Origin of the sequence: Variovorax boronicumulans NBRC 103145 (assembly GCF_001591345.1) — a bacterium.
Lineage (GTDB): Bacteria > Pseudomonadota > Gammaproteobacteria > Burkholderiales > Burkholderiaceae_C > Variovorax > Variovorax boronicumulans.
Map to the genome: position 1 here is coordinate 1 of NZ_BCUS01000009.1, position 55,405 is coordinate 55,405.

The following is a 55,405-nucleotide window of genomic DNA, read 5'->3' on the forward strand; positions in this document are numbered from 1 at the left end:
GAAGGTCAGCGAGCCCCCGAAGCGTGGCGCCGGCATCAAGGTGCCCGACGTCGCCACCCTGGTGGACAAGCTCAAGAACGAAGCCAAAGTGATCTGAGGAAGAAACGAACATGACCGCACTCGTCATTGCCGAACACGACCACGCCAGCATCAAGCCGGCCACCCTCAACACCGTGACCGCCGCGCTGGCTTGCGGTGGCGACGTCCACATCCTCGTGGCCGGTGCCAACGCCGCCGAAGCCGCCAAGGCCGCCGCGCAGATCGCCGGCGTGTCCAAGGTGATCGCTGCCGACAGCGCATCGCTGGCTGAAAACCTCGCCGAGAACGTCGCCGCACAAGTGCTGGCCATCGCCGGCAACTACAGCCACATCCTGTTCCCCTCGACCGCCAACGGCAAGAACGTCGCACCGCGCGTGGCCGCCAAGCTGGACGTGGCGCAGATCTCCGACATCACCAAGGTCGACAGCCCCGACACCTTCGAGCGTCCGATCTACGCCGGCAACGCCATCGCCACCGTGCAGAGCACCGACGCCACCAAGGTGATCACGGTTCGTACGACCGGCTTCGACGCAGCCGCCGCCACCGGTGGCAGCGCCACCGTTGAAACCGCTGAAGGCGTGGCCGACAGCGGCAAGAGCGCCTTCGTGGGCCGTGAAGTCACGAAGAGCGACCGCCCCGAACTCACGGCAGCCAAGATCATCGTCTCCGGTGGCCGGGCTCTCGGCAGCGCCGAGAAGTTCACCGAAGTGATGACGCCGCTGGCCGACAAGCTCAACGCGGGCCTCGGTGCTAGCCGCGCCGCCGTCGACGCAGGCTACGCCCCGAACGACTGGCAAGTGGGCCAGACGGGCAAGATCGTTGCGCCGCAGCTGTACATCGCTGCGGGCATCTCGGGCGCCATCCAGCACTTGGCCGGCATGAAGGACTCGAAGGTCATCGTCGCGATCAACAAGGACGAAGAGGCGCCGATCTTCTCGGTGGCCGACTACGGCCTCGTGGCCGACCTGTTCACGGCTGTGCCGGAACTCGTGACCACGCTGTAAGCGGCTGCGACGATGAAGACCCGCATCACCGAACTGCTCGGCATCCGCTACCCCATCATCCAGGGCGGCATGCAATGGGTGGGCCGCGCCGAGCTGGCCGCGGCCGTGTCGAACGCTGGCGGCCTGGGCATTCTCACGGCGCTCACGCAGCCCACGCCCGACGACCTGCGCCACGAGATCGCGCGCACGCGCACGATGACCGACAAGCCCTTCGGCGTGAACCTCACGATCCTGCCGGCGGTGAAGCCGCCGCCGTACGCCGAGTACGTGCAGGCCATCATCGACAGCGGCGTGAAGATCGTGGAGACCGCGGGCAACAGCCCGAAGGACTTCATCGAGGCCCTGAAGCGCCACGACGTGAAGATCGTCCACAAGTGCACCTCGGTGCGCCACGCGCTCTCGGCCGAGCGCAACGGTGTCGACGCGGTGTCGGTGGACGGTTTTGAATGCGCGGGCCACCCGGGCGAAGACGACGTGCCCGGCCTCGTGCTGCTGCCGGTGGCGGCGCGCAAACTGCGCATTCCGATCATCGCGTCGGGCGGCATCGCCGACGGCCGCGGCATGGCCGCCGCGCTGGCGCTGGGCGCCGAAGGCATCAACATGGGCACGCGCTTCTGCGTGACCCAGGAGGCACCGATCCACGACAACATCAAGCAGGCACTGGTGGCCGCGACCGAGCGCGACACCAAGCTGATGTTCCGCACGCTGCACAACACGGCGCGCGTGTTCCGCAATGCGATCTCCGAAGAAGTGGTGGCCACCGAACGCCGTCCGGGCGGCTGCGAGTTCGAAGACATCCGCCCGCTGGTGGCCGGTGCACGCGGCCGCGCGGCGCTGGAGTCGGGCGAGGTGCACAACGGCGTGGTCTCGGCCGGCCAGTGCATCGGGCTGATCGACGACATCCCGACCTGCGCTGAATTGCTGGAACGCATGGTGCGCGAGTGCCGTGAGCATCTGGACCGCGCCCGCAGCTGGATGAACTGAAGCTCTGCCGCGCTCCCGCCGACGGGAGCGTTCAGAGCCGCTTCGGACTGGCGCGGCACGGGCCCACGAGGTCCGTGCTCAGCGCGTCGCAGAAGCTGCATTTGTTGGCGCTCGCCGAGACTTCGTGCCGCATGAACCGGCCACTTCGCCGGGTTCTTCTCTAGAGTGAATGCCCCTGTCACTCGACACCCCACCCAGGGAAGAAGAAAGGCGCCACACCCCACCCCCTACTGAGATGTTTGAAGGCTGCTTGCCTCGCGGCAGGTCGTCGGTGCGAAAGCAGCGATGCAGATGCGAGGTATCAAAAGGCGACGGCCGAGGTGTTACTAGCACCCCAGCCGTCTAACCAAGTTCGTGCACTACCCTCTAAAGGACCGCACAAAAATGGCTACCAAGACTATAGCCCGGCCAACTACGCCGGTAGCTTCCGAAGACAACGCCCAAGACCCGGCGGATCTTCTCGAAAACACCCTCTCGCAACTCGAAGCGCTCCTGTGGGTCTGCCATGGGGAAGACATCGACTGGTCCAGTGGTGACGGGCCTCGACAACTGGACAACCTGCTTTGGCTTGCGGCTGATCTCGCTCGCAAGGCTGGAGAGCTGTTTCAGCTGAGCGAGAAGGCGCGACGCGCAGCGCTTGAGACCGGCGGTTAGCGGCTGGTCTGCGGGCTGCGTGTTTCGCGGCCCGCCCTGGTGAACAGGTTCTTTGGGGTGCGACGGCTGAAGCCCTTGTGATGGAGGGAATTCGGTTCGGTCGAGGTGCTTGCGGTGCAGGCCTCGGTGGCAGCCATGCACTCCATGCTGATCGTCGGCAGACGATGCGAGCATCCGCTTTGCAGCCATTGCCGACATCCCTCGGCCTTGCGCGAATGGGTACTATCGGCCAGAACCGGTCGTCGGTCATCAACCGCTGATTGAAGGGAAGACAAATGTTTGACTACACGGCACTGAAGAAGTCGCATCATTCGGCTGAGTGGTTTGGCGAAAGCGAAGACGGCGTCGGCCTTCTTATCCGTGGAGCAGACGATTCCCCCGACGCAAACGGAGTCGCGCAGGCCGAAGCTGTCGTTGCCGCCTTGGGCGAAATTCAGGCCAAGGCGGTTGCCGTTGCCGACTCCTTCATGAAAGACCCAGGTGATTGGTCGCTGAGCGAAATTGATGTCGGCCTCGAAGCTCAGAGGGCCGGCTGCGACTACATCATTCGGCTGGCGTTTGATCCCAGGGGCGGCTCAGGCGCCTATGGATACACGCAGTTTTCCGTGCACTTTCGAGCTCACCAAGACCAGCCCTCCCCGAACCAGAACCATCCATTTCGGCTTGCCATTGAGTTTCAATAACATGCCTGCAGCCGGCCACAACCAGTCGTTCGCCGGAGAGCCTCAATTCGCCCCGAAGCGGTCGTCTGAACTGACCAGCAAGATGAACTTTGAACTCGAAACTTGGCTCCTCGAGGTTGGTGACCTCGTCATTCAGAAGCAGGCCGATGGAGGCGCAAGCGCGCTGTCCGAACCGGAGCGCGCCGTCTACTGGATGTGGCTGATTGACTATGCGGTGCGAAATTCAGGCTCGTTTGGCCCGCTGGAAGACAGGAACTCCACTGCTCTCGCAGACCTCGCGACATTTGCAACGGATGCGCGACTCTCAAGTCTGGCTTCATGGCTGGCTCTGTCGAGCGATGAAGAAGGCTTCTGCGCGACTTACCATGACCGCTTTGACGAGGGCTGCGCAGAACTGAAGGCCTTTTATGAGCGGAGCGATGCGCAGACCGGCTCGTGACGGCCAGCAGCAGTCAGTCGGCTTTGGTGCCCAATCTGCTCCAAACCGGACGGCCACTTCAAACCTGAATACACATGCCCGAATTCTTGCTCTGCCGTGTCGAGGATACGTTTCTGGTATCCGGGCGCGGACTAATCATTGCCCCCCGGCTTCCCCGCCTCCGCCTATCGATTCGATGCCAACCAGCAGATTCGCGTGGTCCGACCGGACGGCGAGAGCCTTGAGTGCGGGGCTTTCTTCCAAATCCCATTCCAGACCCCACCGGCGAAAGTGCTCAGCTTCTTTTGCACGCTGCCTGCAGTCACCAAGGAGAGTGTCCCGATTGGCAGTGAAATTTGGTTGCTCGGTAAGGCCGAGAGGGATGTGAAACTGGCCGGAGACGCCTGACGGCCAGTAGCAGACCTTCGTTATCGCGCCAGAATTCGGGCACCTAGTGAGATCAGATGCCGGGTCGTGGGCCTTAGAGCACCTATCACGATCAGAGCGGTCTTCAGGTCGTGGCGGACTTGTCGCTCAGTTCATACCTAAGCTAGCATTCGGTTACTTTAGAGGGACAACTCTGGGAGGGACGAATGAGAGCTCATTTCATCGGGCGATGGCTTGCCATTGCCGGCTTGGTGCTGTTGACTGGTTGCGCCACATCGATTGCCACGCGTGCGCCGGATGGCCGTCTTGACGTTCAGCTTCCCGCGGAGGGAACAGATGGGTATGTGCTGCTCAAGGTCGTGTCCACCAGACCAATCAGCCTGTTGAATCCGAAGTGGCAGCAGATCACTTTGATCTCGGCGCAAGGCGTTCGCCATGAAGTGCCCGATCTGACACCGATGGCCGTTGGGGTATTTGGAGGCAGTGCGGTCCCTACTGAATCACTGCACTTCGGCCGCTTGCCTCCGGGCGAGTATGAATTTTCGAGTGCTGGCAGTATCGGCCCCGGGCCGGGCTTGTTGCTTGCCCTGATTGCCAGCGACCATGCATCGCTGGAAAAGCAGGTGCCGCGCTTCAAAGTGGAAGCGGGACGCCTTGCCAATCTGGGGACCGTGGTGTTCTCGCCCAGTACGGGAGACAAAGAGCCGGCGCAGATCATCCTGCTTGGCGGCGCACGAGGTACGGCTGAAAGCATGCGAGCGCTGACGGACGACTCGCGCAATGCACCCGTACTGCGACCGGGCGGTGGATGGCTTCAGATGCCCACCGATGAAGCGCAAGCCATCTCTCGTGCGAGAGAGTTGGTGTCGATGCTGTCACCAATAGGATCGCGAAGCGGGGCTCGCATGGTGGCTGGATCGCATCTGGGCGAGATCGTCGAGCGCGTCGCCCCAGGGCGTTGGACATCGGAGCCACTCGACACACTGGCACGTGTGAGCTTTGCGTCGTGCTGGAAAGATGCAACGTGCGTGGCTGGCTCTGAGTTCGGCCGGTATGCCATCAAACGCCCCGGCGCTTCGTGGGAAGCTCACCGGTTGTCGAATGAATATGGGCAAGTCGCATCGATTCAAGATCTCTCTGAGGGCAGGGCGCTGTTCGTCGTCACTGATCGACTCAAGGGCGCCCGAGTTCTGGTTCAGGACCAGCTAGGCAACGATGAGGCAGTGCCCAAAGAGCTCAGCGCGGGAATCCAGGACACGGATGAGGCAAAGCTGCCCGTTCTTATGCTGGACCATCCAGACGCCCTACTCATGGCCAGAAACGTTCCGGGCTTTCGACGAGAGTCCCTCGTCACACGCGTCGACAAGCAGTCTCTTCGGGTAACGACAAATCGCGAGAAATTCTGGGTCAGCAACTGGCAAGTACTCCAGGATGGCGAGATCGCGGTCACCCGCATGAATGGCATGACGACCTACTTCACAAGCTCCAAGGATGGCGGGAAAACCTGGGTGAGCACCGAGCGCACTGTGCCGATTGGAACCTATTGGCGAGATCAATCCCGGGCATTGGGCATCCAGCCGACGCCGGGTTTCAGTACTGTTAGCAACCAGGTCACGCAGACCACTGATGGCGGCAAGACTTGGACTCCCTTGGGGCAGCCTTTCCGAAGCGCCGACTTCGCAGCGCGAATCGTGTACGCCGACGACCAGGAAATCCTCGCGGAAGACGGAAAGCGAGTCTTTTCATCGCTTGACGCGGGAAAGACCTGGACGCCGCGTTTTCCAAGGGTGGGAGCGAACTCCAGCTCTGTCGCAGGTGCATCGCGTCTGCAATCAGGTCTGTAACACTCGCTCGGGTGCTTCTCTCCATAGGGCTCAGGATTCGGCAGGTTTCGATGCCCCAGAGCCATTGTGGGGGCTACAGTCGGCCAACTCCAGACGTTGAGGTACACCACAGATGAGGTTCCAAAAGCTTCAGAATGCCCTCGATTCAGGGTTCCTGAAACCGGCGCTTTGCAGGTTCGTCGAGCCTCCCTCCGAGGCTGACGTCCTCGCGTATAGCGCGCGAAGACCTTGGCCTCTGAGCGCAGCCCATGTTGAGCTTCTCTGCCGATGGGGTGGGTCAAGCCTTGACGAAGTTCGAATTGCGTCCCTCGACGCGGTTCGAGCTGGCTCAGACGACCGCACCGTTCAATTTGCAAGCGACCCCTGTGGCTTTGTGTTCCTGTACGACAAGAGCGGGGCGGCACTACAGGAGGACACCGACGGTGGTGACAGCCGCGTCGTGGCGGCGTCGATGATGACGTTCTTTGACGACGTACTCTTGGGAGATCAATGCGTTGCGCTCTATGGCGAGGCTTGGCTCTCAGCTCTTCGAGAGCATGGCCTCGCAGCATAGTCGGCCGCCCTCGGCCAGAACCCGACGTTCAGCCCAAAGACCAAAAATGACCTTCGAAAACTCTGAATGGCCGTTCGACAGCCCACCCAACGTGGCATGCATCACCGTGCGGTCCATAGTGGATGGCGGCAAGCCTGTACTTATGGCTGCCCGCGATGCGGACGACGGAGCATGGCAGTTTCTAACCGGGGATGCTTTCGAGGAGGAAGAGGCGATGCTCGTCTCGCTGAGGAGCATGGTCGAACGAGACTCGACCCTGCTTGAACTCGCCGACGTGCAGCCGGGTTGGATGGCTTGGCGTGAGCATCGTGACTCCCCTTGGAACCGCCAGGCCGAAGCGACACAAACCGAACAATGAATCGATTGGCAGGACGCGGCCACAACCGGTCACTCGCGACCGGAGGCAGAATTCAAGCAACATCAGACCTCCGAAATTAGGATGACCGACCGAGCAAAGTTTTATAGATGCCTCAGTGAAAGCCACGAGGGCACAGGGCTGTACTACTTTGAGGTGGTTGCGGGTATGACGACCCGTTCCGTAGATTGCATCGGGGGACAGCTTTGGTGGTCTCTGCCAGGTGGCTCAAAATCGGAAAAACACGAGTTCACGGACCAGCCCGAGTTTTCGAGTTCAGATGCCGAAGCTCTTGCCGACGAAGTTGGGCTTGTAGAGATCAGTGCATCAGAATTCGACAAGCTGTGGCACGACGCGCATGTCGACTGACGGCCAAAACCCGCCGTTCACCACTCCGGCAAAATTCGCTCGAAAGCAGACGGTCACCGACGCCGACAATCTTTAGAACAATTACCCATGAACACAGCAGACCGACCGATTCGCAAGGCGTGGGCAATCTATTTGGTGGCCTACGCCATCTTCTTTGTGGTGCTGTTCTATCCCTATCTGCAGTTCGTCGGATCGTTCGGCCTCATTCAGATTGTCTCGACCTTGTTGGACTTGGTCGCTATGGTGTGCCTCTTCCGTCACGTCCGCAGGAAGCCGATCCCAACCTTGGGATTTCGTGTTGCCTTGATAGCCATCGCGCTTCTCTTCGCAGCACGCGCAGCGGTCGTTGTATTCCTGCTGTTGTCAAATTTGCTTCCATGGCAAGGAGGTGCGGAACAATGGGTGGCTTTGTCAGGCTTGGCCGGTGTCTTGTTTCAGACTCCTATGGCGGCGGCACTCGTGCTGTATGCGATGGGAAGCCAAGCTCGAGCATCGGAGGCACGGAGGCCTTGAAGCCGATGTGATCGCCGAGGGCTGTGCTCGGCCAAAAGCGGACCTACGTCGAAAAGGGGGAACCAGTGCTGCAAATCTCTGAGCATCAAGCGTACCTGGCGATGCTTGCGTTTCTTGATGCGCAACATCGCTCTGGAGTTGAGGAACTTGGAGCCCTCATCGGCTCGATGTCATTGCTAGCAGATGGCCGCCCAGCAGACCCTGCTATCACGCAGGAGTGGAGAGCGGCATTAAAAATTGCTCTCACTTCACGATGACAGTTCGCGGCCACAACCGGACACTGAGGGACACGTTCGTGCGTTCACTGAATGAATTGCTGGAAATCCGAGAGCCAGCAATGGCGCTTATTGAACAATGGGCTCGGGAGGCCGAACTCCCCGTTGAGATACTGCCTCCATCCACAAGCAGAGGCGATGTCCTCGTTGAGCTTCAGGTGACCACCCGGTCGGTGCTCGGAGCCGTGGCATACGGGACGGGTGGCATCTTGATAGACGGGGGATGGTTAAGGATGCTTGGCTCGGGACACCCCAGATTGACTCGCAACATTGCGGCTTGGAACGCAGGGCGGTCGAACGGGTTTTGTCTTGTGGCAGATGATGCGGTCGGCGGATTCTTCGCGCTCAATGGCGGCGCTTTCGGTGACGACCAAGGAGTTGTTTACTACCTCGCACCGGACACGCTCAAGTGGGAGAGCCTGGGAGTTGGTCATGCTGCGTTCACGCAATGGGCGTTTACCAAACGCCTCCACACCTTTTACGATCAGATGCGCTGGGTAGGATGGGAGCATGAGGTGAGCGCCCTACCTGGGGACCAGTGCTTCAACTTCTACCCATTCCTCCACACCGAGCAGGGATCGACGCAGAGTAGCTCACGGCGTCCAGTCCCGATCTCCGAGCAATACGCACTCAACACCGAATAAATTGTCACGACCGCTACTTGAACCGACGGGGAGCGGCCGCTTTTGAGCAAATCGAACTTCGACCTAGGACCCAGCTGAGACCTTTGACGCAAAGTTTCGGTCCCTAAACTGCACAGGAGATCGAAATGGACGCTTCCACAATCGGTGCACCGCGCTCCCCCTGGAACAAGGACAAACTCGTCGGGCAGAAGCGGCCATTCAAGCTCAAGGAAATCTGGGCGATCCGGACGCGGCTCCAACTGTCATGCCGGACCCGCGACCTTGCGCTCTTCAACCTCGGTATCGACAGCAAGCTTCGGGCCTGCGACCTGGTCAAGCTACGAGTGCGCGACGTTGCCAATGGCGACAGGCCAGCGGCCCGCGCGAAAGTGATCCAGCAGAAGACCGGACGACCGGTCCAGTTCGAACTTACCGAGCCAACCCGCGTTGCGGTGTCCGGTTGGATCCATTCAGCGCATCTTCATCCCGAAGACTTCCTCTTCCCGAGCCGGGTTCATGCGTCGCCACACCTCGGAACACGGCAGTACGCGCGCATTGTCGATGGCTGGGTGGAGGAGATCGGCCTGGACTCTGCCGACTACGGCACCCATTCGATGCGCAGGACCAAGGCTTCCTTGGTCTACCGCCGCACCAGGAACCTTCGCGCGGTGCAGTTGTTGCTCGGACACACCAAGCTTGAAAGCACCGTGCGTTACCTCGGGATCGAAGTTGAAGACGCCCTGGAAATAGCCGAACAGACGGAAGCCTGACCTGCCCTGGCGCCCCAAAGCGACGGGGCGCCGGAGAGGGCAGAATGCGGCCACAAGCGGACCTACGACCAACACATGCAGGTAACAGGAAAACTGAGTCGCGTCATTCGCAACGGATACGAACGCACTCTCGAAGTCGTTGTCGACGGCTGGGCCGTTTATTGGATAGGGGCCATTGAACCTCAAGAGAACAATCGGGAAGCTGAGCGCTTCGTGGAAGGAAGCGAGCTCTCTTTTCAGATCAAGGTTCAGTTTGTCAACGAAGTCCGTCCGCAAGTTTCTTCAGCAAACCACTCGTTTGTGCAGCCGACGGCCTCGTCGCCCCGCTGCGAGATCGCAACCACCGTCCTTGATATCTCTGACGCCTACAGCTTCCATTGCCCAATCTCAGAAGGTGGGCCGGCAATTCTTGTGGAAATGGAAAGGAGCCACTCCTTAAAAGTAGGGGAAGCCATCGAGTTCACCGGAGAACTCGCTGTACTCGAAATTGATGACTGACCGGCGCTTTTTGGAGGGGAGTCTATGGCGGCTTCGGTCCTCTTCGCGACGGCAGCTGGACCGGCTACAGTCGGCCAGAACCGGCCGCTCACCGCGGTGGTAAAAACTCGGCCATAAGTGGACTTCCAGAAATTTGCATGATGCAGATCATCGTCTCTTCGCTTGAAGATGCAGGATTTCTTAGAGCAGATGTTGCTGATGCGGCGGCTGGGTTGACGCGTCTCGGCATTGCCACTGACTCCCAGATGGGATCGTTCTACCTTCGATATGACGGACCATTGTCAAGTGAGAACACGGGCTTCGTACTGCTAGATGTTGTTGGTGCACGACCTCAGGAATCCATCGAGGCTTCCACAGCATTGGTCCGTAGCAAATTCGGCTGGCCAGAACGATATGTGGTTTTGACTAGCTTTTTGGGTGGGGGCGTGATGGTCTACGATGTTTTGACCGAACAGGTCTACGACGTCGACTTCGAAGGCGGCGACGCTTTGCTCAAGGATGGTGGCCTCGAGTCTCGCTACTCGTCGTTCCTGGAGTTTCTGCGCTTCTTCTTTGGCGAGGCATCAGCTACCGTCTGACAAGGCCTGCATGCGGCCAATACCGGTCTGTCACCACGTCGGGCCGAATTCAGTCAGGCCCAATCGTTGGGAGCGGTGGCACTGATACTGGAGTAGTTGATTGCAAAAGCGCCAGAAAACGAAGCGCGGCATGCCACGTGATTTGGTTGCGGCCCTCGTCGTCGTCACGTTTGGTCTAGCTGGCGTACTTGTCACCCTCTATGGCGAGAAGTGGTTCGGCTCACCTGCGCAGCGATGCCATGATTCTTGTGCCGCTCAGAACAAGGAGGGTGTGATGGCTCTTGTGTATCCAAAGACAATGACAGGATCTAAGGATGGCCCTCGCGAATGCCATTGCCGTTGAGGTCAACGGTAGCTGAGCGTCTGCTTTCTGGTGCCGCTTCTCGCCGCATCTGGCTCGACGGTCTGAATATTTTTGCCGCTACAGTCGGCCAGAACCGGTCGTCCGAGTCGCCAGGAGAACTATGACAGTCGTCGTTGAAATAGTTCGTACCCACGGCTTCAACAAGATCAAGTGTGCAAGCACTCTGTGTTCAGTGGCGCACCTAGCGCTTTTCGAGGCTCAGCGATTGGTCAACGCTATAGATGGCGGAGCTACTGCAGAGGTGGTGCTTGGGTCGCTGGGTGATGCGGAGCAATTGATAGGTTTCTTGCAGTTCGACGGTGCAACGGCACGGCGCATCTGACTTGGTGGGGACCGGCTCGAATTTCTTGCTGGTGGGACCGACCGCAGCCTGCTACGGCAGAATCCGGCCAGGAGCCGACCTTCACCGCCTCGGTCTACCTTCCAACCCAACTCGCCAATCACAGAAACATGACAGTCGCAATGTCACCGCTGTGGATCAAGCATCCTGACATCCCATGGGGTAGCGTCGGGTGGCGCATGGGATGGGGTGAGGCGTACTGGGGGCAATGGAGAATTTTCTTCCTGGCCCTGAAGGAAGAAGAGCGACAGCGCTACCGAGAGACCTGGCCGGAACCAGAGTCATGGCGGGGGCTGTATGCATTTATTGAGTCGGGTGAACCCCCACCCTGGGCAATCGAACACAGGAGAAAACTGGCTGGGCCGTATCCCCTACCGAGTACCGAAGAGTCCAACATCTGCGAGCACTACCGGGTTGTATGGTTGGTCAGGTGCCACATGAGCAAGCTCGGCGTCTACGAAGTACCTGCGAGATTTCCGTCGCCGTATCTTGGGCAAGCACTGGATGAGGGCGACGTGACGTTCTATGCGGAACCGAACGGCGCCTGGTGGCGTTTGGCGATGCCGAAAAGTGGCGGGCTTATCCTGAACCGACTGACCCAACCAAACGCCCCTGACACGCTGCTGTTCCGTAAGGCATAGCGGCTGTCGGCCAGAACCTGTCATTCGCCGCCGAGCTTCTTCGCCGCATAGCGGACGTTCGCAGCGCCCTCGCAACACCCTAGATGGTGTTTGGTCCGCTCCTCACCGAAGCGCGTGTACACCCACTTGGCTTCCATGAACAATCAAGGCGAACCGATATTCGAGCTTTGTCCCGACTATCGAAGAGTCCACTGACTCCCATTGGCTGCAATCGCTAATGCACAAAAAATGCTCCGTGTAAAGTTCTCCACCTCAATACTTATTACTGTCGGATCTCTCATTCCAGTTGCCGCTATGGCAAGCAGCGAGACAGCCGCCATTGCGAGATACTTCGGCGCGTCGGGGTACGCGGTCTCTGCCATGAAGACATCCGCTTCAGCAAATAGGACTCGCAATCCTGGTCTTGCGGACGCCCTTGAAGCTTCCCTGAAGTATTTCGACGCAAGTGCATACGAAGAACTGATCGGCGAAGCTCTTGACCGGCAGCTAACGTCAGGAGAGGTTCAGGAGTTAATTGGCTTCACTAGCAGCGAGGCTGGGCGAACAGTCGAGGCAATATTTCGTGTGGGAAATACCAAGTCGGATATCGCTGCTGTTGAGAAGAAAATTCCTGCTCGACTCAAGCCAGCGGTTGATCGGTTCGTCACGTCTGCGGCGTTCAGTCGCGTTCTCGCCGCAATTGAGTCCGATGAAGCGAGTGCGGCCCGCCGGGCGTACGGAGAAGAGCTCATGTGCGCGCACCTTGCCAACACGGATAGGGCAGCGCTGGAGCGGTTGAAACAGATGGGGAAGTGCCCCAAGCTCTGAGCGCCCTAAGCGGACCGGGGTGTGGCGGTTGTCCCTATTGACCCCCGGTAGCATGGGGCCGGGCCCGGCTAAGGGCCGCCATTCGGGAAACGCCGGAACTGCCAACGAGTACGGCAGCAAGAGGCGTCTCAGGTCGAGCATCCTATTCTTAGGGGTTTGCTTGCACAGCCGCGTGAACTATGGCGCTCAAGTTGCCAAAGAGCACGTTGCCGTCCTGCGGTTGGCGCACTTGACGATAGTTGGCATAAACGATGCGCAGCCCCTTGAGGAGCGTGTTCGCAGATACGCCAATCACGCGACGGTTCTCACCGTTGTCGGCACGTATTTCACTGCCCGTAATGAAGTAGAGAGCTTCGTTGTCTGCCTTCAGAACCTGAAAGCCAACCATCTTGAAGTCCGCCCCGCTAACCAAGTTATTGAGTGTGGCCTGCGCTTCGGCATTCGTGCGGGAGAAGAAAGTTAGGTCTTTAGAAATTGCTCCGCCAAGTAAGCGGACAAACTCCGGACGACCTACGCCGTCCATGGGTCGCAGTTGACCATCTCGGTCAAGCATGACCGCCGACACGACCCAGTCGGAAGCACTCACCGATTCAGAAGGCGCTTCTTTCCTCCACTTCGTCACTTCTTCGCACTTCAAAAATATCGCCAAGATTTTGCTCGATGGCCCGGTGCCCTTGGCTGTCAGCTCGATGAACTTTTTCTCCCCTTCCGTTTCGCCGATCTTGCAATAGCCCGGGGGCGAAGGCAGCTCAATCGATCTACCCGCTAGCGCGTATTGTTCAGAATGAGCATGAGTCGCTGCGAGCACCACCATCGCGATGCTTGCGAATCGCGCAAGCACCGGAAGGCGGAATCTTGGTCGAGTGGTCACTATTTTCCTTACGTCGTTTGCTGCCCTCGATGAATGTACTTGGGCGTCACAAGGAGGAGCCACTCCTGAGGTCGGCATCGGGCGGGGGCGAACCGCACCGAGCGTCCGCTCTGAAGAAGCACAACAGTCTGCAAAGGGCCCGATGCGGTCCTTCGATCCGAGAGGTCGACCGACTGCTATGCAGCGATCACGGTCTGTCGTGCATCTGCAATTGACGTCCGCTTCTTGCCAGTGACCTGCCCTTCAACGCGGCGGCTCCGACTACCAACGGGAAGAAAAGCTGGCCACAAAAGCCGGGGCGATTCAGTTCACCCTGTGCTGTTAGCCTTGCATGGTAGGCAGGGCCTCTGCCACGCCAACTCCGGCCATCGCGCCCAATTTTTTAGAAGTGAACTCACCATGACCAGCCCGCTGTACAACGCCTCCGTTCCCGTCATGCAGCAGATGCTGCGCGCCCTGTCCGACGTGCTCAAGAAGGCCGAAGACCAGGCGACGCAGAAAAATATCGATCCCAATGCGCTGCTGCAGGCGCGGCTGTTCCCCGACATGTTTCCGCTGGTACGTCAGGTACAGATCGCCGCAGACTTCTCCAAGGGCATTGCCTCCCGCCTGGCGGGTGCCGAGGTGCCATCCTGGCCCGACACCGAGGTCAGCTTCGCCGACCTGCAAGCGTTGATCGCCAAAGCTCTGGCCCATATCGGCTCCTTCAAGCCTGAGCAATTTGATTCCAGCGAGAGCCGCGAGATCGTGTTGCGCCCCGGCACCCCCAAGGAAAAGAAGCTGACCGCAAGCGCATACCTTCTGCACTATGGACTGCCGCAGTTTTTCTTCCACGTGACCACCACCTATGCCATCTTGCGCCACAACGGTATGGAGATCGGCAAGCGCGACTACATGGGTGCCTACTGACCCAAGACGGGCAGGCGTTCAGCCACTCTGGGCACTGCCGCTCGAAGTGCAAGCGTGCACGGCAACCCCAATGTGTTGACGCGCGACATCGGCACCTCATCGCTGGCGCAGGGTTGCGCTGGGCAACGCACCACGGTGCAGGTCGAACGCTACGACGGCGTGCTGCCACCGACTCGCGCCTTTGAGCCACCAACGACGGTCCTCCGAGGGGCCTTCATCACCCGATGAAGGCCCCTTGAAGGCGCCGCGCCAGAGCCTGGGCCTGCTGCCGGCACTCGAACGCGGTGTTCAACGGCCGGCGTACGGCAGCGACGAGTGATGCACGACGATGCGAAGCTCGCCGGCACCGTCCTTCACGAAAGTCCAGGTCTTGTCGACCGTGGTGACCTTGCCGTCCGGGTCGGTGAACAGCACGTTACCCAGCGTGCTGGCCACGTCGCCGTGGATGAGCACGGCAGTGTTGGCAATCTCGCATTTCGTCCAGCCCTTCAGGGCGAAGCCGGTGTCGTTGGGAAAGGCAGGGTTGCCGCCCACGAAGTACGCCAGCGCGCCGTCGCGAGCGGTGCGGAAGGTCTGCGGCGATGTCGTGAGCGTCGGCTTGAACAGCACTGCGCCCAGCTGGTAGGCGTAGGCACTGTCGATGACCTTCTCGGCCAGCGCCTTGGCGGCCGGCTGCCCTCCGCTGGCATTCGCAGCGCTGATGTCGATCAGCGCCTTGCACCAGGCCTGCTGGGCCCCCAGGACTTCCGCTTCCGTGATGCTCCGGTCGACGACTTTCTCCTTGGCGGCGACCGGCAAGATGGCCCCTGCGATCAGGAGGCTGGCGATGGCGCTGGGAATGAATTTTTTCATTTGGGTCTCCAATTGAAGTAGTTGGATACCGGAGCGGCCGGGTGGGTCGAGCCGAGACCCAAAGTGCATCAATACGACATGCACAAGGCATGATGCGCCGGCTGATTTGCTCTGAGTAAAAGATGCAAATGAAATGAATGGTTGTGCATTCGCGAGATAGCCAGGCGTGCAGGCCTGTCTCGCAACAGTCTGAAGCGGGCGCACACGAAGGACGGCGATGCAGCGGTTGCCGACATCTTCTGGCCTCGCGCGAATGAGTGCTATCGGCCAGAACCGGACCTTGGCTCACGCCGCCCAGTTCGCGAACATCCTAAGGTCACCAGGGGCCAACAACCGGCCGTTTTTTTGCGCCGGAACGATTCGGTCACACGCAGACACTCAACCTGGGACAGGTGTCGAACGAAAGCCATCCTCTCGGTCTGCACCAGAATTTCCCCCGATCTGCGAAGACCTCATCACATGCAACAACGTTTTCTGAATGCCTTGCTGGTTGCCCTCATCGCCAGCTTCGGCATCTCTGGCGATCCGGCACGCGCCCAGGCCCAAACGACGCCCAAGGTGCAGCCCGGCGAGGGGCGGCCTTACGAGATTGTCGACAGCGAGGTATGGGACGTGCCCGATCCGGTTTCAGGCCGCGGCTACCAAGTCTTCATTGCTTTGCCGCCGTCCTATGCGAAGCAGCCGCGGCAGCGCTACCCCGTGCTGTATGTGACTGACGCCGACTACGCTTTCCCGATCGTCCGGCAGTTGGGGCGCCGCCTGAACGTTGAAGGGCCTCAGATCGAGGAATTCATCCTCGTCGGTCTGTCTTACGCAAAGGGCGAGGACGGCGCGGTCAGTCGCCAGCGCGACTACACACCGACACCGAACGGCCCCAGCACCGCGCCTGCCAATGCGGTCCACGGTCAGGCGCGCGCCTATCAAGAATATCTGCGCAACCAGGTCAAGCCGTTCATCGCCGCTCGCTACCGGGCCGACCCGGCCAGAACAATCTTTCTCGGTCACTCCTACGGCGCCCTGCTTGGGATGCAGATCCTTTTCACCGAGCCCGGCTTGTTCAGCGGCTATATCCTCGGCAGCCCATCTCTCTGGTACGACAAGCGACATGCCTTGAAGCTCGAAGCGAGCTACGCCAAACAGAATCGGGACCTGAAGGCGAATGTCTATCTTTATGTCGGCGCCTATGAGGCGCTGCGCACAGGTGTTCGGCGCTACAACCAGACGGTAGACATGGTTGCCGACAACCAGGCGCTGGAGACGGCGCTACAGAGCAGAAAGTACCCAAGCTTGAAGCTGAAGTCAGCGGTCCTGAACGACGAGGACCATCTCACCGTCGCGCCGCGTGGCTTTACGCAGGGCATGAAGTATCTGCTCTCGGCGCACTGACAAATCACAGCGAGACGATGCAGCCGGGCGATCACTTGACATGAATTCTGGGCGAGCACTTTGCCATCGGCGAGCTCGCCTCGCACGTCGGCATGCCAGCCAAATACCGCGCCATCGTGTCGATGTCCGTCTCTGAAAAGGTCGTGCCGTTGGTCGCACCGTATCCGGGCTATCGACCGAAAACTTCCAATCACTGCATGGCCAGGTCCAGACCCATCCAATTGCAAAATTCAAAGGTGAGGAAGAGCACGAGGAACGCAGAAGCGACGAACGCCCCGCCCACCTTGATGGATGTCAGTACCACTGCAGCTGTCTTTTGATTCTTGTCCTTCTGTCCCCGTTCGTAGTGCCACTTGACGGCTAAATACATGCCCACGCTGAGCACGAGAACCTTGAAAATAACAAAAGAGATAGGGATTGAATTCATGATTGAAGGGATATCAATGGTGAAAGACGGCGAAGTGCCCGAGTGCGGCGATTAGCTCAATAGACCGATGAAGAAACGGAAATTCAATCAATCAATCAATCAATCAATCAATCAATCAATCAATCAATCAATCAATCAATCAATCTAACGAAACGGTTGCGGTGAGCTAAATGGGCGTCCGCAAGGCGCGTCGAAAGGCACGCAAGACATGGGTCGAAAGGCGGAGCAGTCTGCCTGCACCACAGAAGCACTCTCATCGTGCTGTCGAGTGTTCATCTTCCAGGCTGATACGTACAGAACCAGATCAGCTGAAAATTTTCATATCAGATGCAAGGAGGCCGGTAGTCGCGCCGGGGCGGGTCGACGTCTGATATGACAATCTCTGGAGCGGTCCAGAATGACCGTATCAGAAAGAGATGCCCCATGAATCGCTACGAGAAGCTTGCCGACAACATCGCTCAGCGTATTCGCGCGGGTAGCCTGAAGGCGAACGATCGCCTGCCCTCCGTGCGCGAACTGAAGTCGCAAATGGGCATCAGTGCGTCCACCGTGTTCTCTGCTTACTACCTGCTGGAGGCGCAAGGGCTTGTCGAAGCGCGGCAGCGGTCGGGATACTTCGTTCGAGCGGGCGCGGAAATGCCGACCAACGAACTCGCCGCCAGCAAGCCTGTCCTGCGGTCCATGTCGGTCGACGTCTCGTCGCTTGTCTTTCAGGTCCTTGCGCAGGCTCGCGAGCGCGATATGGTCCCGCTCGGCTCGGCCTTTCCGTCGCCAGAGCTGTTCCCCTTCGAGCAACTTGCCGCCGGCCTGACGCGAGCGCTCAAGCGGATGGATCCTTGGCAGACCGTCGAAGATTTGTCTCCAGGAAACGCCCAATTGCGCCATCAGATCTCCCTGCGTTACGGCAGCGTCGGGATGGATGTTCCTGCGTCTGAACTGGTCATCACCAGCGGGGCGATGGAAGCACTCAATCTTGCGCTCGAATCGGTGACGCAGCCAGGCGACCTCGTGGCGATCGAAACGCCAACCTTTTACGGTGCGTTGCAGGCACTGGAGCGGCGCGGTCTTCGCGCGGTCGAGGTTGAGACGCACCCGCGAACAGGCGTAGATCTCGACTCTCTTGCTCGCGTGATCGACCAGCATCCGGTGAAGGCCTGCTGGTTCATGCCGACCTTCCAGAATCCGATGGGCTGCACCATGAGCGACGCAGCCAAGGAGCAACTGGTCAGCATGCTCGCCACCCGCGCCATACCGCTGATCGAAGACGACGTGTACGGCGAGCTCGCGCATGGGGCTCGGAGACCGCCACCAGCCAAGGCCTGGGACCGGGATGGCTGGGTGCTGCACTGCAGTTCTTTCTCGAAATCCCTGGCACCCGGATATCGCATCGGTTGGGTAGCGGGCGGTCGCTTTGCAGCCACTTTGGGCCGCAACAAGTTGATGAGCTCGCTGGCGACGGCACTCCCCTCGCAACTGGCGTTGCAGGAGTACCTGCAACACAAGAGTTTCGATCGTCACCTGCGCGCCCTGCGGCATTCGCTCAGCCGCCAGCAGGCTGCATGCTTGCGATTAATCGATCGATACTTTCCAACTGGAACGCGGGTCACGCGCCCCGAGGGTGGCTATTTCCTGTGGCTCGCGCTGCCAGAAGGTATCGACTCGCTCGCACTGCACCAGGATGCTCTTCGGCTCGGCATAGGCGTGGCGCCGGGCCATCTGTTTTCAGCCGACCGCCGATACACCCGGCACCTGCGCATCAACTACGGGTATCTCGGCGACCCGCGCTTGGAAGGGGCTATCAGGAGTCTTGGAGATCTCGCCAACGCGCAGCTGAAATCTACAACTGGGAAATCGGAGCCCATCTTCGAGCAACGTTCGTCGAGACCCTAGTTTGCGTCAACGCAGGTCGAGGTCCGCCGCCTTCGACTGACTCTCAACGTCACGCGTGCCGCTTCTGTCCAGTCGCGGCTTAAAGAACCCGCAGCACCTCAAACTGCTGTCGGATTGGCGCGACCTGTATCGACACCTCATCCCCCTCGCATTTGCCCAGCATTGCCCTACCCAAAGGGGCTTCGCTGCTGATGACCTGAACCAGCTGAGTGCCGCTGACCAACGTCATGCTGCCCCCATCCGGGCCGAGAAAGAGCTGTTGCTGCTTGTCGTCGGAATCGACCAGGCAGACCAACGCGCCGAGCCGTATTCCTATGCTGGCGTCGTAGGGACGCGGGCGGAATTGGCGCCAGTTGGCCATCGCCTGGCGTATGGCTTCGGCGCGCCGAGCTTGGCCGGTGGCCAGGTAGGCGGCTTCGAGTCCCAATGTGTCGTATTTGTTTTCGGCGATGTTCTCTTCGTGAGTCGCCGTTTCATGGGCTGCCCGCACTGCCTGTTCGGCTTGCAGCAGGTCTTCGGCGAGCCGTTCCAGCACCTGCTGTTGCAGCAAGAATTTATCCATGACGAAAGGTCGGTATCTCGAACAAGCGGGGGCAGGTTTTGATTATGAGGGGCTCCAGAAGCCTTCGACGCTTCTGTGGGCTGCAGGTTGACTTCAGCAATGGGCCCGAAGGCGACGATCAGACGTCGTGACTGAAAGACAGCTCGCAGTCTGACGCGAACATTGAACGCAGTCATACCGAAGTCGACCGCAGCCGACACCAGTCCTTCGGACCTCGGCCTGCCCACCGCCCCGCCTCTCACGAAAGCTCAGTGGTACGCCCCCGCACATCCATCTGCAATCCGCCGCAGCGGTCGAACCGCCAACGCCACAGCCGCACTCATCGTGCGCAGGGCATCGGGTGCTCCTCGCAGCGAAATCAAGGAGGAGCCCGAAGGGCGGGGGACATTCGCGGAGGGGAGTACCCGGTGACCTGTGCACGCGCCCCCGACAACAGCGCCCCGAACAAAGGCCGCGAAGAGGCAGTCAACCAGCCGCCACAGCTAAGGAAACCCCCGATATATGAATGGTCATTGACCCCCTAGCATCGAGCGCTGCTCGCCTGTCAAGGTGTACGGATCGCGTCCTGGCGTCCGCCCGGTGACCTGGCGCCTGCCTCAGCTGCCCTTTCCTGCGATGACAACTCCTCCCGAGTCCGGCCCCACGCTGGACGCCGCCAGTCCCCTCCCCCCCGACATCGAAGCCGCCGACGAACCCACCAAGGTTCCCCTCGCCATCGAAGACTGGCTCACGGTCCTCATCATGGGCGCGCTGGCGCTCATCACGTTTGCCAACGTCATCGTGCGCTACTTCACCGACTCGTCCTTCGCGTGGACGGAAGAGTTCTCGGTGTTCCTCATGATCATGCTGGCGCTGGTGGCCGGCTCGGCCGCCGTGGCGCGCGACCGGCACATCCGCATCGAGTACTTCTCGGAAAGCGGCTCCATGGCGCGGCGCAAGCGCCTGGCGCAGTTCGGTGCGCTGATGATCGCCATCCTGTTCGCGCTGATCGGCGCGCTCAGCATCCGCATGGTCTGGGACGACTACCGCTTCGAGGAAACCACGCCCGGCATCGGCCTGCCCGCCTGGTGGTATTCGATCTGGCTGCCCATCGTGTCGTTCGCGATCGCGGGGCGTGCCATCGGCCTCATGGTCCGCCGGGGCCGCAAGACGAACTACAAGTCAGACGACGGCAACAGCAACAAGAAGGGCGACGCCAAGTGATCGCCACCCTGCTCTTCGTCGCCTTCGTCGTGATGATGCTGGTGGGCGTGCCCATCGGCGCCGCGCTCGGTCTGGCGGGCGCCGCCTGCATTGCGCTGGCCAACGCCGACGCGCAGTGGTTCGGCCTGCTGGCCGTGCCGCAGAACTTCTACGCCGGCCTGGGCAAGTACCCGCTGCTGGCGATTCCGATGTTCGTGCTGGTCGGCTCCATCTTCGACCGCTCGGGCGTGGCACTGAGGCTGGTCAACTTCGCCATCGCCATCGTGGGCCGCGGCCCCGGCATGCTGCCGCTGGTGGCGATTGCGGTGGCCATGTTCCTGGGCGGCATCTCGGGCTCGGGCCCGGCCAACGCCGCCGCCGTGGGCGCGGTGATGATCGCCGCCATGAGCCGCGCCGGCTATCCGGCCGCCTACTCGGCCAGCGTGGTGGGTGCCGCGGCGGCCACCGACATCCTGATTCCGCCCTCGGTCGCGTTCATCGTGTACTCGGTGCTGGTGCCCGGCGCCTCGGTGCCAGCGCTGTTCGCGGCCGGCATGATCCCCGGCGTGATGGCCGGCCTGGCGCTGATGATTCCGGCCGTGTGGCTGGCGCGCAAGCACAAGATGGGCGCGCTCGAATCGACGCTGCCGCGCCCGCCGTTCTGGAAGAGCTTTCGCGAAGCGATCTGGGGCCTGGCGGCGCCGGTGCTCATTCTGGGCGGCATGCGCGCGGGCTGGTTCACGCCGACCGAGGCGGCCGTGGTCGCCGTGTTCTACGGCCTGTTCGTGGGCATGTGCATCCACCGGACGATCAAGGTGCGCGACCTGTTCGTGATCCTGCGCGAATCGGGCGAGCTGTCGGCGGTGATCCTGCTGGTGGTGTCGCTGGCGGGCATCTTCGCGTACTCGCTTTCCACGCTGGGTGTCATCGATCCGGTCACGCGCGCCATCGTGAATTCGGGGCTGGGCGAGTACGGCATCCTGGCGCTCCTGATCCTGCTGCTGATCACCGTGGGCATGTTCCTGGACGGCGTGTCGATCTTCCTGATCTTCGTGCCGCTGTTGCTGCCCATCGTGCAGCACTACAAGTGGGACCCGGTGTGGTTCGGCGTGATCCTCACGCTGAAGGTGGCGCTGGGCCAGTTCACGCCGCCGCTGGCCGTCAACCTCATGGTCTCGTGCCGCATCGCCAAGGTGCGCATGGAAGAAACCGTGCAGTGGGTGGGCTGGATGCTGTTCTCGATGTTCGTGGTGATGGTACTGGTGATCGCCTTCCCCGAACTCGCGCTCTGGCTGCCGCGCAAGCTGGGCTACTGATTTTTTCGATCCATCGACAGACAAAGAGGAGACCTCTCTCATGAAATTCCGCCGCACCCTGCTGGGCCTTGCCGCCGTCGCCGCCACGCTCGGCCTGTTCTCGACCGGCGCAATGGCGCAGGCCACCTACAAGCCCGAGTACAAGATGTCGCTGGTGCTGGGCCCGCCCACGCCGTGGGGCCAGGCCGGGAAGATCTGGGCCGACCTCGTGAAGGAACGCACCCAGGGCCGCATCAACATCAAGCTGTACCCCGGCGTGTCGCTCATTCAAGGCGACCAGACGCGCGAGTTCAGCGCGCTGCGCCAGGGTGTGATCGACATGGCGGTGGGCTCGACCATCAACTGGTCGCCGCAAGTGAAGCAGCTCAACCTGTTCTCCATGCCCTTCCTGATGCCCGACTACGCGGCCATCGACGCGCTCACGCAGGGCGAGGTGGGCAAGGACATGTTCAAGACGCTCGACAAGGCCGGCGTGGTGCCGCTTGCCTGGGGAGAGAACGGCTTCCGCGAAATCACCAACTCGAAGAAGCCGATCAAGTCGCCGGCCGACATCAAGGGCATGAAGATCCGCGTGGTGGGCTCGCCCATCTACTCCGACATGCTCACCGCGCTGGGCGCCAACCCCACGCAGATGAGCTGGGCCGACGCGCAGCCCGCGCTCGCCAGCGGCGCGGTCGACGGCCAGGAGAACCCGCTGTTCCTGTTCACGGTGCTCAAGATGCACACGGTGGGCCAGAAGTTCGTCACCACCTGGGGCTACGTGGCCGACCCGCTGGTGTTCGTCGTGAACAAGGAAATCTGGGCCTCGTGGACGCCGGCCGACCAGGCCATCGTGCGCCAGGCCGCGCTCGATGCCGGCAAGCAGGAAATCGCCATCGCGCGCAAGGGCCTGGTCGAAGCCGACAAGCCCGTGCTGAAGGACATCGCGGCCATGGGCGTGACGGTGACCAACCTCACGCCGGCCGAGCGCGACGCCTTCGTGAAGGCCACGCGCCCGGTGTACGACAAGTGGAAGTCGACCGTCGGCGTCGACCTGGTGGCCAAGGCCGAGAAGGCCATCGCCGCGCGCGCGAAGTAAGCCGCGCGTTGCCATCGGTGGATCGGGGCGGCATGACAATGTCGCCATGCACACCCTGATCATCGACACGGACCCCGGCGCGGACGACGTGATCGCGCTGCTGTTCGCCCTGGCGGCGCCCGAATCGCTGGCGATTCAGGCGCTGACCACGGTGGCGGGCAATGTTCCCCTGGCCAAGACCTCGCGCAACGCGCGCCTGGCCTGCGAATGGGCCGGACGGCCGGAGCTTCCGGTCTACGCCGGCGCCGAGCGGCCCCTGCAGCGCACACCCATCTACGCCGCCAACATCCACGGCCGAGAAGGCCTCACGGGCGTGGCCGTGCACGAGCCCGCCGTACCGCTGGCCGAAGGCCATGCCGTCGACTACCTCGTGCGCACGCTGCGCGCTGCGCCCGAGCACAGCGTGACGCTCGCCATGCTCGGCCCGCAGACCAACCTCGCACTGGCGCTCGAACAGGCGCCCGACATCGTGCGCGGGCTGCGCGAGCTGGTGCTCATGGCCGGCGCGCATTTCAACGGCGGCAACATCACGCCGGTGGCGGAGTTCAACGTGTTCGCCGATCCGCATGCGGCCGAGGCGGTACTCAAGAGCGGGGTGCCGATCACGATGCTGCCGCTGGACGTGACGCACAAGATCCTCACGAGCGACGCGCGCATCGCGCGGCTGCGCCAGCTGGGCAACCGCGCCGGCGCGATCGTCGCCGACATCCTCGACGCCTACGCGCCGCAGGAGATGGCCCACTACGGCATGCCGGGCGGCCCGGTGCACGACGCCACCGTCACGGCCTACCTACTGCGCCCCGACCTGTTCCAGGGCCGCCGCATCCACGTCGAGATCGACAGCCGCGAAGGCATGGGCTTCGGCCAGACCGTGGCCGACTGGCACGGCAGCCTGAAGCGGCCCGCCAACGTGCAGTGGATCATCGACGGGGAGGCGCAGGGCTTCTTCGACCTGCTGACGGAGCACATCGCGCGGCTGCCCTGAACAAAGCGCGCCCATGAAAAAAAGCCACGCTGCGGACAGCGTGGCTTTTTGTTTGGGTGCGGCAGCGAATCAGTGCTGCAGGATCTTGTTCAGGAAGTCCTTGGTGCGCGGCTGACGGTTCTCCGGGTGGTTGAAGAACTCGTCCTTCGGGCAGTCTTCGAGGATCTTGCCGCCCACGTCGATGAAGATCACGCGGCTCGCGACCTTGCGGGCGAAGGCCATTTCGTGCGTGACCACCATCATGGTCATGCCTTCCTTGGCCAGGCTCACCATCACGTCGAGCACTTCGCCAACCATCTCGGGATCGAGCGCCGAGGTGGGTTCGTCGAACAGCATCACGATCGGGTCCATCGACAGCGCACGGGCGATCGCCACGCGCTGCTGCTGGCCGCCCGACAGCTGGCCGGGGAACTTGTCCTTGTGCGCCATCAGGCCCACGCGGTCGAGCATCTTCAGTCCGCGGGTCTTGGCTTCGTCGGGCGTGCGGCCCAGCACCTTGATCTGCGCGATCGTGAGGTTCTCGGTCACCGACAGGTGCGGGAACAGCTCGAAGTGCTGGAACACCATGCCGACCTTGGAGCGCAGCTTGGGCAGGTTGGTCTTGGGGTCGTGCAGCGGAATGCCGTTGACGGTGATCTCGCCCTTCTGGAAGGGCTCGAGCGCGTTCACGGTCTTGATGAGCGTGGACTTGCCGGAACCCGACGGGCCGCACACCACCACCACGTCGCCCTTGGAGATGTTCACCGAGCAGTCGTTGAGCACCTGCACCGGGCCGTACCACTTGGAGACGTTCTTGATTTCAATCATTTTTTCGGACATTTGTTTCTCTCCGGTTCAGTTCAGCCACTCAATCAGCGAATGATGGCGATTTTCTTGTGCAGGCGCTTCACCAGCCAGGAAAGGGCGTAGCACATGGCGAAGTACACGACCGCCGCCAGCAGGTAGGCCTCGATCGGACGGCCGAAGTTCTTGCCGGCCGTTTCGAAGCCCTTGAGCATGTCGTAGGCGCCGATGGCGTAGACCAGCGAGGTGTCCTGGAACAGGATGATGGTCTGCGTGAGCAGCACCGGCAGCATGTTGCGGAAGGCCTGCGGCAGCACCACGAGACGCATGTTCTGGCCGTAGGTCATGCCCACCGCCTGGCCCGCGTTCACCTGGCCGCGCGGGATCGACTGGATGCCCGCGCGCATGATCTCGGAGAAGTAGGCCGCCTCGAACGCCACGAAGGTGATCACCGCCGAAATCTCGGAGCGGTAGTTCGAGCCGAGCGAACCGAACATCGAATAGAACGACGCCGGCACCAGCAGGAAGAACCACAGGATCACCATCACCAGCGGGATGCTTCGCATGCCGTTGACGTACAGCGCCGCGGGCGCATCGAGCCACTTCTTGCCCGACAGGCGCATGAGCGCCAGGATCGTGCCGAAGATCACGCCACCAATGGTGGCCACCACCGTCAGCATGATGCTGAAGTAGAAGCCCTTGATGACGAAGTTGCTGATGACGTCCCAGTTGTAGAAGGACAGGTCGAGATTCATCATGTCAGTGTCCTCCGCCGCCAGCGCTGGCCGAGACGATGAAGCCCGGCACGCGGGTCTTCTTCTCGATGAACGCCATGAGCCGGTTGATGGCCAGGGCCGACACCACGTAGCACGCCGTCACCGCCAGGTAGACCTCGATGCCGCGCGAGGTTTCTTCCTGCGCCTGCATGGCGAACATGGTGAGTTCGGTGACCGACACGGCGAACGCGACGGACGAGTTCTTGAAGATGTTCATCGTCTCGCTCGTGAGCGGCGGGATGATGATGCGGTACGCCATCGGCAGGATCACGTAGCGGTAGTACTGCGGCGTGGTGAAACCCACCGCCATGCCCGCGTAGCGCTGGCCCTTGGGCAGCGCCTGGATGCCGGAGCGCACCTGCTCGGCGATACGCGCCGAGGTGAAGAAGCCCAGTGCCAGCACCACGAGGATGAAGCTCGGCACGCCCTTCATCACGGGGATGAGCGCCGGAATCACGTGGTACCAGAGGAAGATCTGCACCAGCAGCGGGATGTTGCGAAAGAGCTCCACCCATGCATTGCCGAAGCGCACCAGCCACGGACTGTCGGGCAGCGTGCGGATGATGCCGATCAGCGAGCCCAGCACCAGCGCGACGATCAGCGCCAGCAGCGCGACCGACACGGTCCAGCCCCAGGCCGAGAGCATCCATTGCAGGTAGCTCGGATATTCCCCCCCGGGGTCTTGCAGGAAGACCTGCCAATCCCAGTTTCCCATGTGTGTTTACTCCTTCAGCTTCTTTTCGAAAAACCGTCCCTTGAAAAGAAACGCCCACCGCGAAAGGTGGGCGTCCATTCACGCAGCGACGCGCGCTTATTCCTTGGTGACGTACTCTTCGGCCGGCTTGTCGTTCGGGTTGGCCCACGCGTTCTTGGTGGCTTCGCCCAGCGGCAGGTTGATGGTCACGTTGGCCGGGGGAATCGGCTTGAGGAACCACTTGTCATACAGCTTGGCGAGTTCGCCCGACTTGGCCTGTGCCTTGATGCTGTCGTCCACGGCCTTCTTGAAGGCCGGGTCGTCCTTGCGGATCATGATGGCGATGGGCTCCACGGCCAGCACGTCGTTCAGGATCTTGTAGTCCTTGGGCGACTTCGACTTGGCGGCCAGGGCAGCCAGGATCGAGCCGTCCATCACGAAGGCGTCGGCACGGCCGGTTTCCAGCAGCAGGAAGCTGTCGGAGTGGTCCTTGCCGTAGACCTCCTTGAAGGTCAGGTTCTCGGCGCGCTTTTGCTTGCGCACGGTCTGCAGCGGCGTGGTGCCGGTGGTGGTGGCGACCGTCTTGTCCTTCAGGTCGGCCAGCGAGTTGATGCCCGAGTTGGCCTTGACGACGATCTTGGTTTCTTCGACGTAAGTGGTCACGCCGAAAGCCACGTCCTTCTGGCGGGTGGCGTTGTTGGTGGTGGAGCCGCACTCGATGTCCACGGTGCCGTTCTGCACGAGGGGGATGCGGTTCTGCGAAGTCACGGGCTGGTACTTGACTTCGAGCTTCTTGCCGGCGGCCTTCTCCAGGTCCTTGATGATGTTGGCGCAGACGTCGTAGTGGAAGCCGGTGTACTGGCCATTGCCGAGCGTGTACGAAAGGCCGGAGGACTCACGCACGCCTTCGGTGATGGTGCCCGAGGCCTTGATCTTGGCCAGGGTGTCATTGGCCTGTGCAAAGGCGCCGCTGGTGGCGAGCGCTGCGACAGCCAATGCCAATACTTGTTTTTTCATACGAAAAGCTCCTGAGGGTGACTGAAACAAATAGAACGAAATTCTAGACACTCGCATTTTGCGGGATACCCGGACCAACCCGGTGCATTCCACGGGCATCGCCGCCCGCCTCGCACCGGCTGCGCCCATCGGGGCGCCAGCCTGGTGCAATCCAGACATTTCGCATTGTCCGACTTTCACTAAGCAGCCTTTGTGCCCGCGTTGGAGCGGCTGTGTGCGTGGTGCAAGCAGCGACCGGCGATCCCCGGCGTGCAACGGCCGAAAAAAACTGCCGCGACTGTAGTGGCGCCGTGGCCGGGCCGCCAATGCTGATTGCGGGGGGTCGTATGCGTGGTGCTTATAGATTGTGCAGCGCACAAATCCACAACCGTTCACCATTCACACTCGCCCGCTCACTGCGGCGGCTGGGTTCCAACCAGGTAGGACCACAGGGCGTCGGCCGTGCGCTTGGGCTGCAGGCTTTCGGACAGCCCGGCCCGGGCCGCCGAGCGGCCGGCGCCGCCCTTCACCGGGACCGGCGCGGTGGGCCGCTCGCGGTAGGCGCGGATTTCCATCTTGGCCTCCAGGCTGTCGATCTCGGGCGGCAGCGCGCTCACCAGCTTGCGCGCCTTGATCTCCTTGCGCACCGCGCTCTGCGGCAGGAAGGCGATGCCGTGGCCTTCGAGCGCCATCACCTTCAGGCCTTCGGCCATGTCGGTCTCGTAGACGCGGTCCAGGTGGATGGCGGTGCCCGACTCTTTCAGCAGCTGGTCGACCACGCGCCCGAGGTAGGCGCCCGGCGCATAGCCCAGGTAGGGCAACGGCTGGCCCGGGCGGCCCGGCAGCCGGTAGCGCGGCGCGCCCTCGGCATCGGCCTTGACCCAGGGGGCGACGGTTTCCTCGCCCAGGCTGACCATCTCGTACTTGGTGGCGTCCAGCTGCAGCGGCTGCGAGGGGTGGTGGTAGGCAATGAGCAGATCGCAGCTGCCCTCGACCAGCCGCAGCACCGCGTCATGCACGTTGAGCGCGATGAGCCGGCTCTTGATCGGCCCGAAGTGCTCGCGCAGGCTGGTGACCCACGAGGGGAAGAAGGTGAAGGCCAGCGTGTGCGGCACGGCGATCTCGATCACGTCCTGGCCGGCGGCCGAGTGGCCGCGCAGCATGGCGCGCGTGCTCTGCAGCGACTGCAGCATCTCGATGGCCTGGCTGTACAGCGTCTGGCCCGCGGGCGTGAGGCGCGTGGGGTAGGAGCTGCGGTCGACCAGGTCGGTGCCGGCCCATCCCTCGAGCGCCTGGATGCGCCGCGAGAACGCCGGCTGCGTCACGTGCCTCAACTGGGCCGAGCGGCTGAAGCTGCGGGTTTCCGCCAAGCTGATGAAGTCTTCGAGCCACTTTGTTTCCATACGCGGCGATTATGCGAGCGCCGCGCCATACTGGGCGCCCCCTCCTTTTCCCGCATGCGCCATGCCTTTCGACGACCTGCCTGAGCTCAGCGCCACCGAACTTTCGCGCAAGATCGCGGCCCGCGACGTGTCCTGCCGCGAGGTGATGCAGGCGTCGCTCGCCCGCATCGATGCGCTCAACCCGCGCTTCAACGCCATCGTCTCCCTGCGCGATGCGGCCCAACTGCTGGCCGAGGCCGACGAACGCGACGCCGAGCTGGCGCGCGGCGAACGGCGCGGCTGGATGCACGGCTTTCCGCTGGCCGTGAAAGACCTGAGCCACGCCGCCGGCCTGCCGACCACGATGGGCTCGCCGCTGTCGCCGCGTTCGCCCGCGCGCACCGACAGCCTGCATGTGGCGCGCATGCGCGCGGCCGGCGCCGTGGTCATCGGCAAGACCAACACGCCCGAGTTCGGGCTCGGCTCGCACACCTACAACACGGTGTTCGGCGTCACGCGCAATGCCTACGCGTCCGACCGCAGCGCGGGCGGCAGCAGCGGCGGCGCGGCCGTGGCGCTGGCCCTGGGCATGCTGCCCGTGGCCGACGGCAGCGACATGATGGGATCGCTGCGCAACCCCGCCGCCTTCAACAACGTGATCGGCCTGCGCCCGTCACGCGGCCGCGTGCCCGGCGACCCGGAGCAGGAACTCTTCTTCCAGCAGCTGGGCTGCGAGGGCCCGATGGGCCGCACCGTGGAAGACACGGCCCGGCTGCTGGCCGTGCAGGCGGGTTTCGACACGCGCGTGCCGCTGTCGTCGCCGCACGCCCTGCCCTCGCCCGACGACCTGCAGCTGGACGGCGACGGCCGCGGCCTGCGCATCGGCTGGCTCGGCAGCCTCTGGCCCGAGCTGCCGCTGGCGCCGGGCGTGCGCGAACTCGGCGAGCAGGCGCTCGGCACCTTCCGCACCATCGGCTGCGAGGTCGAGCCCTGCACGCTGGACGTGCCGCGCGAGCACAACTGGAGCGCCTGGCTGCGATTGAGGCAACTGCTGGTGGGCGGCAAGCTCGGCGCCTACCTGAGCGACCCGAAGCTGTTCGCCCAGCTCAAGCCCGAGGCGCAATGGGAGATCGAGCAGAGCCGGCACCTGGACGCCGCCTCGCTGTACCAGGCCTCGCACTACCGCTCGAACGTGTACCGCGCGTTCCTGAAGCTCTTCGAGCGCTTCGACTTCGTGGTCGCGCCGACGGCGCAGGTGTTCCCGTTCGATGCCGAGCTGCACTGGCCGGCCGAGGTGAACGGCGTGAAGAGCGACACCTACCACCGCTGGATGGAGATCGTCACGCCCTTCACGCTGGCGGGCCTGCCCACGCTCAACGTGCGTGCGGGCTTCGGCGACGGCGGGCTGCCGATGGGGCTGCAGCTGGCGGGGCCGATCCATGCCGACCTCGACGTGCTGCGGCTGGGCCATGCCTACGACCAGGCCTGCGGCTGGGCGGCGCGGCGCCCGCCGGCCCTGTCCTGATCGGTTCTGATCAGATCGGCGTGAGCACGCCGCGCCCCGCGAAGTGCCCTTGGGCGTTCGCAAGGAAGTGGTCCACCGACTTCTGCGTGGCCTCGGGCGACCAGCCCGCCATGTGCGGCGTGAGCAGCACGTTGTCCAGACCGATGAGCGGCTCGGGGCGCTTGGGTTCGCTCTCGTACACGTCCAGGCCCGCGCCCGCGATGCGGCACTCGCGCAGCGCCTTCGCCAGCGCCTGGGTGTCGACCACGCTGCCGCGGCCGATGCTCACGAGATAACCCTGCGGCCCCAGCGCGTCGAGCACCTCGGCGTTGACCAGGTGCTTGGTCGCCGGCCCGCCCGGCGCGGCCAGCACCAGGAAGTCGGCCCAGGTGGCGAGCGACTTCAGGTCGTCGAAGTAGCGGTGCGTGGCGCCTTCGCGCGGCTTGCGGTTGTGATAGCCGATTTCCATGTCGAAGGCCGCCGCGCGCTTGGCGATCTTCTGGCCGATGGTGCCCAGCCCCAGGATGCCGAGCTTCTTGCCCGACACGTTCGGCGGCTGCGGAATGGCTTCGCGCCACACGCCTTCGCGGCACAGCCGGTCGAGCGTGCGGAACTCGCGCACGATGCTGATCAGCAGGCCGAAGGCATGGTCGGCCACGCAGTCGTCGTTGGTGCCCGCGCCGTTGGCGGTGGCGATGCCGCGTGCGCGCGTGACCTCGAGCGGCACGCCTTCGTAGCCCGCGCCCATGCAGCAGACCAGTTCGAGCGCCGGCATGGCGTCGATCTCGGCGGGCGTGAGGCCGATGACGCCGATGGTCAGCACCGCGCGGAACTTGGGGCCGTGCTCGGCGATGGCGGCGGCGCGCTGCGCGTCGCCGAAGGCGTAGGTCATGTCGTAGACCTCGGCAATCTGGGCCTGGTGGGCGCTCGAGAGGCTGTTGAGCACCAGCAGGGGAATCTTGGTCGACACGTCTGAACTCCTGGGGTCGGTGAAAAGAAAGAAGGGGTGAATGATCGGGCTAGAGCATCGGCACTGCTTCGCTCTTCTGCAAAGCCCACATCTGGGCATAGCGGCCCTGCTGGGCCAGCAGATCGGCATGCGTGCCGCGCTCGACGATCACGCCCGACTCGAGCACCAGGATCTCATGCGCCTCGACCACGGTCGAGAGGCGGTGCGCGATGACCAGCGTGGTCTTGCCCTGCGCGGCGCTGCGCAGCTCGGACTGGATCGCGCGTTCGTTGGCCGAGTCGAGCGCCGAGGTGGCCTCGTCGAAGATCACGATCGGCGGGTTCTTCAAGAGCGTGCGCGCGATGGCCACGCGCTGCTTCTCGCCGCCCGAGAGCTTCAGGCCGCGCTCGCCCACCGTCGTCTCGTAGCCCTTGGGCGTGGCGGCGATGAAGTCGTGGATGCGCGCGGCGCGCGCCGCCCCTTCGACCTCGTCGCGCGTGGCGCCGGGGCGGCCGTAGGCGATGTTGTATTCGACCGTGTCGTTGAACAGCACCGTGTCCTGCGGCACGATGCCGATGGCGCGGCGCACGCTGGCCTGCTGCACGGCGCGGATGTCTTCGCCGCCGATGGTGATGCGGCCCTGCTGCACGTCGTAGAAGCGGTACAAGAGGCGCGCCAGCGTCGATTTGCCCGAGCCCGAGGGGCCGACCACCGCCACCGTCTTGCCGGCCGGGATCTCGAAGCTCACGTGCTTGAGGATCGGGCGATCGGGCTCGTAGGCGAAGCTCACGTCCTCGAAGCGGACGGTCGAGTCGGCGCCCGCCAGCGGCTGCGCGCCGGGCGCGTCGCGCACCTCGCGCTCCTTCTCCATCAGCACGAACATCTTGTCCAGGTCGGTCAGGCTCTGCTTGATCTCGCGGTAGATCACGCCCAGGAAATTGAGCGGAATGTAGAGCTGGATCATGAAGGCGTTGACCATCACCAGGTCGCCCAGCGTCATGCGCCCTTCGACCACGCCCGAGGTGGCGCGCCACAGCATCAGCACCAGGCTCACGGCAATCAGCAGCTGCTGGCCGGTGTTGAGCATGCTCAGCGTGCGCTGGCTCTTGATGGCGGCCTTGCGGTAGCGGTCGAGGCTGGCGTCGTAGCGCCTGGCCTCGAACTCCTCGTTGTTGAAGTACTTGACGGTCTCGTAGTTCAGCAGCGAATCGACCGCGCGGCTCTGGGCCATGGAGTCGAGCTCGTTCATGGTGCGGCGGAACTGGGTGCGCCACTCGGTCACGGTGACCGTGAAGACGATGTACAGCACCAGCGCCGCGCCCGTGATCCACACGAACAGCGCGTCGAACTTCACGCCCAGGATGGTCAGCACCAGCGTCAGCTCGATGATGGTGGGCACGATGCTGTACAGCGACATCGAAATGAGCGAATGCACGCCGCGCGTGCCGCGCTCGATGTCACGCGTCATGCCGCCGGTCTGGCGCTCCAGGTGAAAGCGCAGGCTCAGCGCATGCAGGTGGCCGAACACCTGCAGCGCGATGCTGCGCGCCGCGCCCTCGGTGGCCTTGGCGAAGATCAGCTCGCGCAGCTCGTTGAAGAGCGAGGTCGAAAAGCGCAGCAGCCCGTAGGCCACCAGCAGCGCCATCGGCACGACGAGCAGCGCCTGCGCCATGTCGGGCTTGGGCGTCATCGTGTCGACGAGGTTCTTGAGCAGCACCGGCACGCCCACGTTCGCCACCTTGGCCGCGATCATGAAGCCGAGCGCGGCGATCACCCGCCACTTGTACTGCCAGAGGTAGGGAAACAGGCGGCGCAGGGTCGCCCAGTCGGAACGGTCGGAGCGCGCGGGCGGATGGCCGCCGGGCGCATGGGGAGAGGAGGAAAGGGCTTCGCCGCTTCGGCGCATGGGGGACAATCGTGGGTGTTGTTGTTGCTTCAGATTGTGCCCATGTCCTCCCCTTCCAGTGCCGCTTCCGCCGCAGCGGCCGCCGCCGCCACCCTCAAGAGCCTGCCCACCGACATGGAGCTGGTGCTCAAGGTCATCCCGATGCCGGCCGACTGCAACGCCAACGGCGACATCTTCGGCGGCTGGGTCATGGCGCAGTGCGACCTGGCCGGCTCGGTGATCCCGGCGCGCTACGCCAAGGGCCGCCAGGCGACGGTGGCGGTCAACGAGTTCATCTTCAAGCAGCCGGTGCGGCTGGGCGACATCCTCTCGTTCTATTCGAAGCTGGTGCGCTTGGGCCGCACCTCGATCACCGTGACGGTCGAGGTGTTCGCCGAGCGCTTCCGCGCCCAGGGCGAGTACATCAAGGTGACGCAGGCCACCTTCACCTACGTCGCGATAGACGACAACGGCCGCCCCCGTCCCATCGAACAGCCGGCGGCCTGAGCCGCCTTCAGGCGACGCCCATGCCGGCGTCGCGCACGCGCTCGAAGCACTCGAACTCGCGGTTGATCCAGCGCGCGTCGCGCCGCTCCACGCGGCGGATGTAGACCGACTGCACCACGTCGCGCGTGTGGGCGTCGATCTCGACCGGCCCGCGCGGGCTGTCCAGCCGCAGGCCGCGGAACGCATCCACCAGCCGCTCGACGCCCGCCTTGCCGCCGCGCGCGCCCGGCGCGCTCAGCGCGGCGTCGATGGCCGCGAGCCCGTCGTGCGCCGCCACGGCGAAGTAGCCCGGGCGCAGGTGGCTGCCGTACTCGGTCTCGAAGGCGCCCGCGAAACGCCGATTGGCCGGCGACTCGTGGGCAAAGGAATAGTGGTGGCTGGTGACCAGCCCCTCGGCCAGTTCGCCGATGCCGTCCAGGTAGTGGTCGTCGGTGGCGTCGCCCGTCGCGAGCAGGCGGATGCCGGTGTCGGCCATGCCGCGGTCGCGCCAGAACTTCAGGAAGATGGCGGGCATCTGGCCCGAGGGCAGGAAGAAGAACACGGCCTGCGGCTTGAGCTCGCGCAGGCGCAGCATGTAGGCCGAATAGTCGAGCGTGTTCAGCGGCACGCGCAGCATCGCGCCCACGCGCCCGCCGCCCGCGGTGATGCCGGAGACGAAGGCGCTCTCGGCGTCCACGCCCGAGGCGTAGTCGGCCACCACGGTGCACACGTCGCGCAGCCCCTGCTGCAGCGCCCAGCGCGCCAGCGGCGCCGTGACCTGCGCGATGGTGAACGACACCCGCACCATGAACGGCGAACGCCCGGGGATGCCCGAGGAGGCGGCGTTCATGATGACGGTCGGCACGCGCGCCTGCGTGGCGACGGTGCCGACGGCGTAGGCGTTGGAGCTGAAGTCCAGCCCCGTGAGCAGGTCGACGCGCTCGCTCTCGATGAGGTCCTGCGCCTGGCGCCGCGCCTGTTCGGGCGCGCTGCCGGGCACGTCGCGGCGCAGCAGCTCCACCGGCCGGCCCGCGATCTGCTGCTTGTGGTCGGCCAGCCAGACCGCCATGCCGGCGTCGAACTGGCGCCCGCCGCCCGCATAAGGCCCCGACCACGAACCGATGACCCCGATGCGCAACGGCCGCACACGCGCCAGCACCAGCGAGGGCGCCGCGAGCGAGCCCGCGAGTAAGCCCAAAGCATGCCGGCGCGTCGGCCCGAATGCTACTTTTTCAGTAGCACGCATCGCCCGTGTGGCGGGCGCTGTGGGCGGGTTGATGTCTGGAGCAGGCACGAGGAACAGTGTACGCAGCCACCGTCCGCAGGCAAGTCCACGGAAGGCTTAGACCTTCGAGAAATCGGGCTTGCGCTTCTCCATGAACGCACCGAAAGCCTCCTTCGCGGCCGGCTCGCGCAGCATGCGACCGAAGCTCGCGCCTTCTTCGCCCATGCGTTCGAGCACGGCGGGCATCTGCGTCTTCTTCAGCAGGCGCTTGGTTTCGATCAGCGCGCTCAGCGGCTTGGCCGCGAGCTTGCGCGCCTGCGTCTGGGCGATGCCATTGGCTTCGGTCGGCGGCACCACGCGGTTGACCAGGCCCACTTCGAGCGCGGCCTCGGCCATGAAGGGCTCGCCCAGCAGCAGGGCTTCGGCGGCGCGGTGGTAGCCCAGCATCTGCGGCACGAGCAGGCTCGATGCGGCCTCGGGGCACAGGCCCAGGTTGACGAAGGGCATCGAGAAGGCCGCGTTGTCGCCCGCGTAGACGAGGTCGCAGTGGAACAGCATCGTGGTGCCGATGCCCACGGCCGGGCCGCACACGGCCGCGACGATGGGCTTGGGGAAGGTGGCGATGCCGCGCAGGAAGCGGAACACCGGCGACTCCTGCGTGGAGGCCGGGCCGTTGAGGAAATCGCCGATGTCGTTGCCGGCGCTGAAGATCGTCGGGTCGCCCTGGATCAGCACGCAGCGCACGGCGGCTTCGCTCTCGGCCGTGGCGAGCGCGTCGGCCAGCGCGGCGTACATGCTGCTGGTGATCGAGTTCTTCTTGTCGACGCGGTTGAAGGTGATGGTCATCACGCCGGCTTCGGTGTGGACGAGGATGTCGCTCATGGGATTTCCTTGAAACAAAAAATGGACAACGCCACGCTCATCGAGCGTGGCTCCTTCGGGAGACACCGCGGAACCGGCTTTGCCGGGCCGCAGGTGTCGCCCCCTGCAAGGGGGTTGGCGGCCACACGAAGTGGGCAAGCCTGGGGGTGTGCATCAGATCAGCGATTCGCGGACGAAATCGAGGCGGTCCTGGCCCCAGAACATCTGGTCGCCGACGAACATGGTGGGGGCGCCGAACACGCCGCGCTCCACCGCCTCCTGCGTGACCGCCTTGAGGCGGTCTTTCACTTCCTGCGCGCCGGCCAGCGCGAGCAGGCCCGCAGCGTCGAAGCCCGCATTTTGCAAGACGGCGCCGACGGTCGCGGGGTCGTTGAGGTTCTTCGGCTCGACCCACATTGCATGGAACACCGCGTCGATGTAGGCGCCGAAGCGCTCGGGCATCTGCATCTGCACGCCGGTGGCGCCGCGCATCAGCAGCAGCGTGTTGATCGGGAAGTGCGGGTTGTGCACGAAGGGCACGCCGTAGCGCCTGGCGAAGCGCTGCAGATCGGTCGTGAGGTACGGGCCCTTGGCCTTGATCTCGGCGGGCGAATGGTTGCCCGTGGCCTGGAACACGCCGCCCAGCAGCATGGGCTTCCAGACCAGCTCGGCGCCGGTGTCGGCGCACACGTGCGGCAGCTGCGTGGCGGCCAGGTAGGCGGCGGGGCTGCCGACGTCGAAATAGAACGCGACGGATTTCGTCATGGGTGTCGTCTCCTTGGGGCTGTGCGTCGCGCCGCGATGCGAAGCGCGGCGCCGGTCAGAACTTCTCGGACCAGGGGCGCAGGTCCAGCTCGTGTGTCCACGCATCGCGCGGCTGCGCATGCAGCATCCAGTAGCTGTCGGCGATGTGGTCCGGGTTCAGGATGCCGTCGCTGTCCTTGAGCGCATAGCGCTCGGGGAAGTTGCTGCGGATGAACTCGGTGTCGATGGCGCCGTCGACCACGACGTGCGCGACGTGGATGCCCTGCGGCCCCAGCTCGCGCGCCATCGATTGGGCCAACGCGCGCAGGGCCATCTTGGCGCCCGAGAAGGCACCGAAGTTGGCGGCGCCGCGCAGCGAGGCCGTCGCGCCCGTGAAGATGATCGTGCCGCGATGGCCGCCGGCGGGCATCTCGCGCGCCACCATGCGCTTCGCCACTTCGCGGCCATTGAGGAAGCCCGAGAAGCAGGCCATCTCCCACACCTTGAAGTACTTGCGCGCGGATTCGGTGAGGATGCTCTCCGGCACGTTCGCGCCGATGTTGAACACCATCACCTCGATCGGCCCGACAGTCGATTCGATCTGCTCGATGAGCGCCACCACTTCTTCTTCCTTGCGTGCATCGCAGGCGAAGGCGTGGGCCCGGCCGCCGTCAGCCTCGATCTGCGCCACCAGCGGCTGCAGCTTGTCGAGGCTGCGCCGCGTGACGCAGGTGGCGTAGCCCTCGCGCGCGAAGCGGCGGGCGATGGCGCCGCCAGTGGCATCGCCCGCGCCGACGATGAGAGCGGTCTTGGTGAGCGTCATCGCGTCATTCCTTGTAGTAGACGATCTGGTTGGACGTGGCCAGCAACGCGCCCTTCTCGCTCCACAGCTGCGCCTTCTGGTCGAAGAAACCGTTGAAGAACTGCTGCCCCGCCGCGCAGCCCAGCAGGTAGCCCGTGCCGACCTCGGCCAGCTCGGCGGCGCCGACATGGAAGTAGGTGGTGATCGACACCGTGCCCGCAGGCACGTGCGTGGCGCGGCGCAGCCACACGCGCGGGTAGAACACGTCGCTCAACGCGGCGAGCGAGGCGAAGTCGAGCGGGCGGGCCTGCGCGTCGCGCACCCACAGGCGCGTTTCGCTGTGCTGCAGGCTGCCGTCCCACTTGGCGGGAATGCCACCGCTGAAGGGGCGCATCTCGTACTGCTCGAGCCAGGCCACGCCCGACGGGCCGATGCGGATGCGATCGACGGCCTCGGGCTTGGGCGCCTCGGGCATCGTGAGGTCGGCCTGGCTCCAGGTGTCGCGGCGCGCGGCCGTGACCACGGTGGCGGTGGTCGTCATGTTCGCGGTGCCGTCGGCGCCGGGCTGCGTGATCGTCACCGTCCAGTGCTGCGTCGAGCGGTTGGTGCGCACGGCGGTCGCCTGGATGTCGAACGCGCCCTCGCCGAGCGCGGCCGCGTAGTTGACGGTCAGCGCGATGGGCGTGCCGAGCAGGTCGGGGTGCTGGAGCACCGCCTGCAGCGCCAGCGCCGCGGTGGTGCCGCCGAACGGGCCGACCATGTTCCAGTAGTCGGGACTCGTGGTGCCCGTGAAGTGCCCCACGCGGATGTCGCTGTGGTGCAGGGCCAGGGCTTTGTCGAGGGGGTGTGGGGTCGTGCTGCTCATGGTGATCGCCAGTGTGCCTGCGGAGGATGACGTCACGCAGTCGTGTGCGGGACGTTGGCGTGCTGCACTGCCGCAGGCGCGGTCAGCGCGGCAAGCCGGTGCAGCTTGTCGAGCGTGCTCGGCCACAGGCTCTGGCTGAACTGCTCGCGGAAGAAACCGAAGTGGCCGATGCGCCGCGCCTGCACGTCGGCCGGCGCGATGCGCTCGACCGCGCTCGGCGCGCCTGCGTAGAAACTCACGAGGCTGCGCGTGCCGGCGTGCGTCATCAGTTCGTCGTCGGTCATCGAGAGCGCGAGCACCGGGAAGCGCACGCGCGCATAGCTTTGCAGCGCGGGCTCACCCTCGGCGCCCACGCTGTAGCGCGGGTTCAGGCACCAGCGGCGCCATTGCAGGATCACGCCGCGCGGCAGGTCGCCGACCTTCTTCAGCTTGCGGCCGGGGAAGTAGCCCCACAGGCGCGTCGCCAGCGGCACCAGCACGAACCAGAAATACAGGATGCTGCGCCGCAGCTTCGGCGCGTTCTCGCGCCAGTAGCCGCTGCCGGCCGCGATGCTCACGAGGCCGTCGACCTGCCCGGGCCGCTGCAGGAAACCCGGCAACTGCGCGCCGAGGCTGTGGCCCAGCAGGTACAGCGGCTGGTCGGGCAGCGCGGCCTTGGCGGCGTCGATCACCGCCTCGTAGTCGCGCGCCCAGTCGAACAGGTCGGCCTGGAAACCACGCAGCGGCGCATCGCCGAGCGAGTCGCCGCTGCCGCGGTAGTCGAAGGTCCAGACCCGCAGGCCCTGCCCCGCGAGCCAGTGCGCGAAGGGCTCGTAGAACGACTGGCGCACGCCCATCGCACCGCCGATGACGATGCTGGCGCGCGGAGCGCCGGCGGGGTCGTAGCGGCGCACCGCCACGTGGGCGCCGGCGTCGACCGGCAGAACCTGCTGTTGCATGCCCTTCTCCTCAAAACAGACACGGTCCCCTCGCGAGACACCGCGGAACCGGCTTTGCCGGGCCGCTGGTGTCGCCCCCTGCAAGGGGGTTGGCGAAGCGACACGAAGTGCGCGAAGACTGGGGGTTAGCTCAAACCCTTTCAAAAATGCCCGCTGCGCCCTGCCCCATGCCCACGCACATCGTGACCATGCCGTACTTCAGCTTCTCGCGGCGCAGCGCGTGCACCACGGTGGCCGCGCGGATCGCGCCGGTTGCGCCCAGCGGGTGGCCCAGTGCAATGGCGCCGCCCATCGGGTTGACCTTCGACGGGTCGAGCCCCAGCGTGTTCATCACCGCGAGCGATTGCGCGGCGAAGGCTTCGTTGAGTTCGAACCAGTCGATGTCCTCGTGCTTCAGGCCGGCATAGCGCAGCGCGGCCGGAATCGCCTCGATCGGGCCGATGCCCATGATGTGCGGCGGCACGCCCTTGCTCGCGAAGCTCACGAAGCGCGCGAGCGGCGTGAGGCCGTACTGCTTGATGGCCTTCTCGCTGGCCAGGATCAGCGCGCCCGCGCCGTCCGAGGTCTGCGAGCTGTTGCCGGCCGTCACCGTGCCGCGCGCGGCAAACACGGTGCGCAGCTTGGCCAGGCCTTCGATGCTGGTGTCGGGGCGCGCGCCTTCGTCCAGGCTCACGGTGCGGGTCTTGGCGATCGACTCGCCGGTTTCCAGGTTCGGCGTGCGGTCGGTCACTTCGATCGGCGTGATCTCGTCGGCGAACTTGCCGGCGGCCTGCGCGGCCAGTGCCTTCTGGTGCGAGGCCAGCGCGAACGCGTCCTGCGCCTCGCGGCTCACCTTCCACTGCTGCGCGACCTTCTCGGCCGTGAGGCCCATGCCGTAGGCGATGCCCACGTCGCCTTCGCGCTCGAAGATGGAAGGCGACAGCGAGGGCGAGTTGCCCATCATCGGCACCATGCTCATGCTCTCGACACCGGCCGCGATCATCACGTCGGCCTCGCCGACGCGGATGCGGTCTGCCGCCATCTGCACGGCCGACAGGCCCGAGGCGCAGAAGCGGTTCACGGTGATGCCGCCGATGCTGGTGGGCAGACCCGCCAGCACCGCGCCGATGCGCGCGACGTTCAGGCCCTGCTGCGATTCGGGAATCGCGCAGCCGCAGATGATGTCTTCGATGGCCTTGGGGTCCAGGCCCGGCACGGCAGCGAGTGCGGCCTTCAGCGTGGTCGCGAGCAGGTCGTCGGGACGGTAGTTGCGGAAGTAGCCGCGGTGCGACTTGCCGATGGGCGTGCGGGTGGCGGAGACGATGTAGGCGTCTTGTACTTGCTTGCTCATGAAATCTGTCCTTAGTTGCGCACGGGCTTGCCGGTGCTGAGCATCCCCATGATGCGTTCCTGCGTCTTGGGGTGCACGATGAGCGAGCAGAACGCCTTGCGTTCCAGCGTCATCAGGTATTCCTCGCTCACGAGCGAGCCCGCGTCCACGTCGCCGCCGGTGACCACGTTGGCGATCAGGCTGGCAATGTGGAAGTCGTGCGCGCTGATGAAGCCGCCGTCGCGCATGTTCACCAACTGGCCCTTGATCGTCGCGGCGCCGCTGCGGCCGGCCACGCGGAAGGTGCGGCGCAGCGGCGGGCGGTAGCCGGCGTCGGCCATGGCCTTGGCCTGCTGCAGTGCCACGTAGAGCAGCTCGTCCTTGTTCGGCACGATCACGTCGCTGTCGAGCAGATAACCGAGCTTCTTCGAGTCGAGCGCACCGGTGCCGACCTTCGCCATCGCCGCGGCGGTGAAGCCTTCGGTGAGGAACGGCAGCAGGTCGGTGCCCGTCGAGGCCGATGCGTTCTCCGCAGCGCGGCGTGCGATGTAGGTCAGGCCGCCCGCGCCGGGGATCAGGCCCACGCCGACTTCGACCAGGCCGATGTAGCTTTCCATCGCGACGACGCGCTTGGCCGAGTGGATGGCCAGCTCGCAGCCGCCGCCCAGCGCCATGCCGCGCACGGCGGAGATCACCGGCACATTGGCGTAGCGGATCTTGAGCATGACGTTCTGCAGCTCTTCCTCCGCGCCTTCGACCGCGCCGATGCCCGCGACCACGAAGGCCGGCAGCATCGCCTGCAGGTCGGCGCCGACCGAGAACACATCGTCGGGCGACCAGATCACCAGGCCCTTGTATTCGGCCTCGGCCAGGTCGACCGCGGCGCCGAGCGCCTCTGCCACGTCGGGACTGATGGCGTGCATCTTCGACTGGATGCTCGCGATGAGCACTTCGCCGTCGAGCGTCCACACGCGCACGTCGCCTTCGTCGCTGATCGTCGTGCCGGCCGTGTTGGCATCGGCCGCGTTCGCGCCCAGCACGCTCTCGGGGAACAGCTGGCGGTCGTGCACGGGCAGCTTGCGCTGCGGCACGAATTTGTTCTGCGACGCGCTCCACGAGCCTTCGGGCGTGTGCACGCCGCCGGCCTGCGCGACCGGGCCTTCGAAGACCCACTTGGGCAGCGGCGCCGTGCTGAGTGCCTTGCCAGCGTCGATGTCTTCCTGCACCCACTTGGCGACCTGCGCCCAGCCGGCTTCCTGCCAGAGTTCGAACGGGCCCTGCTTCATGCCGAAGCCCCAGCGCATCGCGAAGTCGATGTCGCGCGCGCTCTCGGCGATGTCGGCCAGGTGCACGGCGGCGTAGTGGAAACCGTCGCGCAGGATCGCCCAGAGGAACTGGCCTTGCGGTCCTTCGCTCTCGCGCAGCAGCTTCAGGCGCTCGCCCGCGGGCTTCTTGAGCATGCGGCCGTACACCTCGTCGGCCTTGGCGCCGGCGGGCACGTACTCGCCGCTCTTCAGGTCGAAGCGCAGGATGTCGCGACCGGCCTTCTTGAAGAAACCGGCCTTGGTCTTCTGACCCAGGTTGCCCAGCTCCAGCAGCTTGGCGAGCACCGGCGGCGTCGCGAAGTTGGCGTAGAACGGATCGGTTTCGGCGTTCAGGTTGTCCTGCAGCGTCTTCACGACGTGGGCCATGGTGTCCAGGCCCACCACGTCGGCGGTGCGGAAGGTGCCCGAGCTGGCGCGGCCCAGCTTCTTGCCGGTGAGGTCGTCCACCACGTCGGGCGTCAAACCGAACTTCTCGACTTCCTTCAGCGTGGCCAGCATGCCGGCGATGCCGACGCGGTTGGCGATGAAGTTGGGCGTGTCGTGCGCACGCACCACGCCCTTGCCGAGCGTGCTGGTGACGAAGGCCTCGAGGTCGTCGAGCACCTGCGGCTGCGTGGTGGGCGTGTTGATCAGCTCCACCAGGAACATGTAGCGCGGCGGGTTGAAGAAGTGAATGCCGCAGAAGCGCGGCTTCAGGGCTTCAGGCAGCGCTTCGCTGAGCTTGGTGATCGACAGGCCCGAGGTGTTCGAGGCCAGGATCGAATGCTTGGCCACGTGGGGCGCGATCTTCTTGTACAGATCGAGCTTCCAGTCCATGCGCTCGGCAATGGCTTCGATGATGAGGTCGCACTCGCCGAGCTTGGCCAGGTCGTCTTCGTAGTTGGCCTGCTCGATCAGGCCCGCGTCGGCCACATCGCCCAGGGGCGCGGGCTTGAGCTTCTTGAGGTTGTCGATGGCGCGCGTGACGATGCCGTTCTTCGGGCCTTCCTTGGCGGCCAGGTCGAACAGCACGACAGGCACGCGCACGTTGACGAGGTGGGCGGCAATCTGCGCGCCCATCACGCCGGCGCCGAGCACGGCGACCTTCTTCACTTGAAATCGGGACATGGCTGAGTTTCGAAGTTATGAATCAGTTCGGGAAACACCGCGGAACCGGTTTGGCCGGACCGCTGGTGCTGCCCCTTGAGGGGGAGGCTGCTACACGAAGTGAGCAGCTACGGGAGTGGGTCAAGCTATCAAAAAACAAAAGGGAACCTCCGCTGCATCGGTGATGCGCTACGCCGAGTCCGACTCGGCACCTGGTGTCGATGGCGATTCGTCTGCTTCCAGTGAGTTTGCAAAGAGAACCAGTCCTCCAAAACCCAACAGACCGCAGATCGCCCAACCGAAACCGACCCACCACGGGAATGCCATCGCGCCGCCGCCACCTCTGTACCCGGGTGCAAGGGGGACAGTTGCGAGTACCCCAATAAAGGTGATGACAGCGGCCGCACCAGCAGCAACCACCACGAGAGCAAGGCCACCGATCAACTTTCCCGACGAGACGCTCATGTCACCTGCCCTCCGTTGCACACTTACTGCACACGGTTCCAGGTTTGGGTGCGCCAGAAGGGGCCGAGGTAGCCGCGGACTTCGAGCTTCTTGCCGCCGTCGATCGGCGTGAAGCTCGCGCGGTATTCCTTGCCGTTCTCGGGGTCGAGGATCTTCCCGCCTTCCCAGACGTCCTTGCCCTCGGCCTTCTTGCCGCCACGGATGATCTCCAGGCCCGCGATGGGCTTGCCCTTGCGGTCGTCGGCGCATTCGTCGCAGGTGGCGTCGGGCTTGGTGTCTTTCTTCAACGACTTCTCGATGCGCCCGAGCAGCGCGCCGTTGGCGTCGGCGATGCGGATCTCGGCCTTGGCCTCGCCGGTCTTGTCGTCGACGTTGCGCCACAGGCCCACCGGCGTGCTCTGGGCCATGGCCGAGACGGCGGTGACGGTGAACAAGACGGCTGCAAGCGTTGCTTTCATGAGCGGGCTCCCGGTGGGTCGATGAAGAAAGGCTGTGTGTCGCTTAGGCGAGTGCGGCGTCGGTGTCCATCAACACCTTGCTGCCGGCGCGCGCGGTACGCATGAGCATCACGGTCTCGGGGAACAGCTTGGCGAAGTAGAAGCGCGCGGTCTGCAGCTTGGCGACGTAGAACGGATCGTTGTTGCCGGCGGCGATTTCGCGCAGGGCCACTTGCGCCATGCGGGCGAACAGGTAGCCGAACACGAAGTGGCCGGCCACGCGCAGGTAGTCGACGGCGGCGGCGCCCACTTCGTCGGGGTTCTGGAAGCCCTTGAAGCCGATCTCGGTGGTGAACTTGGTGAGCTGGTCGCCCAGCATCGCGATCGGGTTGATGAACTCGGCCATCTTCTCGTTCACGCCTTCTTCTTCCACCAGCTTGGCGACGAGCTTGCCGAACTTCTTCAGCGAGGCGCCGTTGTTGCCCAGGATCTTGCGGCCCAACAGGTCCAGCGACTGGATGGTGTTGGTGCCTTCATAGATCATGTTGATGCGGTTGTCGCGCACGAACTGCTCCATGCCCCATTCCTTGATGAAGCCGTGGCCGCCGAAGACCTGCATGCACGAATTGGTCGCGATGTGGCCGTTGTCGGTGATGAAGGCCTTGACGATGGGCGTCAGCAGCGCGACCAGTTCGCCGCTGTCCTTGCGCACCTTCTCGTCGGGGTGGTTGTGTTCCTTGTCGAGCAGCAGCGTGCAGAAGATCTGCAGCGCGCGGCCGCCTTCGGCGTACGCCTTGGCCGTGAGCAGCATCTTGCGCACGTCGGGGTGCACGATGATCGGGTCGGCTTCCTTGTCCTTGGCCTTCACGCCCGACAGCGAACGCATCTGGAGGCGGTCCTTGGCGTAGGCCAGGGCGTTCTGGTAGGCCACTTCGGTCAGGCCGAGCGACTGGTTGCCCACGCCCAGGCGGGCGGCGTTCATCATCACGAACATCGCGGCCAGGCCCTTGTTGGGCTCGCCCACCAGCGTGCCGGTGGCGCCTTCGATCACGATCTGCGCAGTGGCGTTGCCGTGGATGCCCATCTTGTGCTCCAGGCCGGCGCAGAAGATCGGGTTGCGCTCGCCCAGCGAGCCGTCGGCCTTGACGTGGAACTTCGGCACCACGAACAGGCTGATGCCCTTGCTGCCCTTGGGCGCATCGGGCAGGCGAGCCAGCACCAGGTGGATGATGTTGCTCGTCATGTCGTGCTCGCCGGCCGAGATGAAGATCTTGCTGCCGGTGATGCGGTAGGTGCCGTCCGCCTGCGGCTCGGCCTTGGTGCGCAGCAGGCCCAGGTCGGTGCCGCAATGGGGTTCGGTCAGGCACATGGTGCCGGTCCACTCGCCGCTCGTGAGCTTGGGCAGGTAGGTCTTCTTCTGGTCGTCGGTGCCGTGCGCGGCCAGTGCCTCGTAGGCGCCGTGCGACAGGCCCGGGTACATGGTCCAGGCCTGGTTGGCGCTGTTGAGCATTTCGAACAGGCACTGGTTCACCACGAACGGCAGGCCCTGGCCGCCGAAGGCCGGGTCGCACGACAGCGCGGGCCAGCCGCCTTCGACGTACTTGGCGTAGGCGTCCTTGAAGCCCGTGGGCGTCTTGACTTCGTGCGTGGCCTTGTCGAGCACGCAGCCTTCTTCGTCGCCGCTGATGTTCAGCGGGAAAGTGACTTCGGCCGCGAACTTGCCGGCCTCTTCGATCACGGCGTTGATGGTGTCGGCATCGGTCTCGGCGTGGGCCGGCAGTGCCTTGAGTTCCTCGGCGACGTTGAGCACTTCGTGCAGCACGAACTGCATGTCACGCACGGGGGGGTTGTAGGTAGGCATCCGGGACTCTCCTGGTCGAAGCTAGATAGATTGGAAAAAACGAAAACGGAAAAACGAAACGGGCGGCCGTGGCGCTCAGCGCACGGTCTTGAGCCGGCGCGTGCCGCGCGCGGCGGGCGCGGACTCGGCGGCATTGGAAGCAGGCGGCGCGTCCGGCGTGGCGGCGCGCGCAAGGATGTTGTCGAAGCCGACGTTGGCGCGCCCGATGGAGCCGGGCACCTGCAGGAAGCGGGCTTCGTAGTGCAGCGCGAGGATCAGGCCGTGGATCTCGAAGCCGACCTGGCGCTCGTCGGCGTCGGCGCGCAGGTGGCCTTCGGTCTTGGACTGCACGATGGCGCGCAGCACGGCGGCCTGCCAGATGCTGACCGACTCGACCAGCGCGTCGCGCACCGGGCCCGGGCGGTCGTCGAATTCGGAGGCGCCGCTGATGTAGATGCAGCCCGAGTCGATCTCGGTCGAGGTGCGCTTCATCCAGTTGGCGAACATGGCGCGCAGGCGCGGCAGGCCGCGCGGCGCCTGCAGGGCGGGGAAAAACACTTCCTGCTCGAAGCGCGCGTGGTACTCGCGCACCACCGAGATCTGCAATTCCTCGCGCGAGCCGAAGTGGGCGAACACGCCCGACTTGCTCATCTTGGTGATCTCGGCCACGGCGCCGATCGACAGGCCCTCGAGCCCGATCTGCGCGGCCAGCGCCAGCGCGGCATCGACGATGATGGCCTTGGTCTGCTGGCCCTTGGGGGCGGCGCGGGCCGGCTTGACGGGAACGGCGGTGGCGGACATCGTGAAAGCTCCGAATAAAACGAACGGTCGTTCTATTTTGCAGGGGCTTTGCACTTTTGACCGCAAATGACCTTGGGCCGCGGTAGGTTAATCAAGGTTAGCCAAAGCAGGGGGCGACCGCCAGGGGGCCGCACCCTGCCCCCGCGGACTCAAAACTCCTGCGACACGGGCCGCAGCACGACCTCGTTGATGTCCACATTGGCCGGCTGCTCCACCGCGTAGACGATGGCGCGCGCCACCGAGTCGGCGGGGATCTGGTTGGCGTCGTAGAAGGCCTTCACGCCGGCGGCGCTCTCGGCGTCGCTGCTGCCGAACTTCAGCTCCGAGTCCACCGCGCCGGGCGACACGATGGTCACGCGCACGCCGCTGTTGCCCACCTCCACGCGCAGGCCTTCGGAGATGGCGCGCACCGCGTGCTTGGTGGCGCTGTAGACCGTGCCGATGGGCGTGAACACCTTCAGCCCGGCAATCGACGCGACGTTGACGATGTGGCCGCTGCCCTGCGCCTGCATGCGCGGCAGCACGGCGGCGATGCCGTAGAGCACGCCCTTGATGTTGACGTCGATGGTGCGGTCCCACTCGTCGACCTTGAGTTTGTCCAGCGGCGACAGCGGCATCACGCCCGCGTTGTTGACCAGCACGTCGATGCGGCCGAAGGCCTCGACGGTGGCGGCGGCGAGCTTTTCGAGGTCGGCACGCTTCGCTACGTCGGTGGCCACGGCGATGGCTTCGCCGCCGGCCTCGCGGATCTCGGCGACGACCTGGTCGAGCCGGTCGGTGCGTCGGGCCGCGAGCACCACCTTGGCGCCGCGTGCGGCCAGGTGGCGCGCCGTCGATTCGCCCAGGCCGCTGCTGGCGCCGGTGACGATGGCGACCTTGCCCTGGATGTTGTCTTGAATGGAAGTCATGGAATTTCCTTGGGGTGTGTTGAAGAAGTGCATGCAGTGTGGAAAATCCACGCGTTCCAGTAAATGAAACTCTGGCGACTTCAGAATTCCCAAAAAAGGAACACCCCATGTCCAACCGCCTCGAAGCCCTGCGCGTGTTCTTCACCGCCGCCGATGCCGCCAACTTCCGCGAGGCGGCCGTGCGGCTGTCGGTGTCGCCGCAGGTGGTAACGCGCGCCGTGCGCGAACTCGAGGAAGAACTGGGCGAGCCGCTCTTTCACCGCAGCACGCGCGGCGTGCAGCTCACCGATTTCGGGCGCCAGCTCGCCGAGCGCGCCCGCGTGGCCGTGGGCGGCGTGGACGAACTTTTCCACCGCATCGACCGGCGCGCGCTGTCGCAGCACACGGGCACGGTGCGGGTCACGGCGCCGCATGTGTACGCCCGGCTGATCCCGCAGGCGCTGGCGCCGCTGCTGGCGCAGCATCCCGGGCTGGTGCTCGACCTGCGGCTGTCGGAGCAGCATGCCGACGTGGTCGACCAGCAGATCGACCTCGGCGTGCGCGTCGGCCCGATGCGCGACGCGCGCTTCGTGGCCCGGGGTGTGGGAAAGATGTCGCTGTGCGTGGTGGGCTCACCCGCACTCATCGAGCGGGTCGGTGCGCCGCGCACTGTCGATGCGCTGTCCGGGCTGCCGGTGACGGCGCTGATCGACCACAGCTCGGGCCGGCCCTGGCCGTGGGCCTTCAGCAAGAAACGGGTGTTCACCGTGTCGTCGCCCGCGTTCGTGACGGACAACATCGACGCCGAATGCGCCGCGGTGCTGGCGGGCATCGGCTTCGGCCAGCTCATCGGGCCGCTGGCGCAGCCGTGGCTGCAGTCGGGTGCGCTGGTGGAGGTGCTGGCGGCCGAGGCGCCCGAGCCCTGGCCGATCCACGTCTACCGTCCGCAGCGCGCGCCGGTGCCGGCGCGCGTGCGGCTGGTGTACGACGAGCTGGTGCGCGTGCTCAGAGCTTGAAGGGCACCACTTCCTGGCGCTGCTCGCCCAGGCCTTCGATGCCCAGCGTCATCACGTCGCCCTTCTTCAGGAACAGCGGCGGCTTCATGCCCATGCCGACGCCGGGCGGCGTGCCGGTGGTGATCACGTCGCCGGGCATCAGCGTCATGAACTGGCTCACGTAGCTCACGAGCTTGGCCACGCTGAAGATCATGGTCTTGGTGCTGCCGGTCTGCACGCGCTGGCCGTTCAGGTCGAGCCACATCGCGAGCTTCTGCGGGTTCTCGATCTCGTCGCGCGTGACGAGCCAGGGGCCGATGGGGCCGAAGGTGTCGCAGCCCTTGCCCTTGTCCCAGGTGCCGCCGCGCTCGATCTGGTATTCACGCTCGCTCACGTCGTTGATGGTGCAGTAGCCGGCCACGTAGTCGAGTGCGCTCTTTTGCGACACGTAGCGCGCCTTCGTGCCGATGACCACGCCGAGCTCGACTTCCCAGTCGGACTTGACCGAGCCCTTGGGCAGCATCACCGGGTCGTTCGGGCCCTGGATGCAGCTGGTGGCCTTCATGAAGACGATGGGTTCCTTGGGCACCGGCAGGCCCGATTCGGCCGCGTGGTCGGCGTAGTTCAGGCCGATGGCGATGAACTTGCCGACGTTGGCCACGGGGCTGCCGAAGCGCGGCTTGCCCTTGACCAGCGGCAGCTTGTCGAGCTTGGTCTTGCGCAGCTTGGCAAGAGCGGCATCGCCGAGCTGGTCGGGACCGATGTCCTTGACGACGGCGCTCAGGTCGCGCAGCTTGCCTTCGTTGTCGATGAGGCCGGGCTTTTCTTTGCCGGGGTTGCCGTAGCGGACGAGTTTCATGCGTTCCTTTCAGTGCATTGAATGGGGAATCAGTAGGTGGAGCGGCCGCCCGACAGGTCGAACACGGCGCCGGTGGAAAAGGAGCAATCGTCGGTGCACAGCCAGCCGACCATCGCCGCCACCTCTTCCACGGTGCCGAAGCGGCCCATGGGAATCTTCGAGAGCATGAAGGCGATGTGGTCGGGGGTCATCTGGTCGAAGATGGCGGTCTTCACCGCCGCGGGCGTCACGCAGTTCACGCGGATGCCGGTGTCGGCCAGCTCCTTGCCGAGCGACTTGGTGAGCCCGATGACGGCGGCCTTGCTCGCACTGTACGCGCTGGCGTTGGGGTTGCCGTCCTTGCCCGCCACCGAGGCGATGTTGACGATGCGGCCTTCACCCTTCGCGCCCTGTTTGCGCATCTGCGCCACCACCTCGCGACAGCACAGGAACACGCCGGTGACGTTGACCTCCATCACCTGGCGCCACTCGTCCACCGGGTAATCCCACAGCTTGACGTTGGGCCCGGTGATGCCGGCGCTGTTGACCAGCGCATCGATGCGCGGCGCGTGCGCGAGCGTGGCCGCCACGGCTTTCGCGACCGAGGGCTGCTGCGTCACGTCGACCTTCAATGCGAAGGCCTTGGCGCCGAGCGCTTCGGCCGCGCGACCGGCGGCGGCCTCGTCGCGGTCCCACAGCGTGACGCTGCCGCCCGAGGCGACGAGCCGCTGCGCGATGCCGAAGCCCAGCCCCGTGGCACCACCGGTGACCACGGCGTGGCGGCCTTCGAAATCGAGCCGGTTCATATCGTGATGCCGCCGTCGACGGTGAAGTACTGGCCGGTGGCGAAGATGGATTCGTCGCTGGCCAGGAACACCACCACCGGCGCGATCTCCTCGGCCTGCGCGAGCCGGCCCATGGGCTGGCGCGCCACGAAGGCCTTGCGCGCGGCCTCGGGGTCGGCGTTGGCGTTGATGCGATCGCCCAGCGAGGGCGTGTCGACCGTGCCCGGGCACACGGCATTGCAGCGGATGCCGCGGGCCACGTAGTCGGCCGCCACGCTCTTGGTGAGGCCGAGCACGGCCGCCTTGGTGGTGCCGTAGACGAAGCGGTTGGGCAGGCCCTTCATGCTGGAGCACACGCTGGCCATGTTGATGATGCTGCCGCGCCCGGCCGCGAGCATGCCGGGCAGCACGGCCTGGATGGTCCACATCTGCGCGCGCACGTTGAGGCGGAAGGCAAAGTCGAGGTCGTCGTCGCCGGCCTGCTCGATGGTGCCGTTGTGCACCACGCCCGCGCAGTTGAAGAGCACGTCGAGCGTGGGCAGCTGGGCCACGACCGCGCCGATGGCGGCCTTGTCGAGCACGTCGAGCTTCAGGGCCGTGACGTTCGCCACGCCGGCGTAGGCCGACAGCAGCTGCTCGTTGACGTCGGTGGCCCACACATGGGCGCCCTCGGCCGCGAGCGCCAGCACGCTGGCGCGGCCGATGCCCTGGCCGGCGGCGGTGACGAGCACGGTCTTTCCCTTCAATCTCATGTCGGTGTCTCCTGGGGTGTTCTGCGGATGCGGGGTGGGTTCGGGTTAGGCCCGATGGGTCACAACTGTGAATCGCCGTATTCTGAATTGGCCTTACCACTTGTCCAATTCAGGACAACCCTTAAGCCGATCCACCGCCTCGCCCGCACCCACACCCTGCTCCCGTGCCGCTCCAGACCGTCGAACCCCAACGCCTCTATCGCCAGATTGCCGACCAGCTCCGGGGGCTGATCGCCAAGGGCGAATTCGACGTGGGCGCGCGCCTGCCCGCCGAGCGCGACCTGGCCAAGCAGCTGGGCGTGAGCCGGCCCTCGGTGCGCGAGGCGCTCATCGCGCTGGAGGTCGAGGGCTGGGTCGAGGTGCGCACCGGCTCGGGCGTGTACGTGCTCGACCGCTCGCACCGCGCCAGCGCGCCGGTGGCGCCCACCGAGTGGGGGCCGCTGGAGCTGATCCGCGCGCGCCGCGTGATCGAGGGCGAGACCGCCGCCATCGCCGCGCTCTCGGGCAAGCGCAAGGACGTGGACGCGATGACGCGCGCCATCGCCACCATGCGCGAGATGGCCGACCGCAACGTCATGCCGCTGGACGGCGACCGCGCCTTTCACCTGGCCATCGTCGGCGCCAGCGGCAACGTGGTGCTGGTCGAGACAGTGCAGGGCTTCTGGGATTCGCGCCGCGGCCCCATCTTCACGCGGCTGGGCGGCTACTTCGAGACCGTGACCTCGTGGCGCGCCGCCATCACCGAGCACGAGGCGATCCGCGACGCCATTGCCGCGCGCGACGCCGACGCCGCGCGCAGCGCGATGCACACGCACATGGACAACTCGCACCACCGTTTCAGCGCGAGCTGGCGCCGCGCCAAGCCCGCCTGATTTCTCGCCAGCCTTCCTGCCAGTTCACTACAACGGAGACACACCCCATGATCAGCAGCAGCAAGAACAGCAAACGCACCGCCCTCAAGGCCCTGGCCGCCTGCGCCCTCGCGGCAAGCGCGCTCGGCGTATCGGGCATCGCCTCGGCGCAGACCAAGCTCAAGTGGGCGCACGTGTACGAGACCTCGGAGCCCTTCCACAAGTACTCGGTGTGGGCCGGCGACGAAATCAAGAAGCGCACCAACGGCCGCTACGAGGTGCAGGTGTTCCCGGCCTCCACGCTGGGCAAGGAAGCCGACATCAACCAGGGCCTGACGCTGGGCACGGTCGACATCATCTTGTCGGGCGCAAGCTTCGCGGGCCGCACCTACACGCCGCTGGCGATCTCGTACTTCCCGTTCATCTTCCGCGACGCGGAGCACCAGCTCAAGTACGCGAAGAGCGACGTGTTCAAGGAACTCGCCAAGGGCTACGACGACAAGAGCGGCAACCACATCACGGCGCTGAGCTACTACGGCGCGCGCCACGTCACCTCGAGCGCCGCACGGCCCGTGGCCAAACCCGAGGACATGAAGGGCCTGAAGATCCGCGTGCCCGACGCGCCGGCCTACCTGGCGTTCCCGAAAGCGCTGGGCGCCAACCCGACGCCGATCGCCTTTGCCGAGGTGTACCTGGCGCTGCAGAACAACACGGTCGACGCGCAGGAGAACCCGCTGCCGACCATCGAAGCCAAGAAGTTCTTCGAGGTGCAGAAGAACATCTCGCTCACCGGCCACATCGTCGACTCGCTGCTCACCATCACCTCGGGCCCGCTGTGGGCCAAGCTCTCGGCGGAAGACAAGAAGATCTTCACCGAGGTGATGCAGGAAGCCGCCGAGAAGACCGGCCGCGAAATCATCGCGTCGGAAGCACGCCTGGTGGAAGAGTTCAAGAAGAAGGGCAACAACGTGATCACGGTCGACAAGAACGCGTTCCGTGAAGCGGTGCTCAAGGCCACCAAGCCCACCGACCAGGGCTACCGCCAGCAAGACTACGACCGCATCCTGGCCATCAAGTAAGCGAAGCGGCCATGACCGAACAGAAGATCATCGACGACGAAGGCCACTTCCACGCGGAAGACGAAGTGGTCGACCTGTCGGACACCATCGCCGAAGGCTGGATTTCCCTGGCCTTGTTCTGGATGCTGGGCCTGACGGTGTTCTACCAGTTCGTCACGCGCTACGTGATGAACGATTCGGCGGCCTGGACCGAGGAAGTGGCGCGCTACATGCTCATCGGCGTGGTCTTCGTCGGCGCGGCGGTGGGGGTGGCGAAGAACAACCAGATCCAGGTCGACTTCTTCTACCGCCACATGCCGCGTGCGATGGGCCGTGCGCTCTCGATGGCCGTCGATGTGCTGCGCACCGCCTTCTTCGTCGCGGCCGTCGCCATGACGGTGCAGATGATGCTGAAGATCGGCAACCAGACGCGCATGACCATCGTCGACCTGCCGATGAACGTGGTGTACGCACTGTGCGTGTTCGGCTTCGCCGCGATGGCGTGGCGTTCGCTGCAGGTGCTGCGCATCCACTGGCAGCGCGGCTACAGCGTGCTCGAACAACCCGAATCCACCTTGCACGACCGCTGAGGCGGCGCGCGCCGGCACACCTCGGTCAAACAAGGAGGCCACGCCTCCCGACGGAACCTCATGCTGAAAATCATCTTCCTGTTCTTCATGGCCGGCGGCATTCCGGTGGCCATCGCCATGGCCGGCGCCTCGCTGGTCTACATCCTCGTGAGCGACAGCACGCTGCCGCCCTTCGTGGTGATCCACCGCATGGTGAGCGGCATCGACAGCTTTCCGCTGCTGGCCGTGCCCTTCTTCATCCTGGCCGGCAACCTGATGAACAACGCCGGCATCACCACGCGCATCTACAACTTCGCACTGGCACTGGTGGGCTGGCTCAAGGGCGGCCTGGGCCACGTGAACGTGCTGGGCTCGGTGATCTTCGCGGGCATGAGCGGCACGGCCATTGCCGATGCAGCCGGCCTGGGCACCATCGAGATCAAGGCCATGAAGGAGCACGGCTACTCCACCGAGTTCGCGGTGGGCGTGACAGCCGCCTCGGCCACGCTGGGCCCGATCATTCCGCCGAGCCTGCCCTTCGTGATCTACGGAATGATGGCCAACGTGTCGGTGGGTGCGCTGTTCCTGGCGGGCCTGCTGCCGGGTGCGCTGATGGCTATCCTCATGATGCTCACGGTGGCGTACTACGCGCACAAGAACAAGTGGGGCGCCGACGTCAAGTTCTCGCGCACGCGCCTGTTCAAGGCGCTGATGGAGCTGGCCGTGGTGGTCGGCTGGCCGTTGCTGCTGTGGGTGCTGGTGACCAAGCTGGGCACGCCGCCGCAGCTCACGGTGTTCGCGGGGCTGGCTTCGCTCTTCGTGCTGGACAAGATCTTCAGCTTCGAGGCGCTGCTGCCCATCATGACACCGGTGCTGCTCATCGGCGGCATGACCACGGGCCTCTTTACGCCCACCGAGGGCGCCATTGCGGCCTGCGTGTGGGCCATGATCCTGGGCTTCGCGTGGTACCGCACGCTCTCGTGGAAGATGTTCATCAAGGTCTGCCTGGACACCATCGAGACCACGAGCACGGTGCTGTTCATCGTGGCGGCGGCCTCGATCTTCGGCTGGATGCTCACGGCCACGGGCGTCACCACCAGCATCGCGAGCTGGGTGCTGAGCTTCACCCAGGAAGCATGGGTATTCCTGCTGCTGGCCAACCTGCTGATGCTGTTCGTGGGTTGCTTCCTGGAGCCGACGGCGGCCATCACCATCCTCGTGCCCATCCTGCTGCCCATTGCCACGCAGCTGGGCGTGGACCCGATCCACTTCGGCCTCGTGATGGTGCTCAACCTCATGATCGGCCTGCTGCACCCGCCGATGGGCATGGTGCTGTTCGTGCTGGCGCGCGTGGCGGGCCTGAGCTTCGAGCGCACGACGATGGCCATCCTGCCCTGGCTGGTGCCTCTCTTGCTCAGCCTGGGCGTGATCACCTACATGCCCAAGCTGGTGCTCTGGGTTCCCAAGATGTTCTATTGACCATGACGCCCTACATCCGACTCCATCCCGCCGACGACGTCGTCATCGCGCGCTCGCAACTGCTGGGCGGCACGCTCGTCGAGAACGTCGCCGTGCGCGGGCTGATCCCGCCAGGCCACAAGGTCGCCATGCGCGCCATCGCGCAGGGCGAACCGGTGCGCCGCTACAACCAGATCATCGGCTTCGCGAGCAAGCCCATCGCCGCCGGCGAGCACGTGCACACGCAGAACCTGGACATGGGCCCCGACAAGGGCGACTTCGAGCGCGACTACGCCTTCGGCGCCGACGTGAAGCCCGCGCCCGCGAAGCGCGAGGCCACCTTCATGGGCATTCGCCGCGCCGACGGCCGCGTGGCCACGCGCAACTACATCGGCGTGCTGACCAGCGTGAACTGCTCGGCCACCGCTGCGCGCGCCATTGCCGACCACTTCTCGCGCAAGACCAATCCACAGGCGCTCGCCGCGTTTCCGAACGTCGATGGCATCGTCGCGCTGACGCACGGCACGGGCTGCGGCATGGACACGCAGGGCATGGGCATGCAGATCCTGGAGCGCACGCTCACGGGGTATGCCACGCACCCGAACTTCGCGGGCGTGCTGGTGGTGGGGCTGGGCTGCGAAGCCAACCAGATCAACGCCTGGCTCGCGACCGGCCACCTGGCTGAGGGCGAGAACTTCCGCACCTTCAACATCCAGGACACGGGCGGCACGCGCAAGACGGTCGAGAAAGGCGTGGCGCTCATCAATGAAATGCTGCCGCGCGCCAACGCAGTGAAGCGCGAACCGTGCAGCGCGGCGCACATCACGATCGGGCTGCAGTGCGGCGGCTCGGACGGCTACTCGGGCATCAGCGCGAACCCGGCACTGGGCGCGGCGGTCGAT

General features: G+C 64.6%; 56 protein-coding genes and 1 pseudogene (1 of these 57 cut by a window edge). 31 read left to right on the forward strand and 26 right to left on the reverse strand.

Annotation, left to right across the window (positions count from 1 at the left end):
• The 16 genes and pseudogenes from VBO01S_RS32225 to VBO01S_RS32255 all read left to right on the forward strand — a co-directional run.
• Positions 1–97: pseudogene (locus VBO01S_RS32225) on the forward strand (electron transfer flavoprotein subunit beta/FixA family protein); the annotation flags it as partial.
• 13 nt (positions 98–110) lie between these two features.
• Positions 111–1,043, forward strand: coding sequence for an electron transfer flavoprotein subunit alpha/FixB family protein (locus tag VBO01S_RS04305; RefSeq protein ID WP_062470989.1), 933 nt, complete (start codon positions 111–113; stop codon positions 1,041–1,043).
• Positions 1,044–1,055: 12 nt separating this feature from the next.
• The gene (locus VBO01S_RS04310) at positions 1,056–2,027 is read left to right on the forward strand and encodes an NAD(P)H-dependent flavin oxidoreductase (protein WP_062470992.1); all 972 of its coding nucleotides are present in this window, start codon (positions 1,056–1,058) and stop codon (positions 2,025–2,027) included.
• A 384-nt stretch (positions 2,028–2,411) separates the two neighbouring features.
• Positions 2,412–2,681, forward strand: a complete 270-nt coding sequence (locus VBO01S_RS31640) for a hypothetical protein (RefSeq protein WP_082817980.1) — start codon at positions 2,412–2,414, stop codon at positions 2,679–2,681.
• Positions 2,682–2,956: 275 nt separating this feature from the next.
• Entirely contained in the window at positions 2,957–3,364 is a 408-nt protein-coding gene (locus VBO01S_RS04315) for a hypothetical protein (protein ID WP_062470996.1), read from the forward strand.
• 1 nt (position 3,365) lies between these two features.
• A complete protein-coding gene (locus VBO01S_RS04320; RefSeq protein WP_062470999.1) occupies positions 3,366–3,803 on the forward strand; it encodes a hypothetical protein in 438 nt (145 codons plus the stop codon).
• A gap of 572 nt (positions 3,804–4,375) precedes the next feature.
• Positions 4,376–6,013, forward strand: coding sequence for a sialidase family protein (locus VBO01S_RS32230; RefSeq protein WP_157627280.1), 1,638 nt, complete (start codon positions 4,376–4,378; stop codon positions 6,011–6,013).
• 599 nt (positions 6,014–6,612) lie between these two features.
• Positions 6,613–6,924 carry a hypothetical protein gene (locus VBO01S_RS04340; protein ID WP_157627281.1) on the forward strand — a complete coding sequence of 104 codons (312 nt, stop codon included), beginning with the start codon at positions 6,613–6,615 and terminating at the stop codon, positions 6,922–6,924.
• Between the two features lie 165 nt (positions 6,925–7,089).
• On the forward strand, positions 7,090–7,290 hold the full coding sequence (locus VBO01S_RS32235) for a hypothetical protein (RefSeq protein ID WP_157627282.1): 201 nt from the start codon (positions 7,090–7,092) through the stop codon (positions 7,288–7,290).
• Between the two features lie 87 nt (positions 7,291–7,377).
• Positions 7,378–7,803, forward strand: a complete 426-nt coding sequence (locus tag VBO01S_RS04345; protein ID WP_062471014.1) for a hypothetical protein — start codon at positions 7,378–7,380, stop codon at positions 7,801–7,803.
• A 253-nt stretch (positions 7,804–8,056) separates the two neighbouring features.
• The gene (locus VBO01S_RS04350; protein ID WP_255221045.1) at positions 8,057–8,722 is read left to right on the forward strand and encodes a DUF2625 domain-containing protein; all 666 of its coding nucleotides are present in this window, start codon (positions 8,057–8,059) and stop codon (positions 8,720–8,722) included.
• 125 nt (positions 8,723–8,847) lie between these two features.
• Positions 8,848–9,471, forward strand: a complete 624-nt coding sequence (locus tag VBO01S_RS04355; protein WP_062471017.1) for a tyrosine-type recombinase/integrase — start codon at positions 8,848–8,850, stop codon at positions 9,469–9,471.
• A gap of 75 nt (positions 9,472–9,546) precedes the next feature.
• Positions 9,547–9,969 carry a hypothetical protein gene (locus tag VBO01S_RS32240; protein ID WP_157627283.1) on the forward strand — a complete coding sequence of 141 codons (423 nt, stop codon included), beginning with the start codon at positions 9,547–9,549 and terminating at the stop codon, positions 9,967–9,969.
• Between the two features lie 137 nt (positions 9,970–10,106).
• Positions 10,107–10,547, forward strand: coding sequence for a hypothetical protein (locus VBO01S_RS32245; RefSeq protein ID WP_157627284.1), 441 nt, complete (start codon positions 10,107–10,109; stop codon positions 10,545–10,547).
• 1,141 nt (positions 10,548–11,688) lie between these two features.
• Positions 11,689–11,892 (forward strand): hypothetical protein, encoded by a 204-nt coding sequence (locus VBO01S_RS32250; protein WP_157627285.1) that lies wholly within the window; start codon positions 11,689–11,691, stop codon positions 11,890–11,892.
• A gap of 228 nt (positions 11,893–12,120) precedes the next feature.
• The gene (locus VBO01S_RS32255) at positions 12,121–12,699 is read left to right on the forward strand and encodes a hypothetical protein (RefSeq protein ID WP_218005379.1); all 579 of its coding nucleotides are present in this window, start codon (positions 12,121–12,123) and stop codon (positions 12,697–12,699) included.
• A gap of 148 nt (positions 12,700–12,847) precedes the next feature.
• On the opposite strand, the gene VBO01S_RS32260 is transcribed toward VBO01S_RS32255, so the two are convergent.
• The gene (locus tag VBO01S_RS32260) at positions 12,848–13,540 is read right to left on the reverse strand and encodes a hypothetical protein (protein WP_218005380.1); all 693 of its coding nucleotides are present in this window, start codon (positions 13,538–13,540) and stop codon (positions 12,848–12,850) included.
• A 429-nt stretch (positions 13,541–13,969) separates the two neighbouring features.
• On the opposite strand from VBO01S_RS32260, the gene VBO01S_RS04365 reads away from it, so the two are divergent.
• Positions 13,970–14,479, forward strand: a complete 510-nt coding sequence (locus VBO01S_RS04365; RefSeq protein WP_062471023.1) for a DUF1993 domain-containing protein — start codon at positions 13,970–13,972, stop codon at positions 14,477–14,479.
• 288 nt (positions 14,480–14,767) lie between these two features.
• On the opposite strand, the gene VBO01S_RS04370 is transcribed toward VBO01S_RS04365, so the two are convergent.
• Positions 14,768–15,331 carry a metal-independent carbonic anhydrase family protein gene (locus tag VBO01S_RS04370; RefSeq protein WP_062471027.1) on the reverse strand — a complete coding sequence of 188 codons (564 nt, stop codon included), beginning with the start codon at positions 15,329–15,331 and terminating at the stop codon, positions 14,768–14,770.
• A 459-nt stretch (positions 15,332–15,790) separates the two neighbouring features.
• Between VBO01S_RS04370 and VBO01S_RS04375 the strand changes: the two genes are divergently transcribed.
• A complete protein-coding gene (locus VBO01S_RS04375; protein WP_062471030.1) occupies positions 15,791–16,717 on the forward strand; it encodes an alpha/beta hydrolase in 927 nt (308 codons plus the stop codon).
• Positions 16,718–16,907: 190 nt separating this feature from the next.
• On the opposite strand, the gene VBO01S_RS04380 is transcribed toward VBO01S_RS04375, so the two are convergent.
• Positions 16,908–17,144, reverse strand: a complete 237-nt coding sequence (locus VBO01S_RS04380) for a hypothetical protein (protein WP_062471033.1) — start codon at positions 17,142–17,144, stop codon at positions 16,908–16,910.
• Between the two features lie 423 nt (positions 17,145–17,567).
• Between VBO01S_RS04380 and VBO01S_RS04385 the strand changes: the two genes are divergently transcribed.
• Complete coding sequence (locus VBO01S_RS04385; protein ID WP_062471037.1) at positions 17,568–19,034, forward strand: aminotransferase-like domain-containing protein; 1,467 nt, start codon at positions 17,568–17,570, stop codon at positions 19,032–19,034.
• Between the two features lie 79 nt (positions 19,035–19,113).
• On the opposite strand, the gene VBO01S_RS04390 is transcribed toward VBO01S_RS04385, so the two are convergent.
• A complete protein-coding gene (locus VBO01S_RS04390; protein WP_062471040.1) occupies positions 19,114–19,596 on the reverse strand; it encodes a GreA/GreB family elongation factor in 483 nt (160 codons plus the stop codon).
• Between the two features lie 615 nt (positions 19,597–20,211).
• Between VBO01S_RS04390 and VBO01S_RS04395 the strand changes: the two genes are divergently transcribed.
• The 4 genes from VBO01S_RS04395 to VBO01S_RS04410 are packed head-to-tail and all read left to right on the forward strand — an operon-like array spanning position 20,212 to position 24,157.
• A complete protein-coding gene (locus VBO01S_RS04395; RefSeq protein ID WP_062471207.1) occupies positions 20,212–20,799 on the forward strand; it encodes a TRAP transporter small permease in 588 nt (195 codons plus the stop codon).
• Positions 20,796–22,094, forward strand: coding sequence for a TRAP transporter large permease (locus VBO01S_RS04400; RefSeq protein WP_062471043.1), 1,299 nt, complete (start codon positions 20,796–20,798; stop codon positions 22,092–22,094). The genes VBO01S_RS04395 and VBO01S_RS04400 overlap by 4 nt, the downstream gene beginning before the upstream one ends.
• Before the next feature lie 40 nt (positions 22,095–22,134).
• The gene (locus tag VBO01S_RS04405; protein WP_062471046.1) at positions 22,135–23,172 is read left to right on the forward strand and encodes a DctP family TRAP transporter solute-binding subunit; all 1,038 of its coding nucleotides are present in this window, start codon (positions 22,135–22,137) and stop codon (positions 23,170–23,172) included.
• Positions 23,173–23,218: 46 nt separating this feature from the next.
• Positions 23,219–24,157, forward strand: coding sequence for a nucleoside hydrolase (locus tag VBO01S_RS04410; RefSeq protein WP_062471049.1), 939 nt, complete (start codon positions 23,219–23,221; stop codon positions 24,155–24,157).
• A 69-nt stretch (positions 24,158–24,226) separates the two neighbouring features.
• Here VBO01S_RS04410 and VBO01S_RS04415 read toward each other — a convergent pair whose 3' ends face one another.
• The 5 genes from VBO01S_RS04415 to VBO01S_RS04435 all read right to left on the reverse strand — a co-directional run bounded on the left by VBO01S_RS04415 (position 24,227) and on the right by VBO01S_RS04435 (position 28,809).
• Positions 24,227–24,964 (reverse strand): amino acid ABC transporter ATP-binding protein, encoded by a 738-nt coding sequence (locus tag VBO01S_RS04415; protein WP_056576214.1) that lies wholly within the window; start codon positions 24,962–24,964, stop codon positions 24,227–24,229.
• 44 nt (positions 24,965–25,008) lie between these two features.
• Positions 25,009–25,698 (reverse strand): amino acid ABC transporter permease, encoded by a 690-nt coding sequence (locus tag VBO01S_RS04420; protein ID WP_062471052.1) that lies wholly within the window; start codon positions 25,696–25,698, stop codon positions 25,009–25,011.
• Between the two features lies 1 nt (position 25,699).
• Positions 25,700–26,431 (reverse strand): amino acid ABC transporter permease, encoded by a 732-nt coding sequence (locus VBO01S_RS04425; protein WP_062471055.1) that lies wholly within the window; start codon positions 26,429–26,431, stop codon positions 25,700–25,702.
• A gap of 96 nt (positions 26,432–26,527) precedes the next feature.
• A complete protein-coding gene (locus VBO01S_RS04430) occupies positions 26,528–27,427 on the reverse strand; it encodes an amino acid ABC transporter substrate-binding protein (RefSeq protein WP_062471058.1) in 900 nt (299 codons plus the stop codon).
• Between the two features lie 392 nt (positions 27,428–27,819).
• A complete protein-coding gene (locus tag VBO01S_RS04435; RefSeq protein WP_062471061.1) occupies positions 27,820–28,809 on the reverse strand; it encodes a LysR substrate-binding domain-containing protein in 990 nt (329 codons plus the stop codon).
• Between the two features lie 61 nt (positions 28,810–28,870).
• Between VBO01S_RS04435 and VBO01S_RS04440 the strand changes: the two genes are divergently transcribed.
• Positions 28,871–30,313, forward strand: a complete 1,443-nt coding sequence (locus VBO01S_RS04440) for an amidase (protein WP_062471063.1) — start codon at positions 28,871–28,873, stop codon at positions 30,311–30,313.
• Positions 30,314–30,323: 10 nt separating this feature from the next.
• On the opposite strand, the gene VBO01S_RS04445 is transcribed toward VBO01S_RS04440, so the two are convergent.
• Together VBO01S_RS04445 and VBO01S_RS04450 are read right to left on the reverse strand one after the other, a co-directional pair.
• Complete coding sequence (locus VBO01S_RS04445; RefSeq protein ID WP_062471066.1) at positions 30,324–31,262, reverse strand: 2-hydroxyacid dehydrogenase; 939 nt, start codon at positions 31,260–31,262, stop codon at positions 30,324–30,326.
• Positions 31,263–31,311: 49 nt separating this feature from the next.
• Positions 31,312–33,147 (reverse strand): ABCB family ABC transporter ATP-binding protein/permease, encoded by a 1,836-nt coding sequence (locus VBO01S_RS04450; protein ID WP_062471068.1) that lies wholly within the window; start codon positions 33,145–33,147, stop codon positions 31,312–31,314.
• Between the two features lie 42 nt (positions 33,148–33,189).
• On the opposite strand from VBO01S_RS04450, the gene VBO01S_RS04455 reads away from it, so the two are divergent.
• Positions 33,190–33,633, forward strand: coding sequence for an acyl-CoA thioesterase (locus tag VBO01S_RS04455; protein ID WP_062471071.1), 444 nt, complete (start codon positions 33,190–33,192; stop codon positions 33,631–33,633).
• Between the two features lie 7 nt (positions 33,634–33,640).
• Here VBO01S_RS04455 and VBO01S_RS04460 read toward each other — a convergent pair whose 3' ends face one another.
• The 12 genes from VBO01S_RS04460 to VBO01S_RS04515 all read right to left on the reverse strand — a co-directional run bounded on the left by VBO01S_RS04460 (position 33,641) and on the right by VBO01S_RS04515 (position 47,218).
• Positions 33,641–34,759 carry an ABC transporter substrate-binding protein gene (locus VBO01S_RS04460; protein WP_062471210.1) on the reverse strand — a complete coding sequence of 373 codons (1,119 nt, stop codon included), beginning with the start codon at positions 34,757–34,759 and terminating at the stop codon, positions 33,641–33,643.
• A 195-nt stretch (positions 34,760–34,954) separates the two neighbouring features.
• Positions 34,955–35,719, reverse strand: coding sequence for an enoyl-CoA hydratase (locus VBO01S_RS04465; RefSeq protein ID WP_062471072.1), 765 nt, complete (start codon positions 35,717–35,719; stop codon positions 34,955–34,957).
• Between the two features lie 153 nt (positions 35,720–35,872).
• Positions 35,873–36,463: a 2-hydroxychromene-2-carboxylate isomerase gene (locus tag VBO01S_RS04470; protein WP_062471074.1), complete on the reverse strand. Its 591-nt coding sequence runs from the start codon at positions 36,461–36,463 to the stop codon at positions 35,873–35,875.
• A gap of 55 nt (positions 36,464–36,518) precedes the next feature.
• Complete coding sequence (locus VBO01S_RS04475; RefSeq protein ID WP_062471077.1) at positions 36,519–37,265, reverse strand: SDR family oxidoreductase; 747 nt, start codon at positions 37,263–37,265, stop codon at positions 36,519–36,521.
• Positions 37,266–37,269: 4 nt separating this feature from the next.
• Positions 37,270–38,109 carry an acyl-CoA thioesterase gene (locus VBO01S_RS04480; RefSeq protein WP_062471080.1) on the reverse strand — a complete coding sequence of 280 codons (840 nt, stop codon included), beginning with the start codon at positions 38,107–38,109 and terminating at the stop codon, positions 37,270–37,272.
• Positions 38,110–38,141: 32 nt separating this feature from the next.
• Positions 38,142–39,047 carry an alpha/beta hydrolase family protein gene (locus tag VBO01S_RS04485; protein WP_062471083.1) on the reverse strand — a complete coding sequence of 302 codons (906 nt, stop codon included), beginning with the start codon at positions 39,045–39,047 and terminating at the stop codon, positions 38,142–38,144.
• Positions 39,048–39,177: 130 nt separating this feature from the next.
• Positions 39,178–40,377, reverse strand: a complete 1,200-nt coding sequence (locus tag VBO01S_RS04490) for an acetyl-CoA C-acyltransferase (protein WP_062471086.1) — start codon at positions 40,375–40,377, stop codon at positions 39,178–39,180.
• An 11-nt stretch (positions 40,378–40,388) separates the two neighbouring features.
• Entirely contained in the window at positions 40,389–42,788 is a 2,400-nt protein-coding gene (locus VBO01S_RS04495) for a 3-hydroxyacyl-CoA dehydrogenase/enoyl-CoA hydratase family protein (RefSeq protein WP_062471089.1), read from the reverse strand.
• A gap of 467 nt (positions 42,789–43,255) precedes the next feature.
• Entirely contained in the window at positions 43,256–43,690 is a 435-nt protein-coding gene (locus VBO01S_RS04500; RefSeq protein ID WP_062471092.1) for a DUF2147 domain-containing protein, read from the reverse strand.
• A gap of 43 nt (positions 43,691–43,733) precedes the next feature.
• Entirely contained in the window at positions 43,734–45,530 is a 1,797-nt protein-coding gene (locus VBO01S_RS04505; RefSeq protein WP_062471095.1) for an acyl-CoA dehydrogenase C-terminal domain-containing protein, read from the reverse strand.
• Between the two features lie 75 nt (positions 45,531–45,605).
• A complete protein-coding gene (locus tag VBO01S_RS04510; RefSeq protein ID WP_062471099.1) occupies positions 45,606–46,310 on the reverse strand; it encodes a TetR/AcrR family transcriptional regulator in 705 nt (234 codons plus the stop codon).
• A 149-nt stretch (positions 46,311–46,459) separates the two neighbouring features.
• Entirely contained in the window at positions 46,460–47,218 is a 759-nt protein-coding gene (locus tag VBO01S_RS04515) for an SDR family oxidoreductase (protein ID WP_062471102.1), read from the reverse strand.
• Between the two features lie 107 nt (positions 47,219–47,325).
• On the opposite strand from VBO01S_RS04515, the gene VBO01S_RS04520 reads away from it, so the two are divergent.
• The gene (locus VBO01S_RS04520) at positions 47,326–48,213 is read left to right on the forward strand and encodes a LysR family transcriptional regulator (protein WP_062471105.1); all 888 of its coding nucleotides are present in this window, start codon (positions 47,326–47,328) and stop codon (positions 48,211–48,213) included.
• Here VBO01S_RS04520 and VBO01S_RS04525 read toward each other — a convergent pair.
• Genes VBO01S_RS04525 through VBO01S_RS04535 form a run of 3 tightly spaced genes read right to left on the reverse strand, consistent with a single transcriptional unit; the run spans position 48,203 to position 50,567 of the window.
• Complete coding sequence (locus VBO01S_RS04525) at positions 48,203–49,051, reverse strand: fumarylacetoacetate hydrolase family protein (protein ID WP_062471108.1); 849 nt, start codon at positions 49,049–49,051, stop codon at positions 48,203–48,205. The genes VBO01S_RS04520 and VBO01S_RS04525 overlap by 11 nt on opposite strands.
• 29 nt (positions 49,052–49,080) lie before the next feature.
• Positions 49,081–49,836, reverse strand: a complete 756-nt coding sequence (locus VBO01S_RS04530; RefSeq protein ID WP_062471111.1) for an SDR family NAD(P)-dependent oxidoreductase — start codon at positions 49,834–49,836, stop codon at positions 49,081–49,083.
• Positions 49,833–50,567, reverse strand: coding sequence for an SDR family oxidoreductase (locus VBO01S_RS04535; protein ID WP_062471114.1), 735 nt, complete (start codon positions 50,565–50,567; stop codon positions 49,833–49,835). Before VBO01S_RS04535 ends, VBO01S_RS04530 begins: the two co-directional genes overlap by 4 nt.
• 164 nt (positions 50,568–50,731) lie before the next feature.
• Here VBO01S_RS04535 and VBO01S_RS04540 point away from each other — a divergent pair, with 164 nt between their 5' ends.
• The 5 genes in view from VBO01S_RS04540 to VBO01S_RS04560 are tightly spaced (at most 60 nt apart) and all read left to right on the forward strand, a layout consistent with a single transcriptional unit that may run on beyond the window.
• On the forward strand, positions 50,732–51,439 hold the full coding sequence (locus tag VBO01S_RS04540; RefSeq protein WP_062471117.1) for a FadR/GntR family transcriptional regulator: 708 nt from the start codon (positions 50,732–50,734) through the stop codon (positions 51,437–51,439).
• A 47-nt stretch (positions 51,440–51,486) separates the two neighbouring features.
• On the forward strand, positions 51,487–52,497 hold the full coding sequence (locus VBO01S_RS04545) for a sialic acid TRAP transporter substrate-binding protein SiaP (RefSeq protein WP_062471120.1): 1,011 nt from the start codon (positions 51,487–51,489) through the stop codon (positions 52,495–52,497).
• Between the two features lie 11 nt (positions 52,498–52,508).
• Complete coding sequence (locus VBO01S_RS04550) at positions 52,509–53,066, forward strand: TRAP transporter small permease (protein WP_062471123.1); 558 nt, start codon at positions 52,509–52,511, stop codon at positions 53,064–53,066.
• Between the two features lie 60 nt (positions 53,067–53,126).
• A complete protein-coding gene (locus VBO01S_RS04555; protein WP_062471126.1) occupies positions 53,127–54,524 on the forward strand; it encodes a TRAP transporter large permease in 1,398 nt (465 codons plus the stop codon).
• Between the two features lie 2 nt (positions 54,525–54,526).
• On the forward strand, positions 54,527–55,405 hold the 5' portion of the coding sequence (locus VBO01S_RS04560; RefSeq protein WP_062471129.1) for a UxaA family hydrolase. It continues 648 nt past the right edge of the window; the window shows 879 of its 1,527 coding nt (coding positions 1–879); the start codon lies at positions 54,527–54,529; its stop codon lies beyond the right edge, outside the window.

Excerpts from the sequence above, each read along its gene's own strand:
- VBO01S_RS32250 (WP_157627285.1), top strand. The coding sequence starts at position 11,689 with ATGAGCAAGCTCGGCGTCTACGAAGTACCTGCGAGATTTCCGTCGCCG.
- VBO01S_RS04390 (WP_062471040.1), bottom strand. The coding sequence starts at position 19,596 with ATGGATAAATTCTTGCTGCAACAGCAGGTGCTGGAACGGCTCGCCGAA.
- VBO01S_RS04365 (WP_062471023.1), top strand. The coding sequence starts at position 13,970 with ATGACCAGCCCGCTGTACAACGCCTCCGTTCCCGTCATGCAGCAGATG.
- VBO01S_RS32235 (WP_157627282.1), top strand. The coding sequence starts at position 7,090 with ATGACGACCCGTTCCGTAGATTGCATCGGGGGACAGCTTTGGTGGTCT.
- VBO01S_RS04310 (WP_062470992.1), top strand. The coding sequence starts at position 1,056 with ATGAAGACCCGCATCACCGAACTGCTCGGCATCCGCTACCCCATCATC.
- VBO01S_RS32255 (WP_218005379.1), top strand. The coding sequence starts at position 12,121 with ATGCTCCGTGTAAAGTTCTCCACCTCAATACTTATTACTGTCGGATCT.
- VBO01S_RS04550 (WP_062471123.1), top strand. The coding sequence starts at position 52,509 with ATGACCGAACAGAAGATCATCGACGACGAAGGCCACTTCCACGCGGAA.
- VBO01S_RS04315 (WP_062470996.1), top strand. The coding sequence starts at position 2,957 with ATGTTTGACTACACGGCACTGAAGAAGTCGCATCATTCGGCTGAGTGG.
- VBO01S_RS04555 (WP_062471126.1), top strand. The coding sequence starts at position 53,127 with ATGCTGAAAATCATCTTCCTGTTCTTCATGGCCGGCGGCATTCCGGTG.
- VBO01S_RS31640 (WP_082817980.1), top strand. The coding sequence starts at position 2,412 with ATGGCTACCAAGACTATAGCCCGGCCAACTACGCCGGTAGCTTCCGAA.
- VBO01S_RS04505 (WP_062471095.1), bottom strand. The coding sequence starts at position 45,530 with ATGCCTACCTACAACCCCCCCGTGCGTGACATGCAGTTCGTGCTGCAC.
- VBO01S_RS04545 (WP_062471120.1), top strand. The coding sequence starts at position 51,487 with ATGATCAGCAGCAGCAAGAACAGCAAACGCACCGCCCTCAAGGCCCTG.
- VBO01S_RS04355 (WP_062471017.1), top strand. The coding sequence starts at position 8,848 with ATGGACGCTTCCACAATCGGTGCACCGCGCTCCCCCTGGAACAAGGAC.
- VBO01S_RS04490 (WP_062471086.1), bottom strand. The coding sequence starts at position 40,377 with ATGAGCAAGCAAGTACAAGACGCCTACATCGTCTCCGCCACCCGCACG.
- VBO01S_RS04385 (WP_062471037.1), top strand. The coding sequence starts at position 17,568 with ATGAATCGCTACGAGAAGCTTGCCGACAACATCGCTCAGCGTATTCGC.
- VBO01S_RS04395 (WP_062471207.1), top strand. The coding sequence starts at position 20,212 with ATGACAACTCCTCCCGAGTCCGGCCCCACGCTGGACGCCGCCAGTCCC.
- VBO01S_RS04530 (WP_062471111.1), bottom strand. The coding sequence starts at position 49,836 with ATGAACCGGCTCGATTTCGAAGGCCGCCACGCCGTGGTCACCGGTGGT.
- VBO01S_RS04450 (WP_062471068.1), bottom strand. The coding sequence starts at position 33,147 with ATGCGCCGAAGCGGCGAAGCCCTTTCCTCCTCTCCCCATGCGCCCGGC.
- VBO01S_RS04380 (WP_062471033.1), bottom strand. The coding sequence starts at position 17,144 with ATGAATTCAATCCCTATCTCTTTTGTTATTTTCAAGGTTCTCGTGCTC.
- VBO01S_RS04500 (WP_062471092.1), bottom strand. The coding sequence starts at position 43,690 with ATGAAAGCAACGCTTGCAGCCGTCTTGTTCACCGTCACCGCCGTCTCG.
- VBO01S_RS04515 (WP_062471102.1), bottom strand. The coding sequence starts at position 47,218 with ATGACTTCCATTCAAGACAACATCCAGGGCAAGGTCGCCATCGTCACC.
- VBO01S_RS32230 (WP_157627280.1), top strand. The coding sequence starts at position 4,376 with ATGAGAGCTCATTTCATCGGGCGATGGCTTGCCATTGCCGGCTTGGTG.
- VBO01S_RS04535 (WP_062471114.1), bottom strand. The coding sequence starts at position 50,567 with ATGAGATTGAAGGGAAAGACCGTGCTCGTCACCGCCGCCGGCCAGGGC.
- VBO01S_RS32240 (WP_157627283.1), top strand. The coding sequence starts at position 9,547 with ATGCAGGTAACAGGAAAACTGAGTCGCGTCATTCGCAACGGATACGAA.
- VBO01S_RS04350 (WP_255221045.1), top strand. The coding sequence starts at position 8,057 with ATGACAGTTCGCGGCCACAACCGGACACTGAGGGACACGTTCGTGCGT.
- VBO01S_RS04475 (WP_062471077.1), bottom strand. The coding sequence starts at position 37,265 with ATGACGCTCACCAAGACCGCTCTCATCGTCGGCGCGGGCGATGCCACT.
- VBO01S_RS04495 (WP_062471089.1), bottom strand. The coding sequence starts at position 42,788 with ATGTCCCGATTTCAAGTGAAGAAGGTCGCCGTGCTCGGCGCCGGCGTG.
- VBO01S_RS04340 (WP_157627281.1), top strand. The coding sequence starts at position 6,613 with ATGACCTTCGAAAACTCTGAATGGCCGTTCGACAGCCCACCCAACGTG.
- VBO01S_RS04480 (WP_062471080.1), bottom strand. The coding sequence starts at position 38,109 with ATGAGCAGCACGACCCCACACCCCCTCGACAAAGCCCTGGCCCTGCAC.
- VBO01S_RS04425 (WP_062471055.1), bottom strand. The coding sequence starts at position 26,431 with ATGGGAAACTGGGATTGGCAGGTCTTCCTGCAAGACCCCGGGGGGGAA.
- VBO01S_RS04420 (WP_062471052.1), bottom strand. The coding sequence starts at position 25,698 with ATGATGAATCTCGACCTGTCCTTCTACAACTGGGACGTCATCAGCAAC.
- VBO01S_RS04485 (WP_062471083.1), bottom strand. The coding sequence starts at position 39,047 with ATGCAACAGCAGGTTCTGCCGGTCGACGCCGGCGCCCACGTGGCGGTG.
- VBO01S_RS04430 (WP_062471058.1), bottom strand. The coding sequence starts at position 27,427 with ATGAAAAAACAAGTATTGGCATTGGCTGTCGCAGCGCTCGCCACCAGC.
- VBO01S_RS04370 (WP_062471027.1), bottom strand. The coding sequence starts at position 15,331 with ATGAAAAAATTCATTCCCAGCGCCATCGCCAGCCTCCTGATCGCAGGG.
- VBO01S_RS04375 (WP_062471030.1), top strand. The coding sequence starts at position 15,791 with ATGCAACAACGTTTTCTGAATGCCTTGCTGGTTGCCCTCATCGCCAGC.
- VBO01S_RS04525 (WP_062471108.1), bottom strand. The coding sequence starts at position 49,051 with ATGAAACTCGTCCGCTACGGCAACCCCGGCAAAGAAAAGCCCGGCCTC.
- VBO01S_RS04405 (WP_062471046.1), top strand. The coding sequence starts at position 22,135 with ATGAAATTCCGCCGCACCCTGCTGGGCCTTGCCGCCGTCGCCGCCACG.
- VBO01S_RS04320 (WP_062470999.1), top strand. The coding sequence starts at position 3,366 with ATGCCTGCAGCCGGCCACAACCAGTCGTTCGCCGGAGAGCCTCAATTC.
- VBO01S_RS32245 (WP_157627284.1), top strand. The coding sequence starts at position 10,107 with ATGATGCAGATCATCGTCTCTTCGCTTGAAGATGCAGGATTTCTTAGA.
- VBO01S_RS04440 (WP_062471063.1), top strand. The coding sequence starts at position 28,871 with ATGCCTTTCGACGACCTGCCTGAGCTCAGCGCCACCGAACTTTCGCGC.
- VBO01S_RS04520 (WP_062471105.1), top strand. The coding sequence starts at position 47,326 with ATGTCCAACCGCCTCGAAGCCCTGCGCGTGTTCTTCACCGCCGCCGAT.
- VBO01S_RS04345 (WP_062471014.1), top strand. The coding sequence starts at position 7,378 with ATGAACACAGCAGACCGACCGATTCGCAAGGCGTGGGCAATCTATTTG.
- VBO01S_RS04455 (WP_062471071.1), top strand. The coding sequence starts at position 33,190 with ATGTCCTCCCCTTCCAGTGCCGCTTCCGCCGCAGCGGCCGCCGCCGCC.
- VBO01S_RS04305 (WP_062470989.1), top strand. The coding sequence starts at position 111 with ATGACCGCACTCGTCATTGCCGAACACGACCACGCCAGCATCAAGCCG.
- VBO01S_RS04465 (WP_062471072.1), bottom strand. The coding sequence starts at position 35,719 with ATGAGCGACATCCTCGTCCACACCGAAGCCGGCGTGATGACCATCACC.
- VBO01S_RS04415 (WP_056576214.1), bottom strand. The coding sequence starts at position 24,964 with ATGATTGAAATCAAGAACGTCTCCAAGTGGTACGGCCCGGTGCAGGTG.
- VBO01S_RS04470 (WP_062471074.1), bottom strand. The coding sequence starts at position 36,463 with ATGACGAAATCCGTCGCGTTCTATTTCGACGTCGGCAGCCCCGCCGCC.
- VBO01S_RS04435 (WP_062471061.1), bottom strand. The coding sequence starts at position 28,809 with ATGGAAACAAAGTGGCTCGAAGACTTCATCAGCTTGGCGGAAACCCGC.
- VBO01S_RS04510 (WP_062471099.1), bottom strand. The coding sequence starts at position 46,310 with ATGTCCGCCACCGCCGTTCCCGTCAAGCCGGCCCGCGCCGCCCCCAAG.
- VBO01S_RS04410 (WP_062471049.1), top strand. The coding sequence starts at position 23,219 with ATGCACACCCTGATCATCGACACGGACCCCGGCGCGGACGACGTGATC.